Source organism: Streptococcus sp. KCJ4932, from assembly GCF_004352745.1.
GTDB classification, from domain to species: Bacteria; Bacillota; Bacilli; order Lactobacillales; family Streptococcaceae; genus Streptococcus; species Streptococcus ruminicola.
In genome coordinates, this window is sequence record NZ_SJWW01000013.1 from 1 (window position 1) to 57,671 (window position 57,671).

The 57,671-nt window shown below is 37.7% G+C and carries 54 protein-coding genes and 1 pseudogene (1 of these 55 running past the window's edge); 45 read left to right on the forward strand and 10 right to left on the reverse strand.

From position 1 onward, the window contains the following. The 7 genes and pseudogenes from E0E02_RS09450 to E0E02_RS06595 all read left to right on the forward strand — a co-directional run. Positions 1–2,084: pseudogene (locus E0E02_RS09450) on the forward strand (hypothetical protein); the annotation flags it as partial. A gap of 1 nt (position 2,085) precedes the next feature. Beyond that, complete coding sequence (locus E0E02_RS06570) at positions 2,086–2,496, forward strand: hypothetical protein (RefSeq protein ID WP_133018178.1); 411 nt, start codon at positions 2,086–2,088, stop codon at positions 2,494–2,496. Positions 2,497–2,508: 12 nt separating this feature from the next. Further along, on the forward strand, positions 2,509–2,916 hold the full coding sequence (locus E0E02_RS06575; protein WP_133018179.1) for a hypothetical protein: 408 nt from the start codon (positions 2,509–2,511) through the stop codon (positions 2,914–2,916). Between the two features lie 107 nt (positions 2,917–3,023). Further along, positions 3,024–3,473: a DUF3290 domain-containing protein gene (locus E0E02_RS06580; protein ID WP_021143111.1), complete on the forward strand. Its 450-nt coding sequence runs from the start codon at positions 3,024–3,026 to the stop codon at positions 3,471–3,473. A 3-nt stretch (positions 3,474–3,476) separates the two neighbouring features. Further along, positions 3,477–4,112 carry a DUF421 domain-containing protein gene (locus E0E02_RS06585; RefSeq protein WP_133018180.1) on the forward strand — a complete coding sequence of 212 codons (636 nt, stop codon included), beginning with the start codon at positions 3,477–3,479 and terminating at the stop codon, positions 4,110–4,112. A gap of 72 nt (positions 4,113–4,184) precedes the next feature. Beyond that, positions 4,185–4,565, forward strand: a complete 381-nt coding sequence (locus E0E02_RS06590; protein WP_133018181.1) for a hypothetical protein — start codon at positions 4,185–4,187, stop codon at positions 4,563–4,565. Positions 4,566–4,712: 147 nt separating this feature from the next. Further along, the gene (locus E0E02_RS06595; protein ID WP_133018182.1) at positions 4,713–5,141 is read left to right on the forward strand and encodes a YjdF family protein; all 429 of its coding nucleotides are present in this window, start codon (positions 4,713–4,715) and stop codon (positions 5,139–5,141) included. 310 nt (positions 5,142–5,451) lie between these two features. Here E0E02_RS06595 and E0E02_RS06600 read toward each other — a convergent pair whose 3' ends face one another. From E0E02_RS06600 to mutY, 3 genes are all read right to left on the reverse strand, one after another. Continuing rightward, positions 5,452–7,866: a flavocytochrome c gene (locus E0E02_RS06600; RefSeq protein ID WP_133018183.1), complete on the reverse strand. Its 2,415-nt coding sequence runs from the start codon at positions 7,864–7,866 to the stop codon at positions 5,452–5,454. Positions 7,867–7,876: 10 nt separating this feature from the next. Next, positions 7,877–8,476 carry an NADPH-dependent FMN reductase gene (locus E0E02_RS06605; protein ID WP_074965011.1) on the reverse strand — a complete coding sequence of 200 codons (600 nt, stop codon included), beginning with the start codon at positions 8,474–8,476 and terminating at the stop codon, positions 7,877–7,879. A gap of 242 nt (positions 8,477–8,718) precedes the next feature. Continuing rightward, positions 8,719–9,867, reverse strand: a complete 1,149-nt coding sequence (gene mutY, locus E0E02_RS06610) for an A/G-specific adenine glycosylase (RefSeq protein WP_133018184.1) — start codon at positions 9,865–9,867, stop codon at positions 8,719–8,721. Positions 9,868–11,045: 1,178 nt separating this feature from the next. On the opposite strand from mutY, the gene E0E02_RS06615 reads away from it, so the two are divergent. The 12 genes from E0E02_RS06615 to E0E02_RS06670 all read left to right on the forward strand — a co-directional run bounded on the left by E0E02_RS06615 (position 11,046) and on the right by E0E02_RS06670 (position 22,394). Further along, positions 11,046–11,315, forward strand: coding sequence for a DNA repair protein (locus tag E0E02_RS06615; protein ID WP_133018205.1), 270 nt, complete (start codon positions 11,046–11,048; stop codon positions 11,313–11,315). Further along, positions 11,302–11,886: a signal peptidase I gene (gene lepB, locus E0E02_RS06620; protein WP_074560873.1), complete on the forward strand. Its 585-nt coding sequence runs from the start codon at positions 11,302–11,304 to the stop codon at positions 11,884–11,886. Before E0E02_RS06615 ends, lepB begins: the two co-directional genes overlap by 14 nt. A gap of 58 nt (positions 11,887–11,944) precedes the next feature. Continuing rightward, positions 11,945–16,888, forward strand: a complete 4,944-nt coding sequence (locus tag E0E02_RS06625; RefSeq protein WP_133018185.1) for an InlB B-repeat-containing protein — start codon at positions 11,945–11,947, stop codon at positions 16,886–16,888. A 62-nt stretch (positions 16,889–16,950) separates the two neighbouring features. Beyond that, positions 16,951–18,378, forward strand: coding sequence for an isopeptide-forming domain-containing fimbrial protein (locus E0E02_RS06630; RefSeq protein WP_133018186.1), 1,428 nt, complete (start codon positions 16,951–16,953; stop codon positions 18,376–18,378). Positions 18,379–18,510: 132 nt separating this feature from the next. Further along, positions 18,511–19,413 carry a class C sortase gene (locus tag E0E02_RS06635; RefSeq protein WP_165937143.1) on the forward strand — a complete coding sequence of 301 codons (903 nt, stop codon included), beginning with the start codon at positions 18,511–18,513 and terminating at the stop codon, positions 19,411–19,413. 172 nt (positions 19,414–19,585) lie between these two features. Continuing rightward, complete coding sequence (locus tag E0E02_RS06640) at positions 19,586–19,750, forward strand: hypothetical protein (RefSeq protein WP_020917425.1); 165 nt, start codon at positions 19,586–19,588, stop codon at positions 19,748–19,750. A gap of 205 nt (positions 19,751–19,955) precedes the next feature. Beyond that, complete coding sequence (rpsF, locus tag E0E02_RS06645) at positions 19,956–20,246, forward strand: 30S ribosomal protein S6 (protein ID WP_006531977.1); 291 nt, start codon at positions 19,956–19,958, stop codon at positions 20,244–20,246. Between the two features lie 11 nt (positions 20,247–20,257). Further along, the gene (locus tag E0E02_RS06650; protein WP_074560869.1) at positions 20,258–20,764 is read left to right on the forward strand and encodes a single-stranded DNA-binding protein; all 507 of its coding nucleotides are present in this window, start codon (positions 20,258–20,260) and stop codon (positions 20,762–20,764) included. 60 nt (positions 20,765–20,824) lie between these two features. Continuing rightward, entirely contained in the window at positions 20,825–21,064 is a 240-nt protein-coding gene (gene rpsR / locus E0E02_RS06655; RefSeq protein WP_000068664.1) for a 30S ribosomal protein S18, read from the forward strand. A 149-nt stretch (positions 21,065–21,213) separates the two neighbouring features. After that, positions 21,214–21,738 (forward strand): DUF2975 domain-containing protein, encoded by a 525-nt coding sequence (locus E0E02_RS06660; protein ID WP_133018188.1) that lies wholly within the window; start codon positions 21,214–21,216, stop codon positions 21,736–21,738. Between the two features lies 1 nt (position 21,739). Continuing rightward, on the forward strand, positions 21,740–21,964 hold the full coding sequence (locus E0E02_RS06665; protein WP_043895293.1) for a helix-turn-helix transcriptional regulator: 225 nt from the start codon (positions 21,740–21,742) through the stop codon (positions 21,962–21,964). Continuing rightward, complete coding sequence (locus E0E02_RS06670; RefSeq protein WP_133018189.1) at positions 21,948–22,394, forward strand: hypothetical protein; 447 nt, start codon at positions 21,948–21,950, stop codon at positions 22,392–22,394. The genes E0E02_RS06665 and E0E02_RS06670 overlap by 17 nt, the downstream gene beginning before the upstream one ends. A 44-nt stretch (positions 22,395–22,438) precedes the next feature. On the opposite strand, the gene E0E02_RS06675 is transcribed toward E0E02_RS06670, so the two are convergent. Together E0E02_RS06675 and E0E02_RS06680 are read right to left on the reverse strand one after the other, a co-directional pair. Then, positions 22,439–23,095, reverse strand: a complete 657-nt coding sequence (locus E0E02_RS06675; RefSeq protein ID WP_133018190.1) for a DUF1129 family protein — start codon at positions 23,093–23,095, stop codon at positions 22,439–22,441. 488 nt (positions 23,096–23,583) lie between these two features. Further along, positions 23,584–24,528 carry a magnesium transporter CorA family protein gene (locus E0E02_RS06680; protein ID WP_020917419.1) on the reverse strand — a complete coding sequence of 315 codons (945 nt, stop codon included), beginning with the start codon at positions 24,526–24,528 and terminating at the stop codon, positions 23,584–23,586. A 296-nt stretch (positions 24,529–24,824) separates the two neighbouring features. Here E0E02_RS06680 and uvrA point away from each other — a divergent pair, with 296 nt between their 5' ends. The 4 genes from uvrA to E0E02_RS06700 all read left to right on the forward strand — a co-directional run bounded on the left by uvrA (position 24,825) and on the right by E0E02_RS06700 (position 30,702). Then, complete coding sequence (gene uvrA / locus E0E02_RS06685) at positions 24,825–27,650, forward strand: excinuclease ABC subunit UvrA (protein WP_133018191.1); 2,826 nt, start codon at positions 24,825–24,827, stop codon at positions 27,648–27,650. A 104-nt stretch (positions 27,651–27,754) separates the two neighbouring features. Continuing rightward, positions 27,755–29,011 carry an MATE family efflux transporter gene (locus tag E0E02_RS06690; RefSeq protein WP_133018192.1) on the forward strand — a complete coding sequence of 419 codons (1,257 nt, stop codon included), beginning with the start codon at positions 27,755–27,757 and terminating at the stop codon, positions 29,009–29,011. Between the two features lie 134 nt (positions 29,012–29,145). Further along, the gene (locus E0E02_RS06695) at positions 29,146–30,207 is read left to right on the forward strand and encodes a Xaa-Pro peptidase family protein (protein WP_133018193.1); all 1,062 of its coding nucleotides are present in this window, start codon (positions 29,146–29,148) and stop codon (positions 30,205–30,207) included. Positions 30,208–30,237: 30 nt separating this feature from the next. Then, complete coding sequence (locus tag E0E02_RS06700) at positions 30,238–30,702, forward strand: deaminase (RefSeq protein ID WP_006531991.1); 465 nt, start codon at positions 30,238–30,240, stop codon at positions 30,700–30,702. Between the two features lie 38 nt (positions 30,703–30,740). Here E0E02_RS06700 and E0E02_RS06705 read toward each other — a convergent pair whose 3' ends face one another. Then, positions 30,741–31,055 (reverse strand): hypothetical protein, encoded by a 315-nt coding sequence (locus tag E0E02_RS06705; protein ID WP_133018194.1) that lies wholly within the window; start codon positions 31,053–31,055, stop codon positions 30,741–30,743. 183 nt (positions 31,056–31,238) lie between these two features. Between E0E02_RS06705 and efp the strand changes: the two genes are divergently transcribed. The 3 genes from efp to nusB all read left to right on the forward strand — a co-directional run bounded on the left by efp (position 31,239) and on the right by nusB (position 32,689). Further along, positions 31,239–31,799 carry an elongation factor P gene (gene efp / locus E0E02_RS06710; RefSeq protein WP_074560860.1) on the forward strand — a complete coding sequence of 187 codons (561 nt, stop codon included), beginning with the start codon at positions 31,239–31,241 and terminating at the stop codon, positions 31,797–31,799. Between the two features lie 79 nt (positions 31,800–31,878). Beyond that, entirely contained in the window at positions 31,879–32,268 is a 390-nt protein-coding gene (locus E0E02_RS06715; RefSeq protein ID WP_014335250.1) for an Asp23/Gls24 family envelope stress response protein, read from the forward strand. Continuing rightward, positions 32,261–32,689 carry a transcription antitermination factor NusB gene (gene nusB, locus E0E02_RS06720; protein WP_074868468.1) on the forward strand — a complete coding sequence of 143 codons (429 nt, stop codon included), beginning with the start codon at positions 32,261–32,263 and terminating at the stop codon, positions 32,687–32,689. The genes E0E02_RS06715 and nusB overlap by 8 nt, the downstream gene beginning before the upstream one ends. A gap of 80 nt (positions 32,690–32,769) precedes the next feature. Here the strand turns inward: nusB and E0E02_RS06725 are convergent, their stop codons facing one another. Continuing rightward, entirely contained in the window at positions 32,770–33,732 is a 963-nt protein-coding gene (locus tag E0E02_RS06725; RefSeq protein ID WP_133018195.1) for a LacI family DNA-binding transcriptional regulator, read from the reverse strand. Between the two features lies 1 nt (position 33,733). Continuing rightward, a complete protein-coding gene (locus E0E02_RS06730; protein WP_133018196.1) occupies positions 33,734–35,173 on the reverse strand; it encodes a sucrose-6-phosphate hydrolase in 1,440 nt (479 codons plus the stop codon). Positions 35,174–35,373: 200 nt separating this feature from the next. Here E0E02_RS06730 and E0E02_RS06735 point away from each other — a divergent pair, with 200 nt between their 5' ends. The 12 genes from E0E02_RS06735 (at position 35,374) to E0E02_RS06790 (ending at position 49,056) form a co-directional block, all read left to right on the forward strand. Beyond that, positions 35,374–37,281, forward strand: coding sequence for a sucrose-specific PTS transporter subunit IIBC (locus E0E02_RS06735; protein ID WP_133018197.1), 1,908 nt, complete (start codon positions 35,374–35,376; stop codon positions 37,279–37,281). A gap of 154 nt (positions 37,282–37,435) precedes the next feature. Continuing rightward, positions 37,436–38,317 carry a fructokinase ScrK gene (scrK, locus tag E0E02_RS06740; protein ID WP_074560855.1) on the forward strand — a complete coding sequence of 294 codons (882 nt, stop codon included), beginning with the start codon at positions 37,436–37,438 and terminating at the stop codon, positions 38,315–38,317. Between the two features lie 299 nt (positions 38,318–38,616). After that, entirely contained in the window at positions 38,617–41,139 is a 2,523-nt protein-coding gene (secA, locus tag E0E02_RS06745; protein WP_039696336.1) for a preprotein translocase subunit SecA, read from the forward strand. 95 nt (positions 41,140–41,234) lie between these two features. After that, positions 41,235–42,266 carry a 3-deoxy-7-phosphoheptulonate synthase gene (locus E0E02_RS06750; RefSeq protein ID WP_074564363.1) on the forward strand — a complete coding sequence of 344 codons (1,032 nt, stop codon included), beginning with the start codon at positions 41,235–41,237 and terminating at the stop codon, positions 42,264–42,266. Positions 42,267–42,269: 3 nt separating this feature from the next. Then, positions 42,270–43,325 carry a 3-deoxy-7-phosphoheptulonate synthase gene (locus E0E02_RS06755; RefSeq protein ID WP_074482524.1) on the forward strand — a complete coding sequence of 352 codons (1,056 nt, stop codon included), beginning with the start codon at positions 42,270–42,272 and terminating at the stop codon, positions 43,323–43,325. A gap of 121 nt (positions 43,326–43,446) precedes the next feature. Further along, positions 43,447–43,806 (forward strand): holo-ACP synthase, encoded by a 360-nt coding sequence (gene acpS / locus E0E02_RS06760; protein ID WP_006532004.1) that lies wholly within the window; start codon positions 43,447–43,449, stop codon positions 43,804–43,806. A gap of 67 nt (positions 43,807–43,873) precedes the next feature. Beyond that, positions 43,874–44,980, forward strand: a complete 1,107-nt coding sequence (gene alr, locus E0E02_RS06765; protein ID WP_074560853.1) for an alanine racemase — start codon at positions 43,874–43,876, stop codon at positions 44,978–44,980. An 85-nt stretch (positions 44,981–45,065) separates the two neighbouring features. After that, the gene (recG, locus tag E0E02_RS06770) at positions 45,066–47,081 is read left to right on the forward strand and encodes an ATP-dependent DNA helicase RecG (RefSeq protein WP_133018198.1); all 2,016 of its coding nucleotides are present in this window, start codon (positions 45,066–45,068) and stop codon (positions 47,079–47,081) included. 502 nt (positions 47,082–47,583) lie between these two features. Next, positions 47,584–48,051 carry a hypothetical protein gene (locus E0E02_RS06775; RefSeq protein ID WP_074564359.1) on the forward strand — a complete coding sequence of 156 codons (468 nt, stop codon included), beginning with the start codon at positions 47,584–47,586 and terminating at the stop codon, positions 48,049–48,051. Between the two features lie 57 nt (positions 48,052–48,108). Beyond that, positions 48,109–48,609: a DUF2975 domain-containing protein gene (locus tag E0E02_RS06780; protein ID WP_014335242.1), complete on the forward strand. Its 501-nt coding sequence runs from the start codon at positions 48,109–48,111 to the stop codon at positions 48,607–48,609. Between the two features lie 13 nt (positions 48,610–48,622). Further along, on the forward strand, positions 48,623–48,835 hold the full coding sequence (locus E0E02_RS06785) for a hypothetical protein (protein ID WP_133018199.1): 213 nt from the start codon (positions 48,623–48,625) through the stop codon (positions 48,833–48,835). 11 nt (positions 48,836–48,846) lie between these two features. Further along, positions 48,847–49,056: a helix-turn-helix transcriptional regulator gene (locus E0E02_RS06790; protein WP_014335241.1), complete on the forward strand. Its 210-nt coding sequence runs from the start codon at positions 48,847–48,849 to the stop codon at positions 49,054–49,056. Positions 49,057–49,104: 48 nt separating this feature from the next. Here E0E02_RS06790 and E0E02_RS06795 read toward each other — a convergent pair whose 3' ends face one another. Then, the gene (locus E0E02_RS06795) at positions 49,105–50,067 is read right to left on the reverse strand and encodes an asparaginase (RefSeq protein WP_006532010.1); all 963 of its coding nucleotides are present in this window, start codon (positions 50,065–50,067) and stop codon (positions 49,105–49,107) included. Positions 50,068–50,137: 70 nt separating this feature from the next. Here E0E02_RS06795 and E0E02_RS06800 point away from each other — a divergent pair, with 70 nt between their 5' ends. Continuing rightward, on the forward strand, positions 50,138–51,541 hold the full coding sequence (locus tag E0E02_RS06800) for a Cof-type HAD-IIB family hydrolase (RefSeq protein ID WP_133018200.1): 1,404 nt from the start codon (positions 50,138–50,140) through the stop codon (positions 51,539–51,541). An 80-nt stretch (positions 51,542–51,621) separates the two neighbouring features. Here the strand turns inward: E0E02_RS06800 and E0E02_RS06805 are convergent, their stop codons facing one another. Continuing rightward, positions 51,622–52,074, reverse strand: coding sequence for a universal stress protein (locus E0E02_RS06805; RefSeq protein WP_074560846.1), 453 nt, complete (start codon positions 52,072–52,074; stop codon positions 51,622–51,624). A gap of 319 nt (positions 52,075–52,393) precedes the next feature. On the opposite strand from E0E02_RS06805, the gene E0E02_RS06810 reads away from it, so the two are divergent. The 6 genes from E0E02_RS06810 to gatA form a co-directional block, all read left to right on the forward strand. Beyond that, complete coding sequence (locus E0E02_RS06810; RefSeq protein ID WP_133018201.1) at positions 52,394–54,160, forward strand: glycerophosphodiester phosphodiesterase; 1,767 nt, start codon at positions 52,394–52,396, stop codon at positions 54,158–54,160. A gap of 36 nt (positions 54,161–54,196) precedes the next feature. Next, a complete protein-coding gene (locus tag E0E02_RS06815) occupies positions 54,197–55,411 on the forward strand; it encodes a pyridoxal phosphate-dependent aminotransferase (RefSeq protein ID WP_039696347.1) in 1,215 nt (404 codons plus the stop codon). Between the two features lie 206 nt (positions 55,412–55,617). Continuing rightward, entirely contained in the window at positions 55,618–56,403 is a 786-nt protein-coding gene (gene codY, locus E0E02_RS06820) for a GTP-sensing pleiotropic transcriptional regulator CodY (RefSeq protein ID WP_006532961.1), read from the forward strand. Beyond that, the gene (locus E0E02_RS06825; protein ID WP_004233137.1) at positions 56,403–56,951 is read left to right on the forward strand and encodes an isochorismatase family cysteine hydrolase; all 549 of its coding nucleotides are present in this window, start codon (positions 56,403–56,405) and stop codon (positions 56,949–56,951) included. The genes codY and E0E02_RS06825 overlap by 1 nt, the downstream gene beginning before the upstream one ends. A gap of 177 nt (positions 56,952–57,128) precedes the next feature. Next, positions 57,129–57,431: an Asp-tRNA(Asn)/Glu-tRNA(Gln) amidotransferase subunit GatC gene (gene gatC / locus E0E02_RS06830; protein WP_006532958.1), complete on the forward strand. Its 303-nt coding sequence runs from the start codon at positions 57,129–57,131 to the stop codon at positions 57,429–57,431. Further along, on the forward strand, positions 57,431–57,671 hold the 5' portion of the coding sequence (gene gatA, locus E0E02_RS06835; protein ID WP_074564350.1) for an Asp-tRNA(Asn)/Glu-tRNA(Gln) amidotransferase subunit GatA. It continues 1,226 nt past the right edge of the window; the window shows 241 of its 1,467 coding nt (coding positions 1–241); it begins with the start codon at positions 57,431–57,433; its stop codon lies beyond the right edge, outside the window. Before gatC ends, gatA begins: the two co-directional genes overlap by 1 nt.

A 57,671-nucleotide genomic window follows, 5' to 3' on the forward strand; every position in this document is an offset into this window, starting at 1 on the left:
ATAAAAAGATACGGACAGAACAAACCACGGCCAATGGAAGTTTTAATATTAAAGTTAACGTTGAAAATAATTCTGTTGCTATTCGTGCTATCCAAAATTCTACAAATAAAATTAAATATGTAGAACCTCTACTTTCAACTTTCTGGAGTTATCCAAAATTTACCGTTCAAGCAGATGGGACTATTTTTGTAAATTCTCAAGCAAATAAATTACTGAAACAAACATTACAAGAACAAAAGTATACAGCATCACCAGTTTTTAGTAGGGTTACTTATGATTCTAAGACAAAAACATTAAATCTGATAGGAGATATGCCGAGTGCTTCAACGCTAGATATTTATATTGGCTTTCAAAAAATTAGAACTGAAGAGACAGATAGTAATGGTCATTTTGATATAAAAGTAAAAGTAGAAAATGACAGAGTATCGATAGATGCAGTCCAAAAATCAACAACTAAATTTAAATATACTTCTTTTTTGGGATTTTGGGGTGCTCCTACATTCCATGTTCAGAAATCTGGAGAAGTAGCTTGTGGTGAAAATGTGAAACTAGCGAATGGAGTTTTTATAAAAATTAAAAAATTTACTCCTTTCCCTAAGGTTGATGAGGTAGTTTACAATGAAAAAAATGACTCATTAACTATCCCGATAACGATGTCAATTGCTTCTCAGTTTACTGTTTATAGAAATAGTATAAAGGTACAAACAGTAGATTGTGAAGCTAATAAGAAAAGAATTGTCACAGTTCCTCTTGAGAAAGGTGATAATAATATTAAAATTAGTATTTCAGGTAAGGATACTTCAACAACTGTTTATCAAGATACTCAGAAACTAGAATTTAGTATTGATAATGGTCGAAATATCAAAGCAACTTCCTCAACAAATATCTCTTTAAAGGAAAAACTCCCTGTAGTTAGTGTAACACGCTCAGGAACTCCTACATTTAGCGATATTTCTTTTGATACTGAAACAAATACCTTTAATATTTCAGGTAAAATGCTATGGAAAGGAACTATAACTCCGTATCTTAATGGTGAAAAGCTACAAAGTATTTCTACTGATGAAGCAGGAAGATTTAAATTAAGTATTCCTGTGAAAAGGGATGCTAATGGTGTGGCTAATATTGCTATTGATGGTGTCAATGATGAAACAAAATCTTCTAAATATTCATCTTACATGGATGAAATTGATTTTTCAATGTTTATGATTGATGCTTCGGGGAATATCAGTGTTAGTGATTTTATAAAAAATTCAATTACTCCAAAACAAGTGGTTACTCCACTACCAAATGTTGATCCAATACCAGTTGGTAAAGGAGTTACTGTCCAAGGAAAGGCATTGCCTAATTCAGATGTTACTGTTAAAAATAGAGGTATAGAATATGGAGGAAAAGCTGATGATAAAGGAATCTTCTCTATACCTGTTCCAGAAATTCTAGTTAATGATGTTGTTGAGATTTTTGTCAAAGCACCAAGTACAGCAGTTATTAGCTATACAACATCTGAAGCTGTATCTGTGCAAGCTCAATCACCAAGTTCAGAAGCTACTGTTAATAAGGATACGCCAAAGACCAATGAATCAGAGACAACATCTGATATAAATGATACAATTTATACACCCGAACAAATGGGAGTCCGTACAGCACAAGAATTTGCTGCAGCAGTTGTGGTGGAAAATGGAATGTTAACGGAAGAGTCTATTGAGCAGTTAGCTAGATTGGCTGAGATTAATGCTGCAGCAAACGTTGTTACCCTCGGTTCATATGTTGCTAACAGTACAAGTTCTTACGACCAAACGGCATACCGAGCAGGTAATACCTTCTATACGATGGGAAGTGCAGGATGGGATGCCATTATGGATAAATTACAAGAACTTGGAGTTGATAGTTCAGAACAGTTCAATGAAATGTGGAAAATTAATCAGAAATTTTTAGATAATCAGATTGTTAAAGAGAAAACATTTGAGTTTACGGTAAATCCTACGACAATTCCTGAATATAAATATGGACACCAGGAATTTGAATATTTACAAAATAATGGGTATCATCTAGTTGAATTAAATGGAAGGTTTAAAATGGTGAAATAAGATGTTAGAGATACGAGAAAAAATTAGAATGAGCAAAGGTTATCAAGTCTTAATTGCAATGCTTGATAGTTATTTTGGTCAGGATTATATTATCCGTAAAATCACTTATGATGATTTGGATCCAACAAGTTTCGACTTTCAATTATCTGTAGACTTTCCCAAACTAAAGGGAGTAGATATTGGTGTTGGAAATAGCGGTCCACGGCAAATGTTTCGTATAGGTGGTACCGGTGTTATTGGCATAGCGGTTCCTAGACAAAATGGTATAAGTCTATTAACCTCTGGTAAAAGAGGAGATGGCTTAGCAAAAACTTTAGGAAATACTAAGTTACGTTGGGGGAGTCGTGTAGATAATCTGGAAGAAGTTAAGTATTATTTTGATGCTTTCAAAAAATACTATGATAATCTTTAGAGAGTGATAGGGATGAAGATACGAGAAGAAATTAGAACGAGCAAGGGTTATCAAGTCTTAATTGAAATGCTTGATAGTTACTTCGGTCAAGATTATATTATCCGTAAAATCACTTATGATGATTTGGATCCAACAAGTTTTGACTTTCGCTTATCTGTGGACTTTCCTAAACTATGGGGAGTGGATGTAGGTGTCGCTAATAGTGGTCCAAGTCAGATGTTTCGTATAGGAGGAGACGGTTTTATTGGAATTGCTGTACCTAAAGAAGGGGGAAATGCAAAGTTAACCTCAGGTAAAAGAGGAGAAGGATTAGATAAAATTTTAGGAGATTCTAGTTTGCGTTGGGGAGCGGGATTAGATAATGTAGAAAGTGTTGATAAATATTTTGATGCTTTCAAAAAATACTATGATAATCTTTAGTAAAATAGATTTTTTCTCCCGAAATTTTTCGGGAGTTTTTTGTTGCTAGAAATAGTATAATAAAAAGAAAACGATGCGACGAAAAAGTGTTTGTAGGAGAGCTTGCTATGGATTTTTACACTTTAGATTACATTATTCAGCACCAGTCTTCTAATCTTGTGATTAGGTCTGTTATTCTGATTATTTTACTTGTTATTGTTATGTTGACGAGTCTTCTTTACATGCATAATCGGCTTAAGACGCGACTTCGTGATATTAGTATTGGTATTGTAGTGTTGATGCTGATTTTACTTGGTGTTCAGGTTGAGGATTATATGCAAAATAACCACGATTTTTCACAATCGCAGGCACTTGTGCAATTTGTAAAAAGTGTGGCTACAGATAATGACTTAAAAACTGACGATGTCTTGGTTAATTCAACGACTTTAAAAGATGGAATTATTGTCCGCTACAATAAGGAAGACTACATGGTACACCTTAACGATGACAATAATTCTTACACACTTGAGCGTACGCACGTGATTGACCACAATGTCTACGTTAATGGAGGAAAATAGCCGATGAATATGTATGTGTTGATAAGCATTAAATTTTTTCTAGGAATTTTAGCGACCATTTTACAGATTAATGTTCTCGGAAAATATGAATTTTCAGCTAACACTCCGCTTAACCAAATTCAAAACTTCGTTCTTGGTGGTATCATCGGTGGTGTGATTTATAACAGCTCAATTTCCATTTTGACGTTTATTATTATTTTGTTGATTTGGTCTTTGGTGGTTATTATCGTAAAACTCTTGATTAACAATAAATACATTAAATCTGTTGTTGTGGGAAATCCAGTGATTTTGATTAAAGACGGCAAAGTGAATGTGGAAAATTGTGCAAAACTAGGCGTTACAGCAGATCAGCTGATGCTCCATTTGAGAATGGAAGGTTTGAATTCGACTCAAGATGTGAAGAGTGCCATTATGGAGCCAAATGGCAAGCTAACGATTCTAGATAAAAATTCGGAAAATCCGAAGTTTCCACTGATTAGCAATGGTCGCATTAATTATGATGTCTTAGAATTAATCAATCAGGATGAAGAGTGGCTGCTAGAAAAACTTAAGGAACAAAATATTGATAACCCTAGAGAAATCTTTTTAGCTGAATACTTAAATGGAAAATTGTACCTGGTTCCCTATTCAGAAAAATAAAATTGATAAAATCACCAGATTTTCTGGTGGTTTTTCTTTTCTTTTTCGAATAAATAAGTAGGAGGAAAAGAGATGCGACTTGTAACGATTTTTGGCTTGTTATTGCTAGCCTTTTTATTTCATTGTGGGGATGCCAAAGCTGAAACAGCTGATAATATTCAATTTATAAGTCTTGATGAGGTCAAGGGTAAAATGGCAGCTAAAGAGGACTTTTATTTGTTGATTGGTCGACTTGATAATGTTGATACTCAAAATGCTTTAGACAGACTCAGTCAAATTGACCAAGTGATTTATTGCCTTGATACCAAAGATATTGATTATGTTGCTTACAAAAAATTTGCCAAGAAATACAATATCAGAACCATGACACATTTGGCGCATTTTCGTGGAAAGTATCAGTTTGCAGTAGCTAATGTTCTAACAGCTGACCTAGCAGGATTTTTCGCGGTTTAAGTTAAAATCTGTTAACTTCTTTAAAATTTGTTATACTAAAGCTGACATAAAAACACATCGCAGTTGGTAGTCTGTGAGTACAACATGTATCAGTAACCTTCCCCTTCCGAGGTCGTCCATTGTCAATTTTTTTAAGGAGGGGCTGTTATGAAAATGACAGTATATTTTGATGGGGCATTTTGGTCGGCTTTGATTGAATTTACGGATTCGAAGAAACATTACAAGGCTTTTCGTTACGTGTTTGGTAAAGAACCAAAGGATGATGATATTCTAAACTTTATTGATGTTTCTTTGGAAAAATGGCTGCGCAGGTATGATAAGGTCAAAGTAAGCTCTGAGTTTTCAGCGCCAGCTATTTCACAGAAAAAACGAAATCCAAAACGGGTGCAACGTGATATCAATAAGGCAAAGTGTAAGCCTGTGGTGTCAACGAAAGCTCAGCTTGCTATGCAGGAGATGCATGAACAAGCTAAGAAGATGAAACAGTCTGACCGAAAATTAAGACGGGAACTTGAAAAAGAGCGAAAGTTCACACTTAAGCAAGAAAAGCGTCATCAGAAAAAACGGGGGCATTAAGGAAGTTAAGCTTTCTATAAGAAAAAATTCAGGTTGGCTTAAGCTAGTCTGGCTATACTATAGTCAATCCTAAATAAACTTTCTTTTTTATAGTTGTAGCAGCTGTTGACATAAAGTGGCTGTTGCGAATCTCCTAGAAATTCCAGATTTAAAATCTGGAATTTTTTTGTATGTAAGAGGATTTGGGAACTTTTTCTAAGGTGCTAAAAGATTGTGAGTAACGTAAAAAAGCACCCTTTATCTTGGCGGATAGGGTGCTTTTCTTATGCCTAGAAGATTAATTCTAAACATTTTCCTTGGTGTTGACTATTTAGTCAAGATATTCAGCGATGGCTGTATCAGTTGCGATACGTCCAAATGTGAAGATGTCTGTTAATGAGTTACCACCGAGTCGGTTACCTGCGTGGAGTCCACCTGCAACTTCACCAGCAGCAAAGAGACCTTTGATAATTTTGCCATCTTCGTTGATGACATGGGCGTGAGTATCAATTTTTAGACCACCCATCGTGTGGTGTGTTGCTGGTTTACGTGGTGTTGCGTAGAATGGTGCGTTTTCGACTTTGAGGTCAAAGGCACCTTTGTCAAATTCAGGGTCATGACCAGCGTCAACGTATGAATTGTAATTGGTGATTGTTTCTACCAAAGTAGCAGGGTCAATGTTGATTTGCTCAGCCAATTCTTCCAAGGTATCAGCCTTAAAGAGGGTACCTGCTTCAACTTGGGCATCAATTTTATCTTGGCTAGTGTTGTAGGCTGTTTCTTTGATGTTTTCATCGGCGATGAGATAGAAGAGACCACCGTTATCAATAGCTGCTTGAGATAATTGGTCACGGCTACCATATTCATCGACGAAGCGTTTACCTTTGGTGTTGACCATGATAAAGTTTGCTGGAGGTACTTGAAGCCCTGTGAAAAGTGCGCCAGTCACTGGGTCAGATACTGGCATCATTTGGCTAAAGCCCATACCAACAAGGTCTGCACCGACAGATTGACCAAGTAGGATACCGTCACCAGTTGCAGCAGGGGTATTTGAAGTGGCAATATTATCATCAATTTCTGACCAGTAAGTGTTGTATTTTTGTAGCATTTTAGTATTGGCTGCAAATCCACCTGTTGTCAAAATCACAGCTTTACCATTGACGGTAATGGTTTGTCCATTGCGTCCGCTACCTTTGACACCTGTGACGACACCATCAGTTACAACGAGTTCTTTAACCTGGGTATCTGTTAGAATGATTCCTCCGTTTTTCAAAACGAAATCTTTCAAAACAGCGATGTAGGCAACTCCCATCGGAACTTTTGGTTTATGACCACGACGCCAAATAGCACCAACTGGCATAGTTACTTCATCACGTAAGAATTCAACACCGATATTTTCAAGCCAACGAACAGATTCAAGAGCACGTTCTGTTAAGACGCGGATGAGTTCGTAGTTCCCGTGAATTTCGTGACCTTTGAGGTCTTTACGTTTACCACCAAGATAAGTTTGGATACGGTAGAGAAGTTTTGAGTCAAAGAGGTAAGTTGGGTCTTTGAGGTATTCTTCAATTTCGGTCTTAAGAGCACGGAAATCTGGCAAGAATTCAGGGTCAATAGTTGACTCATCAATGTCATGAAGTTCTTGCAAATTGTGAGCTTCACCAGGATTAGCAGGGAATGTATTTTGCCAAGCAGGGTCAGGAGCATTCATTGGTCCACCAGCACGAACTGTGTTTCCGCCGACTGCTGGGAATTTTTCAACGAGGATGACTTTTTTACCAGCTTGAAGGGCTCGAGCAGCTGCTGTCAAACCAGCACCTCCCCCACCGACAATGACAAGGTCAGTGTCATAAGTCTTATCTTCTTTGTCTAGAGCTGATGGTGCTTTTGGACGTGAACGAAGGGCATCGGGATTGGCACCAGCTTGACGAACCGCACGCGCGACTCCATTTAGGACACCTTTTGAAGTGACTGAAGCTCCAGAAATAGCATCGACATTCAAGGTTTGTCCTTCGATGATTTCATCTGGAATACGTGTGAAGACCACGTCAGCAATACCGCCAGTTTCACCAGAAGAATCAATATCAATAGCTTCAATGCGGTCCTCTGACAAAGTCACAGACATTGGTAAATCACCGTTGTGACCGACAGTAGTGACGTGATAAGTACCGGGTTCAAATCGTACGTCTTCAGGTTGGTTAAGCTGATTAGCAATATTGGCAAAGCGAATAAAGCGGAAGAAGCAAGATTCTAAGAAATCAATGGTTCCTTGGTCTTTAAGGTCGCCATTTTCATCAAAGGCATGTTGGACACGCCCAAGTAAAAATTCACTACCAGGCATGACAACAGCATTAACTCCTGGGGCGTCTAGAATTTGACGTAGATGAAGTTGAGCGCGTGAAGAGCCTTGAACATCATAAGAAGCTCCTACAATCATAATTGGCTTGCCTGTCAAAGGATGAATGTTAAATGATAACCATTCGATAAGACTATTTAGGCTTGATGGAATGGTGTGATTGTGTTCTGGTGTAGCGATGATAACCCCATCAGCTTCAGTGATTTTAGTGTTGAAAGTTTGGATAACAGCAGACTCTGTTTGGTCATCAGTTTCATTAAACATTGGTACATCAGTGATTTCCAAGATTTCAATATCTGCTTCTTTAGCAAAATGTTTTGCCATGTATTTGAGTAGAAGTCGGTTGTATGAGTGTTTGGCATTTGTTCCAACGATGGCAACTAATTTCATAATAAACCTCCTAGTCTTTTTCCCAAGCAAAAGCTTTTTTACGGTCGGTATTAGCTTTGCTGACAACTTGATTGGTAATATCTACAAAAGCTAGAAATTCCTTGAAATTATCTTCAAGTTCAGCGACTTTTTCAGGATTATTGAGATTAAAATTGTCATCTAACACTTGTTCGGAATGACCAAGAAGAAATTCTGTGCCAGGCATGATGCGGGCTTTCAATTCAGGGGCATCCAAGATTTGACGAAGATGAGCTTGTGCACGTGAGGTTCCTAGTGCTCCAAGAGAAGCTCCTACAATCATGGTTGGTTTATTGATTAGCGCACGACTTGTGTAGGCAATCCATTCAAGAGCAGAAGATAGCGGTGCTGGAATGGTATGGTCATACTCAGGTGTAGCGATGATAACCCCGTCTGCGCTAGCGATTTTTTCAGAAAATGCTGCGACACTAGCAGGAGCTAGCTTGTCTTCAGGTTCGTTGAAAGCTGGCAAATCTTTGATTTCAAGAAGTTCAATGTCAGCATTATCTGAAAAATGCTTTGCCATAAATTTTAACAACTTACGGTTTGTTGAACGAGTTGAATTTGTCCCAACAATAGCAACTAATTTCATATAGTCTACTCCTTTTACACAAATAATTACCTTTATCATACTCCTTTTTTAAAATAATTGAAAACGTTTTTGTTATAGGAGAGGAAAGTATCATTTTTTAAGAATATAGTATGACAAGAAAAAAAGCCCTGAAACATCAGGGCTCTTACTTGAGGATACGTTTTTAATATCTGTGAACGATTCATCTTGAGATATTATCATTAGGAATGGCTATATTGTAGAAAGCTTTGCTTAAATTGGTCTTAATCAATCTTTTTAAGATACTCTGCCAGCATCTTCTTCTGAGGTGTAGCCATGGGGTAGTCTTGAAGTTGGTCTTGTGAGACCCAGCGGAGTTCTTTACCTGTAGTCACTTTGTTTGAATTCACCAAGCCTTCAAGAAGTTCGATAGTCCATTTTTGATGACTAAAGGTGTGTTTGACTAGGCTAAATTCTCGCTTAGTCCAGTCAGGAGTGACTTGGTAATCCTTTTCAAAAAGTGCTTTTTGTGAGACGGTTTTAAGGAAAGTTGTCTCCTTTTTAAATAAATCTAGTTGCTGTCCGATGAAGTCAGTTTGAATGATTGGAAATGACCAGAAGCCGCCAAGCAAGCGCCCATCAAGATTTTTTTCTAAAAGGAAATCTCCGTCGTTATTTCGAATGACAAAAGCTTGAAGCTGTAGCGGCTTGGGCTTTTTCTTAGGAAGTTTAATCGGATATTTATCGTAAGTCCCGTGTAAATAAGCTGCACTGAAAAAGCGAATCGGAGATTCATCTGGACGAGGATTCTTGGCTGATTCGATATCAGTCCCCAGATCCATCAGTGCTTGGTTGAAATCTCCAGGACGCTCTGGGTCAATCAAAATTTCCATAATCGCTTGGAAAATTTTGCGATTTTTGGGGTCGCCAATATCATAATTGACTTCAAAAAGGCGCGCCATCACGCGCATAACATTACCATCGACAGCAGGCTCAGCAAGTCCAAAAGCAATACTAGAAATAGCACCAGCCGTATAAGGGCCGATACCTTTTAAAGAAAGAATATCCTTGTGATTATCTGGAAAAACACCATCAAATTTTTCCATGATTTCTTGCGCAGCTTTTTGCATATTGCGCACCCGAGAGTAATAGCCAAGGCCTTCCCAAGCTTTTAGCAATTTATCCTCAGGTGCATTAGCTAAATCCTCCACCGTTGGGAACCATTCTAAAAAGCGTTCATAATAAGGAATTACCGTCACCACCTGGGTCTGTTGCAGCATAATTTCAGAAATCCAGATAAAGTAAGGGTTCTTAGTTCTGCGCCAAGGTAGGTCGCGTTTTTCATTATCATACCAATTGAGCAGGGTACGGCGAAAAGAAGCGATTTTTTCATCGTCCCACATCTCAATCCCATAATCAGTTAAATTAATCATATTTCCATTTTAGCAAAGTTCATATCTTAAGGGTAATAAAAGTTCTTGGAAAAAATTTTTAATAAAAAGCACATATCTCTTGACAAAAGGTAAGCGGTTACATTATAATAAAAGTGTAAAGAAGGATGACAAAAGAAACGAAGTAAGGAGGTAACAGTTCTTATGATGAAACCACATGTCGCCCGGTATAAAAATGGTGATAAAGTCTCTAGTCGGAGTTAAGTAGGCACAGTTAACTTTACGTTATGGAGGTGGCGCTTATGTTGAAATTAAACTTAGGACGCTATAAAAATGGTGATTAGTCACTTTGATTAGCCATAAAGATTTATACCTCAAATCTCAAAAAACTGTAACAAAAGAAACATCGGAGGAACGTCTTATGTTGATGATGAATGTAGGTCGTTACAAAAATGGAGACTAACAACTAGTTGAATTTAGGTCAATGAAGGAGTGATGTCACATTTTAGATGAAGATATTAATTGGAAGTGAACGATTAGAAATAGCTAGCGCAAGAAATAATACCGGTTGATCTTGTTGCTAGTAACAGTAGTAATCGAAAGGGCTTCTAATCATATTGCTTCCATGTTTGAAAAAAGCTTTTAATTTTTTAATGAAAGTTGTGATAGATGTGAAAGCAATCAATGTAGGCCGTTACAAAAATGGAGACTCGAAAAAGATATGGCGACGAGTCAATCGCCCTATCAAAGAAACAGAAAAAATTTGATTATTATCGTTGTTATGTGAGTATTTTCAATTAATGGAGGTATCTTATGAACGTAGCAAGATATAAAAATGGTGATACTTTAGCTAGTTGCATAAAATAGCTAAAGGAGTGATACCAATGTAAAAAAGTAGTGACTAAAAAACTCATGGAGGTATATGTACAATGCTGAAAATGAATTTAAATCGCTATAAAAACGGAGATAATAATCTAACAGCCTAACTCCTTATGAGAATGGTATGTTAGATGACATACGAAAAAATTTTTTAGAGAAGCTGAGACGAAAGTGCTCAGCTTCTTTTTTTTATGGCTTTAAAATTAAAGAATTGCCATTATCGAAAAATCAACGAAAAAAATTTAGAAAATCTACAGAAAATCGTTGAAAGAAAAAAAAAAAAAGATTACAATAAAGTTAATAGAAAACGCTTTATAATAAGTAGAAACGAGGCGATTTATGTGGGTAGAAGTAATTTTCGAAGATTAAAACGTATCGAACTATATGAAATCATGCTAGCGCAGAGTAAAGAAATCGACCGATTAAGAGATGAATTGGCAAAAGCCAATGAAAAATTAGAAAATCAAGAGATAAAACTAGCCAACGCTGGTTCTATCGCAGAAGCTTCCCTTAGTTTGACAAAGGTTTTTGAAGAAAGCCAAAAAGCAGCAGACTTGTACCTTAAGAATGTCAAACAAATGAATGGAGAAGCGGAGTATGAAAAAGGATAACGAAATTACTCTTCCCACAACCAGTGAGATTGAAGAGTTATATAAAAAAGCGAAATACCGTAAACTTTTTACCGAGAAGATAAGAAGCACGGTTTTTATGTTAATTGTAGTAGCTGCCTTTGCTATTTTGGTAGCTATGCTTTACCTTCCAACCCTTAGGATTTATGGGAAATCTATGAAGGGAACCCTAGATAGTGGAGATGTGGTCTTGACAGTTAAAAGTAATCACTTTAGGACAGGAGACATCGTCGCTTTTTATTACAACAACAATATTTTGGTAAAACGAGTTATTGCAGAATCGGGTGATTGGGTTAACATCACCAAGGATGGAACGGTTTATGTCAATAGCAAAAAAATAAAAGAACCTTATATTGAACACAAATCTTATGGTGAGACAAACATTAAGTTTCCTTACCAAGTTCCAGAAAACCGTATCTTCGTTTTGGGAGATAACCGTAGCGTTTCGATTGATTCACGAAATACTTCTGTTGGTACAGTTTCTGATGAACAATTAGTTGGTAAACTAATTTTTAGGATTTGGCCTTTATCAGATATTGGTACTCTAAATTAAAAGTAATTGTCGATATATTTTCACTAATGTTTTAGGAGGGAAGGAGAGTGAAAAATCGATGAGAAATTTTTTTAGACGAAAAGATTTAATCAAGAATCATAAAAAACTCGCCACTTTCCTTGCCGTTATAGTAGCTCTGGTGACAGCTTATCTTTTGATTTTACCAGCTATCACTCTTGATAATGAGACTGCTTCGCAAGATCCTGGTATAGAAGTTGAACAAAGTAGTCAGTCGCCGCCATCACTACCGGCACCACAGGATAATCAGTTAGGATCTGCAACAGAAAGTTCCTCAGTTGATACGTCAAATAGCGGTGCTACACAAGCAGCAAGTGATGAGCCTGATTTGATCACACAAGCGACAACCTTGACAGCACAAAATCAAGATTACACGATTAAAGCTGATGTTGATGAAAAGGCACAGTTGCCTAAGGATACGACATTGACCGTCAAGGAAATCAAAAATGACGATGCTGCTTATCAAGCGAATTATGAAAAAGTACAAAATTCTCTAGTAGGAAAGAACATCGAAAGTGTTCTTCTCTACGATATTTCTTTTGAATCAAATGGTCAAAAGGTTGAACCAAAAGCTGACGTTAAGGTGACGATTACACCGAGCGAGGCTATGGCTGCTAAAGATAACTTTGATGTCATTCATTTCCCAGACGATGGTTCGCAAGAAAACATCACTCAAAAGGACGTCAAAGAAATTGACCATAAGATTACATCGGTTTCCTTTGAAAACAGTAAATTCTCAGCTTACGCTTTGGTCACTTCAAGCGACCCTAAAGATGACAAAGCAACTGACGATGCCAAACTTCAAGCTAAAAATACACCACGATCAGTAACTACTCACACTGTTACCTTCAAGTACACTGATAACAGCGGCATTGAACATGATATGACAACCGCTGAAGTTACCGATGGTGGAAAGATTGCAGTTTTCCCAACGCCGGTTTATCGTGAAGGTTATCGCTTTACAAGATGGAAAAACCAAGCTGATGATTCAACTGTTACAGAGGATACAACAATTACTAGTGATATGACAGTTGTTGCAGATTACTCTGAAATTAAGATTTACAATGCGACAATCCAATATTTCTATCACAATAATACGACTAACAGTGATACGGTCTTTGGTAATGATGTTCACCAAGTCGAAGCCAAAGATACACCATATCGTGTTACACCTCCGCCTTCTGTAAGACCAGGTGATGATCCTAGTGTATCTCAAGATGAAGTCTACTATCCAAGCCAATCAATCGTTGAATTTGCTAATGCAGCAGATTTAGCGGCTAAGGATGCGGCAGATGGTAACATTGACCAAAACATCACTATTAGAGTTGAATATGTAGCAGCAGATGCTACCTATAATGTTCACTACATGTTGAAAAACTTGAACAATGATAACTACAGTGAAATTGAAACTGTTCAAGCTCACGGTGTTATCGGTTCAACCATTAGACCGCAAGTTTTGACTTATGATTTTGCTGATTTTGAACGAACAAATTCAGTAACTCTTACCCAAGCTCAAGGTCAAGACCTATACGTTTACTACACACGTAAGACTTTTGAACTTAGCTACAATACCAACGGTGGTTATTATATCGAGCCAACAGAAGGTTTGTACGGTGAGTCTGTTGCGATTACAAGTAACGTGCCACAGAAAAAAGGTTACACCTTTGATGGCTGGTATGATAATCCAGAATTCAGTGGTAATAAGGTCACAGGAAATGTCACACTTAATAGTGACAAGACCTTATACGCTAAATGGAAAGCAGATAGCGTTCCTTACACAATAGCTTATTATAAAGAAGTTTATGATAACGCGACAAATACCACACACTATGTTTACGATAGTGCTATCGTACGTACTGGTACGGTTGATACAACCGTAAATGCTTCAAGTGCTCCAAATCTATCTGTTGTTCCAAAAGGTTATGAACGTGAAAATGCATCTGGTGGACCAAATAGCACGTCATCTGTTGTCATAGCAGCGGATGGTTCATCTGTTTTAAATGTTTATTATAGTTTGAAACGTTACACCTTTATTTTTGACCTGAACCTCACTAGTTGGGGATACTCATTAGGTCGTATCGATATAGGTGGACATACATATCAAGGTACTGAATATCGATTAACAAATATTGTTTTAGGTCAAGATGTGTCAAGTGTATGGCCAAGTTCAACATCAAATCCAAGAGAAGTATATTCGCTTAACTATCTTGGTCAGGTTTCAACAGAACGTTTCTTTGATTCTTGGGAAAATGAATATAAGACCAAACGTCAAGAAGTTACGCCTGAGCTTTTACCAAATTCAGGAACAACAAGAACGTTCAAAGCCACTTGGACCAACCGAGGTAATACTTATACGGCTGAGTACTGGTTGCAACAACCGGATGGTTCTTATGTGAAGTCTAATAAGTATAGTCAGTCATTCATTTTTAACTCTGGTACATTTACTGCCAAGGAAATCTATGGTTATACTTACCGTACGGACCAAAGCTTTACTCAAAATGGTGTTCATTATGAAGGAACATCAACATCGGATAGGATTTATCGTTTCTACTATGACCGTGATAGTTTCCAAATTGACTACTATTATGGTAACGATGAGGTAGGTCACAAACTTAATATTCCATTTGAAGCTGATATTTCATCATCAGAGTATAATTACCAACCTAGCCGACCAGCTGGTGTTGATAGTGACTATACTTGGGGTGGTTGGTATGAGGATGCTGTGTTAACAACGCCTTATACCTTCAACACAATGCCAAACCACAATTTGGTCTTGTACGCTAAATGGAATGCTCCACGTTACAATGTGTCATTTAATTTGAATGGTGGTGAAGGAGCAACTCCACCGACACAATCTGTTGAAAAATATGTTACCGCGCAAGCTCCGGCAGATCCAACTAGAAATCACTATACCTTTGATGGTTGGTTCGACCAAAACGGTAAACGATTTGACTGGACTAAGCCAATTACATCAGATACTGTATTGACAGCTCACTGGAAATTAAATCCATTGACTTACACTGTTCAATATGTTGATGCTGATAATAACGAAAGTAAGTTAGCGCCAGATAAGGTGATAACAAGTCCTGCTCTTCAACTTGGTGATACCATTACTGAAACAGCTCTTGCTATCACTGGTTACCGTCCAGGTAATAACCAAAAATCAGTAACCCTTGGTTATGAAAATAATGTGATTACTTTCTACTATACTAGAAAACAACTTAGTGTAAATTATACCGTTCGTTACTTACTAGAAGGTACAGAGACCGCACTAAAAGATCCAGTCACTAAGACAGTTACTGGTGATACGGTTCGTGTTAAAGAAGTTGCTCCAGATGTTGGTAGTGATTATTACCCACTGGATGATACGTTAAGTTTGACATTGACTTCTAACGCGGCAAACAACGTCATTACTTTCTACTATAGTAAGAAAACAGATGGACACATTACTTTCCACTACCTTGATATGGATGGTAATCCGATTCCTGGTCAAGCACCAGTTGAAGAGACTTTCCATGAAGGTGGTACTTGTAATACTCTCGACCATCATCTAGATATTTCAGGTTACACTTATCATTCAGGACAAGATGTGACTGATCACAGTAATCCAACAAGTGTCAAAGATATTTACACCTTTAGAGGTGGTGAAAATATTGATATCAATCTTTATTATAAGAAAAATATTAATATCGTAGCGCATGATAAAGAAAAATCTTATGATGGTCAAGCTCTTAAGAGTAGTGGTCTATCGGATTTGTCAGATGTCTATCGTCAATCTCTTCAAAGTGGTGATAAGTTAGCTTCATTGACTTACTCAGGTTCACAAACTAACGCTGGAACAAGTAGTACAACACCGACAGCTGTTACCATTACCGATGATGATGGTAATAATCGAAATGATTACTACAATATCATCTATACTCCTGGTACCTTAACGGTTATTCCATTGTATGTTTCAGTTATCATTACTGGTGATACGATTTCTAAAGTCTATGATGGAACCTACTCAACAGTAGGCTACGAAGTGACACGTATCAGTACAAGTCTGTATTCAGAAAATAAAATTCAATTTAATGGTACTGAGTCATCTATTACTCAAAAAGATGCAGGTACTTACTTATTGAATATATCTAATAAGTTCACAAATACAGATCCTAACTTCGATGTTCACTTCCAAGTGTCAAATGGTGCTCTTACTATTTATAAGCGTGATGTTGTTTTGACATCTGCTGAAGCAACGAAGACTTACGATGGTACACCATTGACAGCGCATACCGTCACACCAAGTCCGATGACTGATACCGAAGGATTTATTTTAGGTGAAGGTGTTCAATCTTACAACTTCACTGGTAGTCAAACAAATCCTGGTACAAGTTATAACTATTTTACTTACACATTGATGGCTAATACCAACCCCGTTAACTACAATATTTCCATTACACATGGTCACTTGATTGTTACTCCAACAATTAATTTACAAGTGACTGGAAGTGGTTGGGAACCTGCTCTTTCAGGTGGAAACTTTAAACTTGAAAAACGTGGTGCTGGTGTTTGGGAAGATATCAGTAACGAGTTTAATAGTTTTGATGTGACATCTACGGGTGGATTTAACATTGGCGGATTAACTCCGGGACGTTATCGCCTCACTCAAAATTCTGCTCCAGATGGTTATAGAGTTATTAATAAATACGTCTGCTTCAATGTACTTGAAAGTCGTGATGAATATGATAATTCTATTTACACCGTAGAACTTTGTGATGAGGACGGTCACGTTGTTGCTGCCGATGATAATAAACGAATTATAAATGGTATTGGTAATTACAATTATCGTCTACAAGTTGTTAACCAAGCTGGTAGTGAATTACCAAGTAGTGGTGGTATCGGAACGAAGAAATTCATTATTGCAGGTATTATATTAATGGTTGTCGCTGTACTAGTTACTATCTTTAATAGATGGAAAAAAGCTATTAACGATAGTGGTTAGGAGGTGATGCCAAATGATGTCGTTTTAAAACTTTTAGGATAAAATTAGAAAGAAGGTTCACTATGAAAAAGATCAGAAATGTGATGACATTACTCCTCGCAGCTCTTGCACTTCTTTTCACCGGAAGTCAAGTATCTGCCCAAACTGTTGATAGCGGTCAGGGAGGAGCAGCCACTATCACAATCCAAAATGCTCAAGTAGATAAAACATATAAGCTTTACAAACTTTTTGATGCTACAGTAGGTGATAATGGTGCTATTGCCTACACGTTACCAAGCGGTAAAACAGCAGCAGATGTTGCATCTTACTTTGATGTTGACTCTGCTGGAAACGTCACAGCAAAATCAACGACTACTCAGTCAGTAGTGGGAAGTGATGATTTTAAAGCTTGGGCAAAGACATTTGTTGGAGGTGCTTCAGCTACTCCAACAGCTTCAGCAACTGCAAATGAAAACACATTAAGTTTTACTGGTTTAACTTACGGTTACTACTTCATCGAGTCTTCACTTGGTGCAACAATCACAGTTGATAGTACAAATCCAAATGCTAATGTTGTTGATAAAAACACATCTGCTCCAACAACTCCAAGTGGTGGTGGTAAAACAGCAGATAAAACAACAGCTGCAATTGGTGATACTGTAAATTACACAGTTACATTTAACGCAACTAACTATGTTGTTATTAACAACCAAGGTAAACAAATCACTAAATACACTATCGTTGATACACCAACTAACTTAGCAATTGATGCAAGTTCAGTCGTTGTTAAAGTAAATGGTACAGAAGTAAGCCCAACAGTCAAAAATGTGGGTACTGATGGTAAATTAACTGTTGAACTTCCTTGGGTTGATAGCAGTAACAATTCACTTTATTCAACTCCTTCAGAAGTAACTCTTACATACTCTGCAACTGTAACAACAGGAGCAGTTAAGACTGATTCTATGAAAGGTGAAGCAAGCAATACTGCGACAATCTCTTATAACTATGGTGATAACTCTGGTTCTATCCCTACAAATGAAGTGAAAGTTAATACTTTAGGATTTGGTATCCGTAAAGTAGACGGAGTAAGTGGTGCTCTATTGTCAGGCGCAGAATTTAAGGTTTATAGAAATACAAATAGTACTGAACCAATCAAATTTGTAAAAATCGCTGATGGATATTACCGCCCTGCAACTGCAAGTGAAATTGCTGCTGGTACCTCTATTGTTGAAACCATCCCAGCTGGTGCTCCATATCTTGTAGGATTTAAGGATGGCGATACTTTCCAAGTTGAAGAAACAAAAGCCCCTGCTGGTTACAATAAATTGACTGAACGTAAATCTGTTACAATCAATGGTGAAGGTACTAATTTAAATGTTGCAAACAACAAAGGTTCTGAATTGCCATCAACTGGTTCATTTGGTACTAAAATGCTCTATGTTGTCGGTGCTTCAGCTATTCTAGTTGCTTTCGTTTACATGGTTGCAAAACGTCGTGTTAAAAATCTTTAATGATTAATCGTTAGAACATCTTCGAAAGTAGCACGAGTCTATTTTCGAAGATGATTCTTTTTAGAGAAAATTTGCCAGCAGAAAGGAGAAAAAGCAGTGGCGTGGTTAAAGCAACATTGGAAATCTTTGATAATGCCCTTCGTCTTTCTCATTGGGCTGGGCTTGGTTAGTTACCCTTCATTGAGTGACTATTGGAATTCCTTTCACCAGACAAAAGGAATTATGAATTATGCTAAGAGCGTCTCAAAAATGTCTGATAAAGAATACGCTAAGATTTTAAATCAGGCAAAAGATTACAATAAGAGATTGACTAGCATGAATTGGGATATGAATGATGCGCAAAAGGCAGACTATGAATCTCAGTTAAACTTCAATCATGATGGTGCCATGGGTTACATTAGTATCCCTAAGATCAATATAAAATTAGGTGTTTATCACGGAACAGACGACAAGGTTTTGCAGACATCCATCGGACATCTGGCGGGGACATCTCTTCCAGTTGGCGGAAAAGGCACACACTGTGTCTTATCTGGTCACCGTGGATTGCCTTCAGCTAAGTTGTTTTCTGACTTAGATAAATTGCGTGAAGGAGATACCTTTACCATTCACGTTTTAAATGAAACCTTGACTTATGAAGTCGATCAGATTCGAGTGGTTGAGCCGACTGATTTTAGTGATTTGACCATTGATCCAAATCAAGATTACCTAACCTTGGTGACTTGTACCCCATATGGTGTTAATACTCAACGTCTACTGGTTCGTGGACACCGCATTCCAAATGCTGATGGCGAAGCTAAGACCACTTCCGATGCCCTTCAGCTAAATGCACTTTATATTGCACCGTTTATCGGTATTCCAATCTGTCTTGTTATCGTTATTTATATCTTTGTTGTAACAAGTAGCAGATACCTCAAACGTCATGGTGACCGAGTTGGTCAATACCTCAGTCAAAAAGGACTTAAACGACCACAAATGAACTCTAAAAACTACCAAGATACCATTAATCAATTAAAAAGATTTTTTAAGGATGATTAAAAAAGATTGAAGATGAGCGATAAGCTCATCTTTTTTTGTTACGCTTTCACAAAGTTTTTGTTAAGTCAATTTGAAGTTTATATTAAAAGTTAAATACAAGACTTAATTTTGCAACAATTCATAAAATTTATGCTATAATTGAAGTTATACTAGCGAAAAGCGAGGTAAGGATATGTGGGTTGTTAGGAAGATGTATTGGCGCAGTGGTCAACAGTACGTTCAAGCACAAAAGATTTTTGAAAGTCGCGAAGAAGCAAATGCTTTTAGAAAAGAATTAGATTTTGCAACGGAGATTTATGAGACAAACTTAGCCGTTTCTAATAAAGGCGATTTTTAAACAAAGAAGCAGAGCACACCTGCTTTTTTGTTTTGGGAGATTTTGGGGATATAAATTGATAAAAAATTTAGGATAAAAACACTTTCTTTCCCGCATATCTCTTGCGCAATTTCTGAAGCTATAGTATAATAGTTTATTGTGAGTATACCTCACTTACTCGTGATTTCGGTCACGGGTCATTAGACCAAAAGGAGGAAAAATATCAATGGCTAAATACGAAATTCTTTACATTATTCGTCCAAACATTGAAGAAGAAGCTAAAAACGCTTTGGTAGCACGCTTTGACTCTATCTTGACTGACAACGGTGCAACTGTTGTTGAATCAAAAGACTGGGAAAAACGTCGTCTTGCATACGAAATCAAAGATTTCCGCGAAGGACTTTACCACGTTGTTAACGTTGAAGCAGAAGATGCTGTAGCTCTTAACGAGTTCGACCGTCTTTCAAAAATCAACGGTGACATTCTTCGTCACATGATCGTTAAACTTGACGCGTAAGAAGGTATTTTATGATTAATAATGTAGTACTTGTCGGTCGCATGACCCGCGATGCAGAACTCCGTTACACACCATCTAATCAAGCAGTTGCGACATTTACACTTGCTGTGAACCGTAACTTCAAGAATCAAAATGGTGAACGCGAAGCAGATTTTATTAACTGTGTGATTTGGCGTCAGCAAGCTGAAAACTTGGCTAACTGGGCTAAAAAAGGCACATTGGTTGGTGTTACTGGTCGTATCCAGACTCGTAACTATGAAAACCAACAAGGCCAACGTGTTTACGTAACTGAGGTCGTTGCAGATAATTTCCAAATCTTGGAAAGTCGTGCTACACGTGAAGGCCAATCAGGTGGTTCTTACAACGGTGGATTTAACAATAATTCATCATTTGGTGGAGCTTCTAATGGTGGTTTCTCATCACAACCTTCACAACAAACACCTAACTTCGGTCGTGACGAAAGCCCATTTGGTAATTCAAACCCAATGGATATTTCAGATGACGATCTTCCATTCTAATGGATATGGACACCTCAAGTGTTAGACTTGAAACAACAATAATATAAAGGAGAATAAAACATGGCTCAACAACGTCGTGGCGGATTCAAACGCCGTAAAAAAGTTGATTACATCGCAGCTAACAAAATTGAATATGTTGATTACAAAGATACTGAGCTTCTTAGCCGTTTCGTTTCAGAACGTGGTAAAATTCTTCCACGTCGCGTAACTGGAACTTCAGCTAAAAACCAACGTAAAGTAACAACAGCTATCAAACGCGCTCGCGTTATGGCTCTTATGCCATTCGTAAACGAAGACTAATTCGTTGCGGTGATCAGAAAAAAACGACTTCGAAAGAGGTCGTTTTTTTGTGTGGAAAAAATCTTTTTTGAGTTTACAAGTTAAAATTATTGTTTTATAATAATTTCAAGAATGCGATTATTGTAAAACAATAATTTAGAGGGAGACTTATGAAAAAGATTGTTTTAAAAGTTGGAAGAGAAGTTGTAAAAATAATACGCTATCTATCGATTGTAGGTATGATTTTGATGGGATTTGGTATCTTTGCAGTGTTTTTTGCTGGGCAAAATCATGGTGGCCTATTTACTTTGGATTATGGTTATCAAAGAGTTCAGGTCTCTGCTTGGATTCCGATTGTTGTCTTAATAATGGCTATGATTATTTTTTATCTTCTATTTAGGATAATGCGAGCTTTGGATAAGTTGTTGATAAATTTTCAAGATGAAGAGTATTTTTGCTCCGAAAACATCAATTTGCTTTCTAAAGTTCTTCTTTATCAGATTTTATTCACAGGTATTCAATTACTTGTTAACATCTCATTTAATTTTTCTAAAATAGCAGAAGCAAGTAGCTTATTTGATTTATCTTTAAAAGATTATCTTGTGAATATTGTCTTTATTATTATCAATGATATTGCTATTATTGTACTAAAACGTGGTTATGAATTGCAAAAAGACCACGATGAGATTATTTGATATGGAAGAAATAAAAGTACATTTAGATAAGGTGTTAAAATCAAGAAATATTACCTCTAAGGAGCTGGCTGAGAAAATAGGAATCACTGAGGCAAATTTGTCTATTCTGAAGACTGGAAAGGCAAAAGGGGTCAGATTTAATACCTTGATGAGTATTTGTAGAGAGTTGGATTGTCAGCCGGGAGATATTTTAGAATATAGGAGAGATTATGATGAAAGTAATTAAGATTTTGGGAGTGACTTTATTATTTGGACTGTTATCGGGTTGTGGCATTATCTCAGAAGCTACTTATGATACCGCTGGTGCCATTAAAACTGAAAGTAGTAAAACTTATCAAAGTGAAGAAGAACAACTAAATGTTAAAGATATTTTGGTGGTAAATAAAGACGAGGTTTTACCTTTAGAGAATCACTTTTCTGGGACAGTGTATATCATGTTTACAAAAGAAGATTTGAAAAAAGGTCTGAAGACTGATTTTTCATTGAATGACAAATCATTAACAGATGTTAAAGAAGACAGTCAGGATGATTTCAATATTCGTTACCACAAGAAAACATATTTCTCAGCTAAAAAAATTACGGTTGAAAATCTTGATCAGATTAAAATGACCTCAACTTGGTCAGACGACGTTGTATTAAGTTTATGTTCTAAATAATAAATAACTTCACTAAACCTTATGCTTAGTGAGGTTATTTATTTTTATTGTTGTGGTGTCATTGCGTTTAGGATGTTGTATTTCTTTTGTAGGAAATAACGTCCGACAAGTGACACAGCACCGATGATTAACATGACGATTGGTGGTAATTGTGGGTTAAGAGCGGCTGGTAAGAATGCAGTTGCTGTGTATAGGAGAACCCAACCAAGCATTGCTAAACCAAGTACAAGGAAAGTTTTTTTCCAACCTGGGCGTTCGCTCTTAGGTTTACCAGCGAAGCGATAAATGAAGTGATAAGTTGCATACATAGCAGCACCTCCACCAAAACCAAGGGCAAGAAGTGAGAAAAGCCCAGAGCTAGTTGTTGCTGAATTGAAGAATCCCATAAGTGCATTAAGAAGAGCAACGATTCCGATGAAAAGAAGTGATGTATCTAACCACATTAACCAAGGGTTATCGTTTTTCTTTTCTTGGTTTGCTTTGGCATCGGAAGCTTTTTCAGTGAAAGAAGCAGCCCAAACTGTTGGTGCACCAAGAAGGGCACGAGCAGTCAATCCTTTTTTCTGGTTTTCAATGATTGTTGGTAAAACTTCTTCCAAAATTGCTTGGATTTCTTCGTCAGATTTACCATCTTCAATCAATTGATTAGTAGCAATGTGAATAAATTCTTGGTTCTTTTTAGTAAGATTAGTTAAATCCATAAATATTCTCCTATTATAAGGTCTTATAAGATAAAGCCAGTTATTAGTTAGAGAAAACAAAACCTTTGCTTTTTCTAACTAGTAAATGCCTATAATTCATTTTCAATAAAGTCACAACGAGAGAAAAGCGATTCGATAATAATCGATTCTCAAATTAGTGAGCCGTCTAGGATATCTCAAAACTGTTACGACATGAGAGAATTGATTCGATACTAATCAATTCTCGAATTAGTGAGATGCCTAGTAAGAATCCTGATAGCTATTTAGTCGCGTAAGTAGGTGATGATTGTTACGACGAGAGAAAAGTGATTCGACATTAATCACTTTTCGAACTAGTAAGAGAGTTAGGGAATCCCCAACAAAATCACGACATGAGTAAAGCAATTCGATAATAATTGCTTTACGAATTAGTAAGCTGCCTAGGAAGAATCCTGATAGATTCTTCCGTATTTCTGTTAGCGACTTTAGTCGCAACAGAAATTGGCAGGTTAAAACCATTTTTTCCTGAAGAAGTAGAATACCACAGACAAGCTCATGGCAGCGGCGATGAAGACGATGTACCAAAAGGCATGTGGTAGACCATTTAATGGCAACCAGTTGTTTTGGAAGTTCATCCCGTAGGCAGAGAAGATAACCGTTGGAATATCAAGTGCCATGGTCATCAAAGCCAAGGTTTTCATGATGGTATTCTGGTTGTTGTTGATGATTGAAGCAGTTGTTTCAGTCATGGCATTCAAGACATTTTCGTAAATGCCAGCCATCTCAATCGCCTGTTGCGTTTCAATCAAAGTGTCTTCAAGCAAGTCTTCGTCTTCGATGTATTTTTTCAAAGAGCTGGTACTACTCGAAAGTTTTTTAACGATACGTTCATTGAATTTCAGTGAGGCTTTCAAGTAGACGATAGATTTTTCAAGCTCCATCATGTCGATGAGTTGTTCATTACGTGTGGCATTTTCCAATTCTGCTTCGATTCGGTCACTTTGACGGTCGATAGAACGAAGGGCTGTTAGGAATAGCTCTGCGTTACGATAAAGCAGTTGGAAAACAAAACGTGTCTTCATGAAGGTATAGAAGTTTTTCACACGACGATTGAAGAAGTTATCAAATAAGGTTAATTCTTGCAAACACGTTGTGATAACAGCGTTGTCAGTTACGATGATACCTAGTGGAATTGTCACATAATAGCTTTTGTTATTACGTTCTTCGTAGGTTGGGACGTCGACGATAATCAAAGTGTAATCGTCTTCGACAGAAATACGTGATGTTTCTTCAAGGTCGAGTGGCGCACGAAGGTCTGTGATATCGATATTAAATTGTTCGGCTAAACTCACAGACTCTTCCTGGGAGGGGTTAACCAAATTAATCCAAGCTCCTGGCTCGAATGTATTGATTTCTTTAAACTCTAACGCTGTTGATAGAAACATTTGTTCCATAAAAACAACCCCTCCTTTTGCGATGAGATACAAGAACTATTAAACTATGATAACTAGTTAGGACCACCAGCGATAGTGCCGTCTTTAGTTCTTGTTCAATGATTTTTTTAAGTTGTAAAATAATCTCTTTTTAGACAAAATTCTACATACTAGTCTATTATACTACAATTAGCAGTTTTTGGGGACAGAGAAAAGTAGAAAATTTGTTATAATAAAATAAGAAGAAAATGTACTCGCAAAGAAAGGATGGAAAGCTAAGCGTGGCCTAGTGTCAAACTTAGCTTATCTCATAGATTATGCAAGATAAATTGATTATTCGTGGGGCTCGTGCCCACAATTTAAAAAATGTCAATGTTGAAATTCCTCGGGATAAGTTGGTCGTTGTGACTGGTTTGTCTGGTTCAGGAAAATCAAGTTTGGCATTTGATACGATTTACGCAGAAGGGCAACGTCGTTACGTTGAAAGCTTGTCTGCTTATGCCCGCATGTTTCTTGGTAATATGGAAAAACCAGATGTGGATTCGATTGAAGGGCTTAGCCCAGCGATTTCTATTGACCAAAAAACAACAAGTAAAAACCCGCGCTCTACTGTAGGAACAACGACAGAAATCAATGATTATCTGCGCCTTTTGTACGCTCGTGTGGGGACGCCTTACTGTATTAATGGGCACGGTGCTATTACGGCATCATCTGTTGAACAGATTGTTGATAAGGTATTGGAATTGCCTGAGCGCACAAGAATGCAAATTTTAGCGCCTGTTGTACGTCGCAAAAAAGGTCAACACAAGACGATTTTTGATCGCATTCAAAAAGATGGTTATGTACGTGTGCGCGTGGATGGTGACATTTTTGATATTTCAGAAGTTCCTGAGTTGTCTAAGAGTAAAATGCACAACATCGAGATTGTCGTGGACCGTTTGATTAATAAAGAGGGCATTCGTTCACGTCTTTTTGATTCTGTAGAAGCTGCGCTTCGTTTGGCTGATGGCTATGTTATCATCGACACTATGGATGGAAATGAATTGCTTTTCTCAGAACATTATTCGTGTCCGGTTTGTGGATTTACCGTTCCTGAATTGGAACCACGCTTGTTCTCGTTTAATGCGCCGTTTGGCTCATGTCCAACCTGTGATGGCTTAGGAAATAAACTAGAAGTTGACTTGGATTTGGTGATTCCTGACCGCAGTAAAACGCTTCGTGAAGGAGCGCTAGCACCATGGAATCCAATCTCATCAAACTACTATCCTGCTATGCTTGAGCAAGCTATGGAAGCTTTTGGTGTTGATATGGATACACCTTTTGAAGACTTGAGCGATGAAGAGCAAAATCTTGTGCTTTACGGTTCTGGTGAGCGTGAATTCCACTTCCATTATGTCAATGATTTTGGTGGCGAACGCAATATTGATCTTCCTTTTGAGGGTGTTGTTAACAATATCAATCGTCGTTACCATGAGACAAATAGTGATTTTACCCGCAATGTCATGCGCGGTTACATGAATGAATTGCCATGCCCAACTTGTCATGGTTACCGTTTGAATAATCAAGCGCTCTGCGTTCGTGTGGGTGGTGAAAATGGTTTGAATATTGGGCAAGTGTCTGATTTGTCAGTTGCTGACCACTTGGAACTCTTGAATCATCTAGAACTCTCTGAAAATGAAAAAACGATTGCCACACCAATCGTTAAGGAAATCAAAGATCGTTTGACTTTCTTAAATAACGTGGGATTGAATTATTTGACTTTGTCACGTTCTGCGGGGACTTTGTCTGGTGGTGAAAGCCAACGTATTCGCTTGGCGACACAAATTGGTTCAAACTTGTCTGGTGTCCTTTATATCCTTGATGAACCGTCGATTGGTCTTCATCAACGTGATAATGACCGTTTGATTGATAGTTTGAAGAAAATGCGCGATCTCGGAAATACCTTAATTGTCGTTGAACACGACGAAGACACTATGCGTCAAGCTGATTGGTTGATTGATGTCGGACCAGGAGCTGGTGAATTTGGTGGGCAAATCGTCGCTTCAGGAACACCAGAAGAAGTTGCTAAGAATAAAAAATCAATCACAGGGCAATATTTGTCAGGTGCAAAAGAAATTCCTGTGCCACTAGAACGTCGTAAAGGTAATGGACGTTTCCTACGTGTTCTTGGTGCTTGCGAAAACAACTTGCAAAATATTGACGTGACTTTCCCACTTGGAAAATTCATCGCAGTAACAGGTGTTTCAGGTTCTGGAAAATCAACCTTGGTCAATAGTATTTTGAAAAAAGCTGTTGCTCAAAAATTAAATCGCAATTCTGCTAAACCTGGTAAGCACAAAGCACTTGAAGGTATTGAAAACATTGAACGCTTGATTGATATTGACCAAAGTCCAATCGGTCGTACTCCACGTTCAAATCCTGCAACTTATACAGGTGTCTTTGATGACATTCGTGACCTTTTTGCTAAGACCAATGAAGCTAAGATTCGTGGTTACAAAAAAGGACGTTTCTCATTTAACGTCAAAGGCGGACGTTGTGAGGCTTGTTCTGGTGATGGTATTATCAAGATTGAAATGCACTTCTTGCCAGATGTGTATGTACCTTGTGAAGTTTGTCATGGCACACGTTATAACAGTGAAACGCTTGAAGTTCATTACAAAGACAAAAATATCGCTGAAATCCTTGATATGACAGTCAACGATGCGGTTGAATTCTTTGCACCAATCCCTAAAATCGCACGCAAATTGCAAACTATCAAAGACGTTGGACTTGGTTATGTCACACTTGGACAACCAGCAACAACCCTTTCTGGTGGTGAAGCACAGCGTATGAAATTGGCTAGTGAACTTCACAAACGCTCAACTGGTAAGAGCCTTTATATCCTTGATGAACCAACGACAGGTCTTCACACAGATGACATTGCTCGTCTGCTTAAAGTCCTTCAACGTTTCGTGGATGATGGAAATACTGTGCTTGTCATTGAACACAATCTTGATGTGATTAAGACGGCTGACCACATTATCGACCTTGGACCAGAAGGTGGTGTCGGCGGTGGACAAATCATCGCTACAGGCACACCAGAGGAAGTCGCCAAAGTCAAAGAATCTTACACAGGACAATATTTAAAAGATAAATTGAAATAAAAAATCACCCAGGTAAGTTATCTTGCCTGGGTTTTGTGCTATAATGTAGCCAATTATAGGGAAATAGCGCAGTTTTGCTGCTGTTGAGATTTATTGGAGGATTTATGTCTTATTCAAAAGAAGTTAATCGCTATGTTTTTCCATTGATTGCGACCAATATTGCACAGCTTTTGATTAATCAATTGTCACTGCATTTTGCGGTTAATGACTCAAGCGTGGCACTTTCTGGAATATCTGTGATTCAAAATTTCTTGTTTGCCTTTGGTGGGATTTTAGGGGCTTTTAGCTTGTCTTTTAATATCAAAGGGGCGCGTGCTTTTGCGGAAAATGACAAGAAGCGTTTTAAAGATTTGTTTAAGTCCTCTTTCTTACTTGATGTGGTGATAGGTGCTAGTTTTTTAGTCATCTGTGTAGTTTTTGGAAATTCCTTTTTACGTTTATTTTATGGATTTTCAGGAGAATTGCTTGACTTATCAACGCTTTATCTCGTTATTATGTCACCGTATATTCTTCTGACCTTGTTAACATTTTTGTTGACAAATGTTTTAAAAGTTGAAAAGAAAACCAAGCCGATTTTTTGGATTGGGCTTGTTAGCTCGCTGCTTGATGTGGTGATGAATTACTATTTGGTTCCAATTTTTGGAGTGAAGGGCGCAGCGATTTCTGCTATAACTTCTTTGTTTTTAGTGGTTTTGGCTTATTTTTATTTAGTTCATGATGTGATTTTTGAGGCTTTGAAATCTCAGTCAACTTGTAAAAAAGAGTTAATTCTTTTTGGGATTCCTTTAACCATTCAAGAAATTTTAGAAAGTGTCCTTTTTATCATGGCTTTTGATGCTTTGATGGGACGTCAAGGCCTAAAAATACTTTCTATCTATGCAGTGATTAGTCAGCTCTTTTCAATAGTTCGTTTGCCTGCTTATATGTATGCTGGTGCGGTTTCTGTCTTTTTGCCGCAGGCTAGTCAAAAGCATGAAAATAAGTCATTTATGCGCGTAATTTATCGAAATAGTTATCTAATGAGTTTTGGATTTGCTGTGATAGTGACGCTTTGTGCTAATATCTTTGCTGAATTCTTATCAAGTCAAATCAATACAAATATCATTGCGCTTACGGCATTTACTATGCTAGTCATGGCAGCCACACCACTTTACGAAAGTTCAAAAATGCTTTTGCAAAGTTGTCATGCTGAAAAATGGGTGGTCAGTATGACGACTGTGGTCAATCTGCTAAGCATCGCTGTTTTACTAATCATTCAAATTCTGGGTCTTCAAAGCTACCAATCGCTTTATTTTATTTACGGCTTAAGCCTAGTTATTCTAAGTATTTTGTTCATCAAAAAAGCAAATTCAATAACTTAAAAGAACCTGATGGTTCTTTTTTTACGATAAAATTGATTTACCAGCTAAGTATTTTGTGAAAAAACGTGAAAAAGGCGATTGTTTCAAGGATTTTCTGGTATAATTATCTTAAAAAACGAGAGAGGGAGAGGTTCATGTTAGCCAGACTGGAAAGATTTGATGCTAAGTTAGATGAAAAAGAGCTGGATGCCATGTTGGTGACTGGTCAAAATAATATTTATTATTTGACAGGTTTTTGGGGGACAGCAGCAACTGTTTTTATTTCTAAAACACGTCGTTTGTTTGTGACGGATGCTCGCTACACTTTGATTGCTAAGCAAATGGTTCAAGGGTTTGATATCATCGAAAGCAGAGATGCACTTTCTGAAATAGCTAAGGTGATTGCATCTGATGCGATTTCGACGATTGGTTTTGATAGTCAGGTGTCATTTGCTTATTACCAAACTTTGCAGGCAATTTTTGAGCACTATGATTTGCGAGCACAGAGTGATTTCATGGAAGAATTGCGCATGATTAAAGATGCTTCTGAAATTGCGACTATCCGAAAAGCTTGCTCGATTTCTGACCGTGCCTTCACAGACATGCTTGATTTCATCAAACCTGGGCAAACAACAGAATTGCAAGTAGCAAACTTCCTTGATTTTCGTATGCGTGAATACGGAGCTTCTGGGGTATCTTTTGAAACCATTGCAGCATCAGGTTACCGCTCTGCCATGCCTCACGGCGTAGCCAGTGAGAAAGTTATCCAGTCAGGCGAAACCTTGACCCTTGATTTTGGTTGCTACTACAATCATTACGTCAGCGACATGACGCGTACCATCCATATCGGTGAGACGACTGACGAAGAGCGTGAGATTTATGATGTGGTTTTACGTGCTAATCAAGCTGTGATTGATTCGGTCAAAGCTGGCATGACACGCCGTGATTACGATAAGCTAGCGCGTGATGTGATTGAAAAAGCTGGTTATGGTGAGCACTTCACACACGGAATTGGTCATGGAATTGGACTTGATATTCACGAAATCCCATTCTTTGGAAATTCTGATGAATTGGTTGAAGTCGGCATGACCATCACCGATGAACCAGGCATATACCTTGATAACAAATACGGTGTCCGTATCGAAGATGACCTTGTGGTTACTGAAAATGGGTGTGAGGTTCTGACCTTGGCACCGAAAGAATTGATTGTCTTGTAATAACTAAGCGTTTAGAAAAGGAGGAATACAATGACTGAAAGACTTTCTTGGGAAGATTATTTTATGGCAAATGCGGAGTTGATTTCAAAACGCTCAACTTGTGATCGTGCCTTTGTTGGAGCTGTTTTAGTTAAAGATAATCGTATCATCGCCACTGGTTACAATGGTGGCGTTTCTGAAACTGATAACTGTAGCGAAGCAGGACACAAAATGGAAGACGGTCATTGTATCCGTACCGTTCACGCAGAAATGAATGCCCTTATCCAGTGTGCTAAGGAAGGCATTTCAACCAAAGGTACAGAGATTTATGTGACACATTTTCCGTGTATCAACTGTACCAAAGCGCTTCTTCAGGCAGGGATTAAGAAGATTACTTACAAAACAGCTTACCGCATGCATCCATTTGCTATCGAATTGATGAAACAAAAAGGTGTCGAATGCGTTCAGCACGATGTCCCAGAAGTGAGACTTGGCATGGATGATTTTGATGACTAATAAAAAGAGCACTCAAAAGAAGTGCTCTTTTAGTCTTTTTAGTTCAATTTATCTTTTAGAATTTTTTCGTCAATTTCGGAAGCTGGCGTCCAACCTTTTTTTAACAAATCATTGATGTAAAAGTTGTTGTATAAAATAGCAAAAGCAATGTTTAAGCCAAGGCCGATGCTAGTATCAACATTAAGGCTTAGTGAGAGCATTCCCCCTAAAATCATTGCTCCAAGCATAATGCCAAGCCATTTCCAATCTTTACGAAAAAGTGGCACAAAGCAATAAAAGAATAGCGTTGTCCAGCTGAAACCAACTTTAACTTCTTTAATCTCTCCCTCTGAACTCTCAAGTTTCACTTTCATATTCAGTAAATCTCCCTTTTTAATAAATTTCTAGAGTTTTATTGTATCAAAATTGGATTTTTTTAACAATGAAGTCTAAAATAGTAGGAGAGGGTTATTCTTTTGAAACCCAAAAAGATTTGAGCCATAGCGTATTTTATGGTAAAATGAAGTGATAAATAATTTATAAGAGGTAATGAATAAATGATTGAAGCAAGTAAGCTTAGAGCAGGTATGACTTTCGTAACATCTGATGGAAAACTCATCAAAGTTCTCGAAGCAAGCCACCACAAACCAGGTAAAGGTAACACAGTTATGCGTATGAAACTTCGTGACGTACGTACTGGTTCAACATTCGATACAACTTACCGTCCAGAAGAAAAATTCGAACAAGCAATCATCGAAACACGTGCTGCACAATACCTTTACAAAATGGATGACACAGCATACTTCATGGATACTGAAAGCTACGAACAATATGAAATTCCAGTTGCTAACGTAGAACAAGAATTGCTTTACATTCTTGAAAACTCAGAAGTTAAAATCCAATTCTACGGAACTGAAGTTATCGGTGTGACTGTTCCTACAACTGTTGAATTGACAGTTACTGATACTCAACCATCAATCAAAGGTGCTACAGTTACTGGTTCTGGTAAACCTGCAACTCTTGAAACAGGTCTTGTTGTTAACGTACCAGACTTTATCGAAATCGGTCAAAAATTGGTAATCAATACGCAAGAAGGTACTTACGTATCACGTGCCTAAGCTTGCCAGTAGAGCGGGTAGAGAGGGCACCGCTCTCTTTACTTTTTAATCCTTAAATTTAATTAGAAAGGAAATGCTTATGACAACTGAAAATATCGGTGATATTGTTATTTCACCACGAGTACTAGAAGTTATCACAGGTATTGCTGCAACAAAAGTTGATGGCGTTCACTCACTTCGTAACAAAGCCATGACTGATACTTTCAGCAAAACAGTTTTAGGTAAAGGTGTTTACCTTCAAACAGAAGAAGATGGTACAGTTAACGCTGATATCTATGTATATCTTCAATACGGTGTCAACGTTCCTGCTGTTTCAATGGCTATTCAAAAAGCTGTTAAAGCTGCAGTTTACGAAATGGCAGAAGTGACTATTTCATCTGTCAACATTCACGTTGAAGGAATCGTTCCTGAAAAAACACCAAAACCTGATTTGAAAGCATTGTTTGACGAGGATTTCTTGGATGACTAATAACTTTACAAATTCAAGACGTGACCTTCGTGAGCGTGCCTTCCAGGCACTCTTTAGCCTCGAATTTGGTGGAGAATATTTGCAAGCAGCTGAATTTGCTTACACTTATGATAAGACTATCGAAGAAGACGAAGAAGTTCAAGTTCCAGTATTTCTTCTAAATCTTGTTAAAGGTGTTTGTGATTTGCAATCAGAACTTGATCAACAAATCGAAGCACACTTAAAATCAGGCTGGTCACTAGAGCGTTTAACACTAACTGACAAAGCTTTACTTCGTTTAGGGCTTTACGAAGTGAAATACTTCGAAGAAACACCTGGACGTGTAGCGGTTAATGAAATCATTGAAATTGCTAAAAAGTATTCAGACGAAACATCAGCAAAATTCGTCAATGGATTGTTGAGTCAGTTTGTTACTGAATAATAAATGAAAGAGAGATGCTTGTCATCTCTCTTTTTTGTACCTAAAAAGCACAGACATAAATGTCTGTGCTTTTGTGTTTATTAGATACTGCTACCAGGAAGAAGTGAAATTGGTAGGATATAGTCTTTGCTTGTCTTTTCGCCTTTGATGCGTTTTAGGAGAATATCCACAAGTAGACTAGCGATTTCATCGATTGGTTGACGGATGGTTGTCAATTGTGGGAAGAAGTTCTCAATAAATGACGTACCATCGTACCCGATAATTTTCAAATCTTCAGGGATTTTTAAATCTAATTGTTTAGCAATTTTCATGGTTAAAATGGCTGTTAAATCATCGGAAACAAAGATACCATCAGGTCTAGTTCGTGCGATGATGGATTTGATTTCCATTTCACGGCGAATTGTGGATAAGTTGTTAGGAACTTTGAAAACTTCACCGTGAGGAATTTGAAATGTAAAACCAAGGGCACGTAATTCGGTTGGAGAATCAGTGTTATCGTGTCCGGTAATCATAATGATATTTTCGCAACCATTTTTTTGAAGGGTATGAGCAGCTAGCTTACCTCCTTCAAAGTTATCTGAAGCAATGATAGGAACATTTGGGGCCAGGTTTCTATCAAAAGCAATAATAGGTGCACTGACGCGTTCGTAATCATCGATACCAAGGTTGTGACTTGATGAAATGATACCGTCAACTTGGTTAGCTTCAAGCATCTCGATGTATTCACGTTCCTTGGCAGGGTCATTTTCACTGTTGCAGATAATCGTTTTATAACCATGTTTGAATAGTTCGATTTCAAGATATTCAATCAGTTCAGAATAAAAGATATTGCTAATATTAGGAAAGATAAGTCCGATGAGTTGGGCTGATTTTCCTTGGAGTCCACGAGCGAGGTTATTAGGCTTATAGCCTAATGTTCTCATGGCTTCTTGGACTTTTTGTTTTGTCTTTTCTGACAAATAACCTTTGTTGTTGATAACGCGTGAAACGGTTGTTGGGCTAACCCCAGCAAGTTCAGCAACGTCAGTTAATTTTGCTACCATATTAGTACTTCAAATCAAAGTATGTACCAGTAACGTCTCCAGATTTAATAGCGATGCCGTTTTGGCCAGCTTCTGGGAAGACACGGCTAGTAAATACTTTTTCTCCTTTATTGATAAAGATTTCAACGACTGAATTATCTACAAAAATATTAGCACTTGTTTCTTTTGCATCGATTGTGCATTCGCGGCTTGTGCCAAATTCTGTAGCGTATTGAACACCAGCTTTACTGCGGTCAAGAATAATTTTACCGTCTTTAGTATCGACCGTCAAGCTGAGTCCATTGCCTTTGTCATCAGCAAAGAGAAGGATTTCAGTTTTTTGATTTGCAGGGAAATTTAATTCTAATTCATAAGTATTAGTTGTCTCAGATTTATTAGCAAATGCTTCAGAGTCAGCACGAAGTGAAGTGATTGCTTCAACTGGGTATTGGTAAAGTTTACCATCTTTAATAGAAAGTTCTTTAACAAGACTTAAAGCACCTTGGTAATCGTATTTATCTGTTGGGTAATCAACATCAGGAAGTCCAATCCAGCTGACAACTAATGTGCGCCCGTCAGGGGCATTGAATCCTTGAGTAGCATAGGCTTCAAAACCATAGTCAAGGTTTTGAATGTCTGAAGCGCCAACTAATTTTGCATGTTCTGTGTCAAACGATTGACATACTTTATAAGTATTTGGATAAATGTTGCGGTAATCAAGTTCAGATTTATCAAGGCCTTGTGGGCAGTAAAGAAGAACTGGTTTATCATCAACAAAAACAAGGTTTGGACATTCAATCATGTACTCTGAACCAGTACCGCCGAAGTCGAGGTTGCCAACTTCTTCCCAGTTTTCAACATTGTTATCAACTGCTTTATAAAGTTTAACAAAGCCTGATTTTTCAGGGCTTTGAGCACCTACGATAGCGTAGAATTGACCTTTATAATTGAAAATTTGAGGGTCACGGAAGTGCTCTGTGGCATCTTCAGGTTGGCGGATAAGAACGTCATCCATTTTAGTGATCTTGTGGTCTTTATCCATCCAAGCACCGATTTGAAGTGGGTCACGTACCCAGTTTTCGTCACGAACATTTCCTGTATAGAACAAGAAGAGTTTGTCATTGATTTCATAGGCAGAACCAGAGTAAGCTCCGTGGCTATCGTTTTTAGTGTCAGGGCGAAGTTCTACATTAGTTTCATGGAAATGAACCAAGTCTTCAGATTCAGTGTGAACCCATTGTTTTAGGCCGTGAGCAGCGCCAAAAGGCCAATTTTGATAGAACAATGTATATTTGCCGTTAAAGTATGAGAAACCGTTAGGGTCATTTAATAGTCCAGTTTTAGGCTCGATGTGGTAGCTGGTATGCCAAGGTGATTTTTTCACATTTTCAGTGATTTTAGCCACCTCTTCCTCGCTCCAATCAGCGTAAGCACGGTATCGTACTTCTTGAGGTAAATTCATAATTTTCTCCTTTAGTTTATCTATCTACTATTAATATAGTAAACGTTTTCTGCCTAAAAATCAATTATTTTCCCGCAAAAAGAAAAAAATATGATAAACGCTTGACATAAAGCGTTTTTATGATAAAATGTAAATGTAGTTAAGTGAAACGCTTACAAACAAGCTTACAAAAGTAATTTTATATAAAGGAGTTTTTGCAAATGGATAACGCACAGATTGCAAAAGAGATTGTTGCTGCTTTAGGTGGCCGCGAAAACGTACGCAGTGTTGCTCACTGTGCCACACGTTTACGTGTTATGGTTGTTGATGAAGCAAAAATCGACAAAGACAAAATTGAAAATCTTGACAAAGTTCAAGGAGCTTTCTTCAACTCAGGACAATACCAAATTATCTTTGGTACTGGTCTAGTTAACAAAATGTATGATGAAGTTGTTGCTCTTGGTTTGCCAACAGCTTCAAAAGATGAACAAAAAGCAGAAGCTGCTAAACAAGGGAATTGGTTCCAACGCGCTGTCCGTTCATTCGGTGACGTATTTGTTCCATTGCTTCCAGCTATCGTAGCGACTGGTCTTTTCATGGGTATCCGCGGAGCTATCAACAATGATACAATCCTAGGACTCTTCGGAACAACTTCTGAAGCATTCTCATCTACAAACTTCTACACATACACTGTTGTATTAACAGATACAGCCTTTGCATTCTTCCCAGCTTTGATTTGCTGGTCTGCATTTAACGTATTTGGTGGAAGCCCAATCGTAGGTCTTGTTCTTGGACTTATGATGGTTAACAATTCACTTCCAAATGCTTGGGATGTTGCCTCAAAAGCTGCAGAACCAATTAACTTCTTTGGATTCATTCCAGTTGTTGGTTACCAAAACTCAGTTCTTCCAGCATTCTTCGTAGGTTTGCTTGGTGCGAAACTTGAAAAATGGTTGCACAAAAAAATTCCAGATGTGCTTGACCTCTTGTTGGTTCCATTCTTGACATTCTTGGTAATGTCAATCTTGGCACTCTTTGTCATTGGTCCAGTTTTCCATACTGTTGAAAACTATGTTCTTGCAGGAACTAAATTCTTGCTTAGCTTGCCATTTGGTCTTTCTGGTCTTATTCTTGGTGGTATTCACCAAGTTATCGTGGTTACAGGTGTTCACCACATCTTCAACTTGCTTGAATCACAATTGATTGCTGCTGATGGTAAAGACCCATTCAACGCTATCATCACAGCTGCAATGACTGCCCAAGCTGGTGCAACTCTTGCTGTTGGTGTTAAAACAAAAGATGCTAAACTTAAAGCTCTTGCTTTCCCAGCTGCTCTTTCTGCAGGACTTGGTATCACTGAACCAGCTATCTTCGGTGTAAACTTACGTTTTGGTAAACCATTTGTATTAGGTCTTGCGGCTGGTGCTTGTGGTGGTTGGTTGGCTTCAATCTTCAACCTTGCTGGTACTGGTTTTGGTATTACAATTATCCCTGGTACTCTTCTTTACTTGAATGGTCAAGTTCTTAAATATGTCATCATGGTTCTTGCAACTACAGCTCTTGCCTTTGTATTGACTTACATGTTCGGTTACGAAGATGATACAAAAGACGTTAAAGCTGCTAAAGAAGCAAAAGAAGTAGCTGAAGAAGTTACTGCACTTTCTCAAGCTGGTGTTTCTGAAGAAACAGTTGTAAGCCCACTTTCAGGCCAAGCTGTTGAACTTTCTGCAGTTAATGACCCAGTCTTCTCATCAGGTGCTATGGGTAAAGGTATCGCTATTAAACCAAACGGTGACACAGTTTACTCACCAGTTGATGGTACTGTTCAACTTGCCTTTGAAACAGGTCATGCTTATGGTTTGAAATCTGACAATGGTGCTGAAATCCTTATCCACATCGGTATTGATACTGTCTCAATGGCTGGTAAAGGATTTAACCAAAAAGTTGCTGCTAACCAAAAAGTTAAAAAAGGTGATGTTCTTGGAACATTTGACCGCGCAGCTATTGCAGAAGCAGGTCTTGATGATACAACAATGATTATCGTGACAAACACAGCTGACTACCAAGAAGTAACACCAGTTGCTCAAGATGAACTTGCTGAAGGTGCTGCATTGCTAGATCTTAAATAAGTATATATCTATAATTTAAGAGGTTCGAAAGAACCTCTTTTTATATGGAGTTAAATATTGATACAATAGGGTTTCTGACACTTTTGTACTTGATATATCTTTTGTTTTTTTGTATAATATTTGATAGAAAACTAGCAATTAAAAGGGAGATAACATGACTAAATTATACGGTAGTGTCGAAGCAGGTGGAACAAAATTTGTTTGTGCTGTTGGTGATGAAAATTTTCAAGTTGTAGAAAAAGTTCAATTTCCAACAACAACACCTTATGAAACAATTGATAAAACAGTAGCATTCTTCAAGCGTTTTGAAGAAGATTTGGCAGGAATTGCTATTGGTTCATTTGGGCCAATTGATGTTGATGAAAATTCAAAAACTTATGGTTACATCACAACAACTCCAAAACCACATTGGGCTAATGTTGACTTGGTTGGCTTAATTTCAAAACACTTTAAAGTACCATTCTACTTTACAACTGACGTAAACAGCTCAGCTTATGGTGAAACAATCGTCCGTAAAGGTGTTAAGAGCCTTGTTTATTACACAATCGGTACTGGTATTGGTGCTGGAGCTATTCAAAACGGTCAATTTATCGGTGGTCTTGGTCACACAGAAGCAGGTCACGTGTATGTTGCTCCACACCCACAAGATGTTGCTAAAAACTTCAACGGTGTTTGCCCATTCCACAAAGGTTGCTTGGAAGGTATGGCAGCAGGTCCGTCACTTGAAGCACGTACAGGTATCCGTGGTGAACTGATTGAACTTAACTCTGATGTTTGGGATGTTCAAGCTTACTACATTGCGCAAGCTGCTGTTCAAGCAACACTTCTTTATCGTCCAGAAGTGATTGTCTTTGGTGGTGGTGTTATGGCACAAGAACACATGCTAAAACGTGTTCGTGATAAATTTAAAGCTTTGATGAATGATTATGTTCCAGTTCCAGATGTTACAGAATATATCGTGACACCAGGTGTGGCTGAAAATGGTTCTGCAACTCTTGGTAACTTTGCTTTGGCTAAGAAAGTTTCAGAACGTTAATCGCTTGATTAACAAAATGTTAGCGAGATTGAGGAAAAGTCCATTTGGGATGATTCTTCAATCTTTTTTTACGCTGACAATTCCTTGTGAATTACAGTGCTTTCTTGTTGTTAAGGTGAAAAAAGAGTATAATCGTAGCAGGTGAATACTCAGAAAATACTAAGAATGATATTAATAAAAAACTAAAATATCAAGGCATTTTTATCGCTTGTAGAAGAGAGCTGCAATGGTAGCGCATTCTTGTAATAGAGCGCTTTTTATGATAAAATGTGATGATAAGTTTATCGAAAGGAATTGGGATGGCAAATATTCTACGAACTGTTATCGAAAACGATAAAGGCGAATTAAGAAAATTAGAAAAAATTGCAAAGAAAGTTGAGTCATACGCTGATGCGATGGCTGCTTTGTCTGATGAAGAATTAAAAGCAAAAACACCAGAATTTCAACAACGATATCAAAATGGTGAAACCTTAGATCAATTATTGCCAGAAGCTTTTGCGGTTGTTCGTGAAGCGGCTAAACGTGTTCTTGGTCTTTACCCATACCGTGTCCAAATCATGGGTGGTATTGTAATGCACAATGGTGACGTGCCTGAAATGCGTACTGGTGAAGGTAAAACATTGACTGCGACTATGCCAGTTTACCTTAACGCCCTTGCTGGTGAAGGGGTTCACGTTATCACGGTCAACGAATACCTTGCAACACGTGACGCAACTGAAATGGGTGAAGTTTATAGCTGGTTGGGACTTTCTGTAGGGATCAACTTGTCTGCAAAATCACCATATGAAAAACGTGAAGCCTACAACTGTGATATCACTTATTCTACAAACTCAGAAATCGGTTTTGACTACCTTCGTGATAACATGGTTGTTCGTCAAGAAGATATGGTTCAACGCCCACTAAACTTTGCTTTGGTCGATGAAGTTGACTCAGTTTTGATTGATGAAGCGAGAACACCTTTGATTGTTTCAGGTCAAGTAACTTCTGAAACAAGCCAACTTTACGTTCGTGCTGATAAATTCGTTAAGACTCTTGAAAGTGTTGATTACGTCATCGATGTACCAACAAAGACAATCGGTCTAACTGATAGTGGTATCGACAAAGCTGAGGAATATTTCCGCTTAGAAAATCTTTACGATTTGGAAAATGTTGCCTTAACACACTACATTGACAATGCCCTTCGTGCAAACTACATTATGCTTTTGGACATTGATTATGTGGTTAGTGAAAATGGTGAAATCTTGATTGTCGATCAATTTACAGGACGTACAATGGAAGGTCGTCGCTTCTCTGATGGTTTGCACCAAGCCATTGAAGCTAAAGAAGGCGTGCGCATTCAGGAAGAATCTAAGACAAGTGCCTCAATTACTTACCAAAATATGTTCCGTATGTACAAAAAATTGGCAGGTATGACTGGTACAGCGAAAACTGAAGAAGAGGAATTCCGTGAAGTTTACAACATGCGCATTATTCCAATTCCAACAAACCGACCAGTAGCACGTATTGACCATCCAGATTTGTTATACCCAACACTTGCTTCTAAATTCCGAGCAGTGGTGGAAGATGTTAAACGTCGTCATGCTAAAGGTCAACCTGTCTTGGTTGGTACGGTTGCCGTTGAAACATCAGACCTTATTTCTAAAAAATTGGTTGAAGCTGGTATTCCACACGAAGTCTTGAATGCTAAAAACCACTTTAAAGAAGCTCAAATCATCATGAACGCTGGTCAACGCGGTGCGGTTACAATTGCAACCAACATGGCTGGTCGTGGTACAGATATCAAACTTGGTGAAGGGGTTCGTGAACTTGGTGGCCTTTGTGTCATTGGTACAGAACGTCACGAAAGCCGCCGTATTGATAATCAGCTTCGTGGACGTGCAGGTCGTCAAGGTGACCCAGGTGAGTCACAATTCTATCTATCACTTGAAGATGATTTGATGCGTCGTTTCGGTTCAGACCGTATCAAAGCATTCCTTGATCGCATGAACCTTGATGAAGAAGAAGCTGTTATCAAATCTAAGATGCTCACACGTCAAGTGGAATCAGCTCAAAAACGTGTTGAAGGTAACAACTACGATATGCGTAAACAAGTCCTTCAATACGATGATGTGATGCGTGAACAACGTGAAATCATTTATGCTGAACGTCATGATGTTATCACAGCAGACCGTGATTTGGCACCTGAAATTAAAGCAATGATTAAACGTACAATTAATCGTGCTGTTGATGCTCACAGCCGTGCAGACCGCGAAGAAGGTATCAAGGCTATCTTGAATTTTGCTAAATCAAACTTGGTTGCGGAAGATTCTATCAAACTAGCTGACCTTGAAAATCTAGATTTTGAAGAAATCAAAGAAGAACTTTACAAACGTGCTTTGGCAGTTTACGATGCTCAAATCGCTAAGCTTCACGACGAAGAAGCTGTTAAAGAATTCCAAAAAGTTTTGATTTTGATGGTTGTGGATAACAAGTGGACAGATCATATCGATGCGCTTGATCAATTGCGTCAATCTGTTGGTTTGCGTGGATACGCTCAAAATAATCCTGTTGTTGAATACCAATCAGAAGGTTTCCGTATGTTCCAAGCTATGATTGGTGCTATTGAATTTGACGTGACACGTACAATGATGAAAGCACAAATTCACCAACAAGAACGTGAACGCTCAACTGAACGTGCGACAACTATGGCTGAAAAGAATATCTCTGCTCAACATGTTCAAGCACAATCTGATATCGATTACTCTAACGTTAAACGTAACGATTTGTGCCCATGTGGATCAGGTAAAAAATTCAAAAATTGCCACGGTCGCAAACATTTTTAAAAAAGACAACAGAAAATTCTGACAATTTATTGAAAAACCTCTTGAAAATGGTATAATATATGAAATCTTAACTAATTTCAGGAGAGGGAAAATATATGTCATTTAAAGCAACAAGTAAAAAGATTAATTTCGATGCTCTTAAAGAAGAATCAAAATTAACTGGTGACGTTCTAGCTAAAAAAGAAGCTCGTGATCGCGAACTAGAAGCTATCATTAAAGGTGAAGATGACCGAGTTCTTTTGGTCATCGGCCCTTGCTCATCTGATAATGAAGATGCTGTGCTTGAATACGCTCGTCGTTTGGCAAAACTTCAAGAAGAAGTTAAAGACCGTGTCTTTATGGTAATGCGTGTCTACACAGCAAAACCACGTACGAATGGTGATGGTTATAAAGGTTTGATGCACCAACCTGATACATCAGAAGCACCAAGCTTGATTAACGGTATTAAAGCCGTTCGTCACCTTCATTATCGTGTGATTTCAGAGACTGGCTTAACAACAGCAGATGAAATGCTTTATCCAGAAAATCTTCCATTGGTAGATGATTTGGTTTCTTATATTGCTGTTGGTGCGCGTTCAGTTGAAGACCAACAACACCGCTTTGTTGCTTCAGGCATTAGTGTCCCAACAGGGATGAAAAATCCTACTTCAGGTAACTTGAATGTTATGTTTAATGGTATTTATGCCGCTCAAAATAAACAATCATTCTTGTTTAACGGTGAAGAAGTAGAAACATCTGGTAATCCATTTGCACATGCTATCCTTCGTGGTGCACTTAACGAATACGGTAAAAATGTGCCAAACTATTACTACGATAATGTCATCGATACTATTGAACAATACGAAAAAATGGGACTTGAAAATCCATTTATCGTTATCGATACTAACCATGACAACTCAGGAAAACAATATTTAGAACAAGTTCGTATTGTCCGTCAAACATTGATTAACCGTGATTGGAATGAAAAAATCAACAAATACGTTCGTGGTTTCATGATTGAATCATACTTGGAAGACGGACGTCAAGACAAACCTGAAGTCTTTGGTAAATCAATCACAGACCCATGTCTTGGTTGGGATAATACTGAAAAACTTGTTCACGAAATTTACGATACACTAGGTAAATAATTTATGGGAATACATCAAAAGAGTGCAACAATTGATATTGCACAAGTCAAAGAACTATCAAAATTAGAAGGTGATTTTCTTGCTAAGAAAAAAGCGCGTGATGCGGAATTGGCAAAGATCATCAAAGGTGAAGATGACCGTATTCTCTTGGTCATCGGTCCATGTTCATCTGATAATGAAGATGCTGTACTTGAATACGCTCATCGTTTGGCGAAAATTCAAGAAGAAGTAAAAGATAAGATTTTCATTGTCATGCGTGTTTATACAGCAAAACCGCGTACAAATGGTGATGGTTATAAAGGATTGATGCATCAGCCTGATACGTCAAAACTTCCAGATTTGATTAATGGTGTTGCTGCTGTTCGTCATTTGCATTATCGTGTCATCACAGAAACTGGTTTGACGACTGCAGATGAGATGTTGTATCCTGATAACCTTACCTTGGTAGATGATTTGGTGTCATATCATGCTATTGGAGCTCGTTCGGTTGAAGACCAAGAGCACCGCTTTGTTGCCTCTGGAATTGATGCCCCTGCAGGAATGAAAAATCCAACATCTGGTAATTTGAACGTGATGTTTAACGGTATTTATGCTGCACAAAATAAACAAAACTTCATCTACCATAATGCAGAAGTTGAAACTGATGGTAATCCATTGGCGCATGCGATTCTTCGTGGTGCACTAACTGAGCATGGCGAAAATGTGCCAAACTACTATTACGATGACTTGTTGAAAGCAATTGCTCATTACGAAAAAATGGGACTTGAAAATCCATTTATCGTTATCGATACGAACCATGACAATTCTGGTAAACAATATCTTGAACAAATCCGTATTGTACGTCAAACATTGATTAATCGCGACTGGAGTGATAAAATTAACAAGTATGTACGTGGATTCATGATTGAATCTTACTTGGAAGATGGTCGCCAAGATACACCAGAGGTATTTGGAAAATCGATCACAGACCCATGTCTAGGATGGGATAAAACTGAAAAATTGATTCGTGAAATCCATGCAACCTTAAGTCATGATTCTTATGAGGAATTGCTATTCTAATTAATTGAATAACCTATGGGGCTGGGGATTTTTCTCAGCTCCTTAGTTTTGGAAATCATTAAGCGATTAAGCTGATAAGAGTTTTGATTTGGTTTAAAATCGTTTTTCACAAAGGAGACGTATGATTATTGGTCATGGCATTGACTTGCAAGAAATAGATGCAATCAAGCGAGCGTATGAGAAGAATAATAGATTTGCAAAGCGCGTGCTGACAGAAAAAGAATTTCAAGTTTTTTCAGGTTTTAAGGCTGAGAAAAGGCAAATGGAATTTTTGGCAGGGCGTTGGGCTGCAAAAGAAGCTTTCGCTAAGGCAATGGGAACTGGAATTGGGACACTCGGTTTTCAAGATATTGAAATTTTGAACAATCAGCTTGGTGCTCCTGAGATTACCCAGTCACCGTTTACGGGTAGATGCTTTATCTCACTTTCTCATACGGGGAATCTTGTGCAAGCCAGTGTTATCTTAGAAGATGATGAGTAACAAGTTTTTTGAAAAATGAAAAGTAGGATTAATCGAGAAATTTTTTACTAGCTTTGGAGGAGAAAAAATGATTTCAAGTTTACACCGACCAACAAGAGCCTTAATTGATTTAGGGGCTATTTGTGATAATATTGAGGCGGTTAAAGCTAATATTCCAGAAGGGAAAAAAGCCTTTGCGGTTGTAAAAGCTAATGCTTATGGACATGGTGCTAAAAAGGTTGCGCAAGCAGTGCATCACTTAGTTGACGGTTTTTGTGTGTCAAATGTCGATGAAGCTCTTGAACTTCGTGAAGCAGGTATTGAAGAAACAATCTTAATCTTAGGTGTTATTATGCCTAATGAAGTTGCTCTAGCGCGTGATTATGACATTACCTTAACAGTGGCTAGTCAAGAATGGCTTGATTTGGCAAATGAGCAAGACATCAGTCTTAAAGGGGTTAACGTTCATTTGAAAGTTGATTCTGGTATGGGACGTATTGGTGTGCGTAGTCTTGAAGAAGCTGAAAGCTTAATGGCTAACTTGAAAAAAGCTGGCGCTAATGTGGAAGGTATCTTCACTCACTTTGCTACAGCCGATGAAGCTGATGACACTAAATTTAACGAACAATTGGCATTCTTCACAAATATTGTTAACAACTTGAGTGAAAAACCTGCTCTTGTTCATGCTAGTAACTCAGCAACAAGTATCTGGCACAGCGAAACAATCTTCAATATCGTTCGTCTTGGTATTGTGATGTACGGATTGAATCCAAGTGGAACAGATATTGCTCTTCCATATCCGATTAAACCAGCTCTTGGCTTGGAATCAGCTCTTGTTCACGTGAAGACAATTCCAGCTGGTGCGACTGTTGGTTACGGTGCAACTTATAAAGCTCAAAAAGAAGAATATATTGCGACTGTTCCAATTGGTTATGCTGATGGATGGACTCGTGATTTGCAAGGTTTCTCAGTTCTTGTGAATGGACAATTTTGTGAAATCGTTGGGCGCGTGTCAATGGACCAAATCACTATTCGCTTACCAGAAAAATTCCCAATCGGAACTAAAGTAACTTTGATTGGTCAAGAAGGTGACAAGGTTATTTCAGCTACTGATTTGGCTCAAAAACGTGGTACTATCAATTATGAAGTGCTTTGTCTTCTAAGTGACCGTATTCCACGTTTCTATTCAAAATAAGATAAAAAGGATTCTAGATTGTCGTGATTTTCTTACGGCGATTTAGAATCTATTTTTTGTTATAATAGTAGCAAAGTGAGGTCTTATGAATTTACAATCATCAATTGAGGAATTAAAAGGCTTAGGTCCTAAGTCGGCAGAAAAATTCCATAAATTAGACATTTATACGATTGAGGATTTGCTGCTTTATTATCCTTTTCGTTATGAAGATTTTAAGAGCAAGAGTGTTTTAGATTTAGTTGACGGGGAAAAAGCTGTTATTGTCGGAACAGTGGTAACGCCAGCAAATGTCCAATATTATGGCTATAAGCGTAATCGCCTGTCTTTTAAAATCAAACAAGGCGAAGCCGTTATCGCGGTGTCTTTTTTTAATCAGCCTTATTTGGCGGATAAAGTGGAACTTGGCAGTGATATAGCCATTTTCGGAAAATGGGATGCTCTAAAATCAGCAGTGACTGGTATGAAAATTTTAGCGCAGGTTGAAGATGATATGCAGCCTGTTTACCGTGTGGCGCAGGGTATTTCGCAAAATACTTTGATTAAAGCTATAAAAGCCGCTTTTGCTCTAGGTGCACAAAATTGGTTGCCTGAGAATCTACCCCAAGTTTTCTTGGATAAGTACCGATTATTAGGTCGAGCAAGAGCAACAGAAGCCATGCATTTTCCAAAGGATTTAGCAGAATACAAACAAGCCCTTCGTCGTATAAAGTTTGAAGAACTTTTTTATTTTCAAATGAATCTGCAAGCTTTGAAGGCAGATAATAAATCAGAAGCCAATGGTCTTATGATTGCTTACGATGAGCAAAAAGTGACTGATAAAATAGCGAGTCTCCCTTTTGATTTGACGGGTGGGCAAAAGCGCAGCCTTAGTGATATTTTGTCTGATATGCGCTCTGGTGGGCATATGAACCGTCTTTTGCAAGGGGATGTTGGTTCTGGTAAGACAGTGGTTGCAAGTCTTGCTATGTATGCGGCTTATACGGCAGGTTATCAGTCAGCCTTGATGGTGCCAACAGAAATCTTGGCTGAACAACATTTTGAGAGTTTAACGCAGCTGTTTCCTGATTTATCCATTGCTATTTTGACATCAGGTATGAAGGCAGCTAATAAAAAAGCTGCTCTTGCTGCGATTGCGGATGGTTCTGTGGACATGATTGTGGGAACGCATGCGCTGATTCAAGATGCGGTGAGCTACCATCGTCTTGGACTTGTTATTACAGATGAGCAGCACCGTTTTGGGGTTAATCAACGTCGTATTTTCCGCGAAAAAGGCGAAAATCCTGATGTGCTTATGATGACAGCGACGCCTATTCCACGTACGCTTGCCATTACTGCTTTTGGTGAAATGGATGTTTCCATTATTGATGAATTGCCTGCAGGGCGAAAACCAATTATTACACGCTGGGTCAAGCATGAGCAGTTGGATGTTGTACTTGACTGGGTCAAAAAGGAATTGCAAAAAGGTGCGCAAGCTTACGTCATTTCACCTTTGATTGAGGAATCTGAATCTCTTGATCTGAAAAATGCGATTGCTTTGCATGAAGATTTGTCTGAGTATTTTGCGGATTGTGCCAATGTTGCCTTGATGCATGGTCGTATGAAAAATGAAGAAAAAGAAGCTATCATGCAAGACTTTAAAGCTCAAAAGAGTCAAGTTCTGGTTTCAACGACAGTGATTGAAGTTGGGGTCAATGTGCCAAATGCAACCATTATGATTATCATGGATGCTGATCGTTTTGGACTTAGTCAGCTGCATCAGCTGCGCGGACGTGTTGGGCGTGGTGATAAGCAATCTTATGCGATTTTGGTTGCTAATCCAAAGACTGAGACAGGAAAAAAACGCATGAAAATCATGACAGAAACCACAGATGGTTTTGTACTGGCTGAAGCTGACCTTAAAATGCGTGGCTCTGGTGAAATTTTCGGAACACGACAATCTGGAATTCCAGAATTTCAAGTAGCAGATATTGTGGAAGACTATAATATTTTAGAAGAAGCTAGACGAGTTGCCAGCCAGATCGTTTCAAATCCAAATTGGCGCCAAGAACCACAATGGCAAATCATCACTCAAAATCTCAAAGACAAAGGTAACTTTGATTAAGGTTTATGAAAGATTTCTACAAGGAAAGCTTAAGCTTTCCTTTTTATAATGGCTTTACCAAATGAAAGATGAGGTAAGCTTATGATAATAAACGTAACTTATAAGATGACATTTGCTAAAAAAATTGACGAGAAACCAGCTTACGGAAAGTAGGCTGAAAAAAGAGGACTCTTTTTTGATAAATGCTATGGCAGTAAAATCCTCAAAAGACATAAGACCATAGTGATAATTGGCTCAGTCGAATGTGACTGGGCTTTTTTTAGTGGCATTTGTTAGGAAAAGCCCTTGATTTTGGATAAAATCGTTAAAAATTACGCAAAAAAATAAAAAAATATCGATTTTCGATAAAAAAGTGTTGCAAAACGAAAAACTTGTGGTATACTAAATATATCGAAAAACGATAAAAGATTTTCGAAAAAGAATAATTTAATATCGCAAAACGGATTTAACAATTGAGCTCAACCACAAATCCAATAGGAAAACATTTTTTAGGAGATTTATCATGAACACAAAAACTATCGAAAACATCGTCAAAACAGTCGCTAAAGTTGCTATCAATCTTACAAATGTCGTTTTAGTCTTAACAATCCTTGCGGATTTGGTTTCACATGTTTATGGCTACGATACTAAAGCCGTTGGACAATACGGTGTGATTGAATGGGCGATCGGAAAAGATACCAACACTTGGCTAGTAACAGCACTGACAATCTTGACAAACAGTGCCATGATTTACGGATTGACAAAACTCAAACACTTCATTGCAAACTTCACTGTAAAAGAAGTACTAGCTGACAAAACATACCGCTTCTTAAAACAAGCTAGTCTCTACACATTCTTTGTATCATTTCTTCAAAACTTTTTATCAACATCAATGCATCAAGCTCAACTTGTTTTTGATTTTTCAATTTGCGCTTATTTCTGCCTTGCTTTTCTACTTGTTAAATACCTACGTGGACGTCACGTGGCCTAACCCAAGAATCATCGTCATTTTGCCAATTATCAATTAACTTTAAGAGGAGATTTTATTATGAAAAATGATAATAAAAAATTTAAATACATTTTAAACTTTGTGACTTTCCTATATGGTGTTAATATTTTGGGGATAATTATTCTTTTAGCAGGAGGAATTCTTTCGATTTTCTTAAGTCATAATTCATTTGTTGGATACCATGAATTTAGTAATGGTTGGAGTTTCACGTTGATGAGTGGAACATTTGATTATATTTCTTTGCTTACCGTGTTGTACAGTACTATCATGATGTTTTTACTTTTAGGTACGATTCGCAAGTTTTTAAAGAATTTAATTGCTGATAAAATTTTTATAACAGAAAATGTTTCATTAGCTAAGCGTGCTAGTCTTTTCTTACTTTTAGCATCATTTGATGGTGGTTCTGAAGCAGTTCTAGCTGTTAATGGATCAGGTTTCATTAACTTAACGTTTATTTTTGCATCACTTTTGATTTGGGTTTTTGCTAAGCTCCTTGAGAAAGCTGTTGTTATTGCTGAAGAAAATGAATTTACAATTTAAGGTAGGTGTTGTCATGAATAAGAAATTAAAAAATACTCTCTTGCTGTCTTTTGCAATTTTAGGACTTTTTACAGTAGCGCAGGCTGTAATAAATAATGAGGTTACTACAACTTATGGATATGTTAACCTTGAAGATGACAGTAATTGCAACGAACAAAACTTAGCAGATTTTATTCAAACACATCATACCCCTTTTTCGAAAACAATAATTAAGAACGATGATTAGGAGGTAGTCATATGATTCAAATTAATCTTGATGTTGAATTAGCAAAACGAAAAATGAAATCAGGTGAATTAGCTGAACGTATCGGTATTACAAATGCTAATCTCTCTATCCTAAAAACAGGTAAAGCAAAAGCGGTTCGTTTAACGACACTAGATGCGATTTGTCGTGAGTTAGGCTGCCAACCTGGTGATATTTTAGAATACATTCCTGATGAAGAGTAATAAAAAAGCTGAAGCAAATGCTTCAGCTTTTTAGCGTTAATCAGGTGATTAACCTTCGATGTATTCTTTTAATTCTTGTCCTTTTAGACCTGCATTTAAAGCGATGAGAAGTTTTAAGCGGGCTTTTTGGGCATTGAGCTCTTTGACGAACATAACCCCAGCGTTAGCGAGTTGAACGCCGCCTCCTTCGTAGGCATAAACAGGTTCAGCAATTCCGTTAAAGCAACGTGAGACAAGGACAACAGGGACGCCTTGCTTGATGAGGTCGTAGATTTCTTCAGCAGCGCGTGGTGGCATGTTTCCAGCACCAAGTGCTTCGATGACCACACCTTGAACGTTGCTTGGATTAAGGAAGCTAATGATACCATCGCCACCCATACCAGCATAGGCTCTGATAATTGGAACAGTACCTGAAATATCTTGTAAGTCAAAACGAACACGTGGCTCAGCTGTTCGGAAGAAGAGGATATCGTGTTTCATGATGATGCCTAAGGGTCCATGGATTGGTGTTTTAAAGGTTGAAACGTTAGTAGTATGAGTTTTTGTCACGTATTTTGCGGCGTGAATTTCATCGTTCATGACCACTAAAACGCCTTTACCAACTGCTTTTTCGTGACTCGCAACACGAAGGGCGCTGAGGTAATTGTAAACACCGTCACTCCCTAGTTCATTTGATGAGCGCATGGCACCAGTGAGCACGATTGGGATGTTAGGAACTTCCATGGTATCAAGGAAATAAGCTGTTTCTTCAAGAGTATCTGTTCCGTGAGTGATAACCACACCATCAAAGTTGTCAGCTTCCTCTTTAATTTTTTGATAGAGTTTTAACATGTGTTTTGGTGTGATGTGAGGACTTGGAACATTAAAAAAATCAAGTGCTGTCACTTGGATATTATCGAGATTAACACCGACATGATTCATCGGATTATCATTTTCTGGGCGGACATGGCCAGCTTCGTCAGCCTGCATTGAAATGGTTCCACCTGTGTGCAAGACAAGGATTTTTTTCATGACAATAAAACTTCCTTTTAAAAATGTGATATAATCTATTTTAACATAAAGAGGGAGGGCGAGAAACGGTTTGGCAATAAAAGCAGTATTTTTTGATATTGATGGGACACTTTTGAATGATCGTAAGAATGTGCAACAATCGACCTTGAAAGCTATAAATAGTTTGAAAAAACAAGGAATTTTTGTGGGAGTGGCAACGGGACGTGGTCCAGGTTTTGTGCAACCATATCTAGAAAATCTTGGTTTGGATTTTGCGATTTCTTATAATGGTCAATACATTTTTACACGAGATCAGGTGCTTTATCATAATCAAATGGCTGTTTCGACGGTTTATCGTTTGATTCGTTATGCCAATGATCATCGCCGTGAAATCTCTCTGGGAACAGCTTCAGGTTTGGTAGGCTCTCGTATTATCAACATGGGGACAAGTCGCTTTGGTCAAGTTGTCAGCACCCTTGTTCCGAAACGTTGGGCAAAAGCGGTGGAGCGCAGTTTTAAACACTTTATCCGACGTTTCAAACCACAAAATTTAAATGGGTTATTGGCGATTATGCGTCAACCGATTTATCAAGTGGTGTTTGTGGCAACTGAAGGTGAAACAGCTAATATTCAAAATGCTTTTCCTTATATTAAAGTCACACGTAGTAGCCCTTATTCAGCTGACTTGATTTCAAAAGGGCAATCCAAAGTCAAAGGAATTGAGCGAGTCGGTGAGATGTTTGGCTTTAGCCTAGATGAGGTCATGGCCTTTGGTGATTCTGATAATGATATTGAAATGTTATCTGGTGTCGGCACTGGCGTTGCCATGGGAAATGCTATTGAGTCTGTCAAGTCCGTAGCAACTTATACAACAGATACTAACAACAATGATGGTATTTCAAAAGCCTTAGCTCACTACGGTTTGATTCATGTTGAAGTTGGTGAACGCTTTGATAGTCAAGATGACAACTTCAATAAAGTCAAAGATTTCCACCATCAAATGGACGGAGAAACTTGCGAGACACCACGACTTTATGGTGTCGAAGAAGCTGATCATCGCTCAGACTTCAAGGTTGAAGAGATTGTCGAGTTCTTATATGCGACAAGTAAAGGTAATCCACAAGCTTTCCAACAATCTGTAGCCAATTTGCATGAAGCTGTGGATAAAGCTGTTCATAAAATTAAAAGTAAAGAACATCCTGAGACACCACTTGTTGGTCAGGTGGATGCTTTGACGGATTTGTTGTATTTGACTTATGGTTCCTTTGTTTTAATGGGAGTTGACCCAAAACCTTTCTTTGATATTGTTCATGAATCAAATATGGGAAAAATCTTCCCTGATGGTCAAGCACACTTTGATCCAGTTACACATAAGATTTTAAAACCAGATGATTGGGAAGAAAAATTTGCACCAGAACCAGCAATTAAACGTGAGTTGGACCGACAAATTCAAAAATCATTAAATCGTAAAAAAAGAAACCAAGCTAGTCATTAGACTAACTTGGCTTTTTTCGTAATTATAGAATAGTTGATTAAAAATTATTATTATTAAAGAGAATTGATATTACTCAAGACTTAGAATGTCTTTTCGCTATCACGAACAACTAGCAAATCGACTTTTGCATGGCGCATAATGTATTCTGATGAAGAACCGATAAGAAGTCGTTCAAAGGTATTAAGACCAGTTGCTCCGACCATAATCAAATCAGCTTTTTCTTTATCAGGAATATCACGAGCTAGGAGTGTTTTTGGATTACCAAATTCAATAACTTGTTTGATTTTAGTTAATCCTTTATCGCGAGCTTGTTTTTCGTAGTCATCCAATACTTCTTTAGCTTCTTGTTCGAGTTTTTCATAGACGTAAGTATCGAAAGTAGCTACGCTTTGCAAAGCGCGTGTATCAATGACATGTGTAAGTAGTAACTCTGCGTTATTGCGAAGTGCAATGTTTACCCCTTTTTCAAAAGCCAATTCTGATTCGTAAGAACCATCAATAGCAATTAGGATTTTTTCATAATGATGTGACATAAGCTGCCTCCTTAATTATGCTAGCAAGAGCGTAAAAGTGAGCGAAAACGTAGACTGGTAAGAAATCTTGGTTTTTATCGAGAACTAAGGTTAGTTATCCGTCAGCTGTTAGTAAGTTAACAGCCTTGCGCATTCCAAACTTCCTGCCCATATCAATAATTTTAATAAGCTAGTCGGGATAAGATAATCAAACGTTAACCGCTTACAATTATCATAAGAAATATCCCTAAAATTATTATACTCTATTTGGTTGAAAAATGAAAGCGTTTAAGGAATTTTTCTGAATATTTTTGCTATAATGGTAAAAGTGAGGAAAAGTATGATTAAAGATATAAAATCGGTTTTAAAAGATTTGAATCAACACAAGTATATTTATGTCTTAAGAACAAGTATTCTCCAGTTTTTAATGACGACAATTGGCGCTTATGGATTGTCCCTTATTTTAAGAGTTATCTTGATTAGTTCAAATATTCCAGGAATGACAACGGATAATATCGTAAGCTTTTTAACGAATCCTCTAACTCTAGCTGTCCTTTTTGTGTATTTTTTGTTGCTCGCATTCTTGGTTTATCTAGAATTCTCTTTATTAGTAGAAATCATTGAGTGTAAGGAAGCTAAATTAGGAGTGGGACTTTCTTATTTTAAGGAAAGAAGCTATCATTTTTTAAAATCTATTTCAGGTTGGCATTTTTTAGCTTTTCTCTTCTATTTGATATTAACAATTCCTTTTGTAGAATTTTTGGTGTCATCAGCTTTGTTAGAAAATCTTTATGTTCCTAATTTTATTTCTGGAGAGCTGGTGAAATCCACAAATGGAAAAATAATTTATTTTGGATTATATGCTATCTTTGCTTACCTCAATCTTCGTTTTATCTACGCCCTTCCTTTGGCGGTGACTAAGAAAGACAATCGCTTTGCGGTTGCATTGAAAGAATCTTGGTGGTTGACTAGGGGAACGAAAATCTTTCGAGTGTTGGGCTTTGCTTCTGTTATTTTAATTATCGTGGCTATTATCAGCCTTTTAAGTGCTGCGGGAATTGGCTTAGCAGCTTTGGTTGATGGCAGTGAGAAGACTTTTTGGGTTGAGACGCTATTTTTATCATTTGTTTGGGGTGTTCTTTTTGCAGGACGTTTGGTCTTCAAGTTAGCTTTTCTTTCCTATTTATTAAAAGGTTTTGACGACGAAGCTTCTCAAAAGCTGCCGATAAAAGAAAATAAAAAGCGACATTGCATGTTAGCTTTGACTGGACTTTTACTAGTTATTGGTGGTATTAATTTTACATACAACGCTTTGAAAGCTTCTGGAGGACCTTCAAAAAACTTATCCGTTATCGGACACAGAGGCATGGTTTCTCAAGGTGTTGAAAACTCTTTAGAGTCTTTAGAAGCAGCTGCCAAGGCAGGGGCGACTTATTCAGAATTAGATATTATCTTATCAAAAGATGGTCATTTTATTGTCAGTCATGATGATAATCTTAAACGTCTGACAGGGAAAAATATTACGATTTCTCAATCACAAGCTGAAGATATCCTTGGTTTGAAGATAAAACAAAATGGTCATGAGTCACACTTGGTTTCTTTTGAAGACTATGTGGCTAAGGCGAAACAACTAGGTATTAAGTTGTTGGTGGAGTTAAAACCAACTGGAAATGAACCTGACAATTATGAGCAACTCTTTGTGGATAAAATGAAGGAGTTGCATGTTGCCTCTTCTTATCTGGTTATGTCATCTGACTTGAAAACTATTGAGAAGGTCAAAAGGCTTGATTCTGCTATTCAGTCTGGTCACACCATTTCCTTCCAACTGGGTGATTTTATAAGTCAAAAAGTGGATTTTTATGCAATTGAAGACTTCTCTTACAATGAACTTCTAGCGCGTAAAGCTCACCAAAATGGTAAGAAAATCTACGTCTGGACAATCAATTCTAGAGACGATATTGAAAGGTACTTAGAAACGAGTACAGACGGCGTTATTACAGACTATACAGCTAGCGTTCGGAAAATTGAAAAAGAGCTGGCAGCTGATGACAGTTATCTTGATTATTTTTTACGATTAACGAATCTTTCTTGGATTGAAAAATTATAAAGGAAAGTTTATAATGTTTGAAACGAGGTAAAATCTATGAAAATATTTGATAAATCTTCAAAGCTAGAACATGTTGCATACGATATTCGTGGGCCAATTCTTGATGAAGCCAATCGTATGATTGCTAACGGTGAGAAAATTCTTCGCCTTAATACCGGAAACCCAGCTGCCTTTGGCTTTCAAGCGCCAGATGAGGTTATCCGTGACTTGATTGCTCACGCTCGTAATAGTGAAGGGTATTCTGATAGTAAAGGGATTTTTTCTGCTCGTAAAGCTATCATGCAATACTGTCAGTTAAAAGGATTTCCACATGTGGATATCGATGATATTTATCTAGGAAATGGTGTCTCTGAGCTTATCTCAATGTCACTTCAAGCCCTTCTTGATGATGGTGATGAAGTCTTGGTGCCAATGCCTGATTACCCATTATGGACAGCTTGTGTCAGCCTTGCTGGGGGAAATGCCGTGCATTACCTTTGTGATGAACAAGCTAATTGGTATCCTGATATTGATGACATCAAATCCAAAATCACATCAAATACCAAAGCCATTGTTATCATTAATCCAAATAACCCAACAGGTGCTTTGTATCCCGATGACCTTTTGAAAGAAATCGTGGAAATTGCTCGTCAAAATGACTTGATTATTTTTGCAGATGAAATCTATGACCGTTTGGTTATGGATGGCAAAAAACATACTGCCATTGCTAGCTTAGCACCAGACGTTTTCTGCGTGTCAATGAATGGTTTATCAAAATCTCACCGAATTTGTGGTTTTCGTGTTGGTTGGATGGTCCTATCAGGTCCAAAACAAAACGTTAAAGGATACATTGAAGGACTTAACATGTTAGCCAATATGCGTCTTTGCGCAAACGTCTTAGGACAAAATGTTGTTCAGACTTCTCTAGGTGGTTATCAATCAGTCGATGAACTTTTGATTCCTGGTGGTCGTATCTATGAACAACGTAACTTTATTTATAAAGCAGTAAATGAAGTCCCTGGTTTGTCTGCAGTGAAACCAGAAGCAGGACTTTACATTTTCCCTAAAATCGACCGTGACATGTATCAAATTGATGACGATGAACAGTTCTGTTTAGAACTGCTAAAACAAGAAAAAGTCATGTTGGTTCCAGGTAAAGGTTTCAACTGGAATGAACCTGACCACTTCCGAATTGTCTATTTGCCACGTGTTGAAGAATTAGCTGAGGTTCAAGAGAAGCTAACACGCGTTCTTAGTCAGTACAAACGTTAAGGATTAATTCATTAGAATGATATCGCTTTTTTAGCTTGATAAGGCTTTAAAAGCGAACGTTCTAATGAATTTTTTTAATTAAATTCAGGTTAAAAAGTATCCGCTTACAAAAATGTCAGAAGATACAGAAATTTTCTGATAATTGTTTGCAAAATAAGGGTTCCTTTGATATAATTGTAACGCAAATAACGCAAAGGAAGTAGAAAATGCCGAATTTATTAGAAAAAACACGTAAGATTACATCAATTTTGCAACGCTCTGTTGACAGCCTAGATACTGAATTGCCATATAACACAATGGCCGCTCAACTTGCTGACATTATTGATTGTAACTCTTGCATCATCAATGGGGGAGGAACCCTTCTTGGTTATGCAATGAAATACAAAACTAATACTGACCGTGTTGAGGAATTCTTTCAAGCAAAACAATTCCCAGAAAGTTATGTAAAAGCAGCTAGTCGTGTTTACGATACTGAAGCTAACTTGTCTGTAGATAATGATTTGACAATTTTCCCAGTTGAATCAAAAGATATCTATCCTGATGGATTGACAACAATCGCCCCAATTTATGGTGGTGGTATGCGCCTTGGTTCTCTTATCATCTGGCGTAACGATGAAGAATTCTCAGAAGACGATTTGATCCTTGTTGAAATCGCCTCTACAGTAGTTGGTATTCAATTGCTTAATCTTCAAACTGAAAATCTTGAAGAAACAATCCGTAAACAAACAGCCGTTAACATGGCTATCAACACACTTTCATATTCTGAAATGAAAGCTGTATCTGCTATTTTGGGTGAATTGGACGGAACTGAAGGTCGCTTGACTGCGTCAGTTATCGCTGACCGTATCGGTATTACACGTTCAGTTATCGTTAATGCCCTTCGTAAATTGGAATCAGCAGGTATCATCGAAAGCCGTTCATTGGGTATGAAAGGTACATACCTTAAAGTCATCAATGAAGGTATCTTCGACAAATTAAAGGAATATAATTAATGACAAAAGCTCTTATTTCAATTGATTATACCTACGATTTTGTAGCTGACGATGGTAAATTGACTGCTGGAAAACCAGCGCAAGCTATTGAAGATGATATTGTCCGAGTAACTAAAGAAGCGTATGAAGCTGGAGACTATATCTTCTTTGCCATTGATGCTCATGATGAAGGTGATGATTTTCATCCAGAAGCAAAATTGTTCCCGCCACATAATATCAAGGGGACAAGTGGACGTGATTTGTATGGTAAACTAGCCGACTTGTATGAAACAATCCAGTCAGATCAACGTGTCTTTTGGATGGATAAACGTCATTATTCAGCTTTTTCAGGGACTGATTTAGATATTCGACTCCGTGAACGTCGTATCACAACAGTAGTTTTGACAGGTGTTCTAACGGATATTTGTGTATTACACACAGCTATTGATGCCTATAATCTTGGGTATGATATTGAGATTCCTGCTGCGGCAGTAGCGAGCTTAACACAAGAAAATCATCAGTTTGCTTTAAATCATTTCAAAAATGTTTTAGGTGCAAAGATTATTTAAGTTGAAAGAAGTGGATGACCACTTCTTTTTTTGCTTTAGAAGAAAAGTGTGAAAAATTCTCTGGAAAGAGCTTTCTCCCTTTCTTTTACATGTTAAAGAAAAGTAAAATATGATATAATTTTAGGGACTATGTTGTAAATTTGGTTTACGATTTAATTTAATCAAGGAGAGATAGAGATGAAAATTTCTGAAGAAGAAGTTCGTCATGTAGCAAATCTGTCAAAATTGTCATTTTCTGAAGAAGAAACAACAGAATTTGCGACAACTTTGTCTAAGATTGTCGATATGGTAGAACTCTTGAACGAAGTTGATACAGAGGGTGTCCCTGTAACAACGACAATGGCAGATCGTAAGACTGTTATGCGTGAAGACGTTGCAGTAGCTGGTGATGATCGTGATGAGCTCTTTAAAAACGTGCCTCAATCTGAAAATTACTATATTAAAGTTCCTGCTATTCTAGAAGACGGAGGAGATGCTTAATGTCATTTAATACAAAATCAATTGATGAGTTGCATGACCTTCTTGTCAATAAAGAAATTTCAGCGGTTGAATTAACAAAAGCAACCCTTGAAGATATTAAAGAACGCGAAGCAGCCGTAGATTCTTTCATCACTGTTTCTGAAGAAGCTGCGCTTGCACAAGCAAAAGCTATCGATGAAAAAGGAATTGATGCTGATAATGTGATGTCAGGTATTCCTTTGGCTGTTAAAGATAACATTT

Excerpts from the sequence above, each read along its gene's own strand:
- E0E02_RS06570 (WP_133018178.1), top strand. The coding sequence starts at position 2,086 with ATGTTAGAGATACGAGAAAAAATTAGAATGAGCAAAGGTTATCAAGTC.
- E0E02_RS06575 (WP_133018179.1), top strand. The coding sequence starts at position 2,509 with ATGAAGATACGAGAAGAAATTAGAACGAGCAAGGGTTATCAAGTCTTA.
- E0E02_RS06580 (WP_021143111.1), top strand. The coding sequence starts at position 3,024 with ATGGATTTTTACACTTTAGATTACATTATTCAGCACCAGTCTTCTAAT.
- E0E02_RS06585 (WP_133018180.1), top strand. The coding sequence starts at position 3,477 with ATGAATATGTATGTGTTGATAAGCATTAAATTTTTTCTAGGAATTTTA.
- E0E02_RS06590 (WP_133018181.1), top strand. The coding sequence starts at position 4,185 with ATGCGACTTGTAACGATTTTTGGCTTGTTATTGCTAGCCTTTTTATTT.
- E0E02_RS06595 (WP_133018182.1), top strand. The coding sequence starts at position 4,713 with ATGAAAATGACAGTATATTTTGATGGGGCATTTTGGTCGGCTTTGATT.
- E0E02_RS06600 (WP_133018183.1), bottom strand. The coding sequence starts at position 7,866 with ATGAAATTAGTTGCCATCGTTGGAACAAATGCCAAACACTCATACAAC.
- E0E02_RS06605 (WP_074965011.1), bottom strand. The coding sequence starts at position 8,476 with ATGAAATTAGTTGCTATTGTTGGGACAAATTCAACTCGTTCAACAAAC.
- mutY (WP_133018184.1), bottom strand. The coding sequence starts at position 9,867 with ATGATTAATTTAACTGATTATGGGATTGAGATGTGGGACGATGAAAAA.
- lepB (WP_074560873.1), top strand. The coding sequence starts at position 11,302 with ATGAAAAAGGATAACGAAATTACTCTTCCCACAACCAGTGAGATTGAA.
- E0E02_RS06625 (WP_133018185.1), top strand. The coding sequence starts at position 11,945 with ATGAGAAATTTTTTTAGACGAAAAGATTTAATCAAGAATCATAAAAAA.
- E0E02_RS06630 (WP_133018186.1), top strand. The coding sequence starts at position 16,951 with ATGAAAAAGATCAGAAATGTGATGACATTACTCCTCGCAGCTCTTGCA.
- E0E02_RS06635 (WP_165937143.1), top strand. The coding sequence starts at position 18,511 with ATGCCCTTCGTCTTTCTCATTGGGCTGGGCTTGGTTAGTTACCCTTCA.
- E0E02_RS06640 (WP_020917425.1), top strand. The coding sequence starts at position 19,586 with ATGTGGGTTGTTAGGAAGATGTATTGGCGCAGTGGTCAACAGTACGTT.
- rpsF (WP_006531977.1), top strand. The coding sequence starts at position 19,956 with ATGGCTAAATACGAAATTCTTTACATTATTCGTCCAAACATTGAAGAA.
- E0E02_RS06650 (WP_074560869.1), top strand. The coding sequence starts at position 20,258 with ATGATTAATAATGTAGTACTTGTCGGTCGCATGACCCGCGATGCAGAA.
- rpsR (WP_000068664.1), top strand. The coding sequence starts at position 20,825 with ATGGCTCAACAACGTCGTGGCGGATTCAAACGCCGTAAAAAAGTTGAT.
- E0E02_RS06660 (WP_133018188.1), top strand. The coding sequence starts at position 21,214 with ATGAAAAAGATTGTTTTAAAAGTTGGAAGAGAAGTTGTAAAAATAATA.
- E0E02_RS06665 (WP_043895293.1), top strand. The coding sequence starts at position 21,740 with ATGGAAGAAATAAAAGTACATTTAGATAAGGTGTTAAAATCAAGAAAT.
- E0E02_RS06670 (WP_133018189.1), top strand. The coding sequence starts at position 21,948 with ATGATGAAAGTAATTAAGATTTTGGGAGTGACTTTATTATTTGGACTG.
- E0E02_RS06675 (WP_133018190.1), bottom strand. The coding sequence starts at position 23,095 with ATGGATTTAACTAATCTTACTAAAAAGAACCAAGAATTTATTCACATT.
- E0E02_RS06680 (WP_020917419.1), bottom strand. The coding sequence starts at position 24,528 with ATGGAACAAATGTTTCTATCAACAGCGTTAGAGTTTAAAGAAATCAAT.
- uvrA (WP_133018191.1), top strand. The coding sequence starts at position 24,825 with ATGCAAGATAAATTGATTATTCGTGGGGCTCGTGCCCACAATTTAAAA.
- E0E02_RS06690 (WP_133018192.1), top strand. The coding sequence starts at position 27,755 with ATGTCTTATTCAAAAGAAGTTAATCGCTATGTTTTTCCATTGATTGCG.
- E0E02_RS06695 (WP_133018193.1), top strand. The coding sequence starts at position 29,146 with ATGTTAGCCAGACTGGAAAGATTTGATGCTAAGTTAGATGAAAAAGAG.
- E0E02_RS06700 (WP_006531991.1), top strand. The coding sequence starts at position 30,238 with ATGACTGAAAGACTTTCTTGGGAAGATTATTTTATGGCAAATGCGGAG.
- E0E02_RS06705 (WP_133018194.1), bottom strand. The coding sequence starts at position 31,055 with ATGAAAGTGAAACTTGAGAGTTCAGAGGGAGAGATTAAAGAAGTTAAA.
- efp (WP_074560860.1), top strand. The coding sequence starts at position 31,239 with ATGATTGAAGCAAGTAAGCTTAGAGCAGGTATGACTTTCGTAACATCT.
- E0E02_RS06715 (WP_014335250.1), top strand. The coding sequence starts at position 31,879 with ATGACAACTGAAAATATCGGTGATATTGTTATTTCACCACGAGTACTA.
- nusB (WP_074868468.1), top strand. The coding sequence starts at position 32,261 with ATGACTAATAACTTTACAAATTCAAGACGTGACCTTCGTGAGCGTGCC.
- E0E02_RS06725 (WP_133018195.1), bottom strand. The coding sequence starts at position 33,732 with ATGGTAGCAAAATTAACTGACGTTGCTGAACTTGCTGGGGTTAGCCCA.
- E0E02_RS06730 (WP_133018196.1), bottom strand. The coding sequence starts at position 35,173 with ATGAATTTACCTCAAGAAGTACGATACCGTGCTTACGCTGATTGGAGC.
- E0E02_RS06735 (WP_133018197.1), top strand. The coding sequence starts at position 35,374 with ATGGATAACGCACAGATTGCAAAAGAGATTGTTGCTGCTTTAGGTGGC.
- scrK (WP_074560855.1), top strand. The coding sequence starts at position 37,436 with ATGACTAAATTATACGGTAGTGTCGAAGCAGGTGGAACAAAATTTGTT.
- secA (WP_039696336.1), top strand. The coding sequence starts at position 38,617 with ATGGCAAATATTCTACGAACTGTTATCGAAAACGATAAAGGCGAATTA.
- E0E02_RS06750 (WP_074564363.1), top strand. The coding sequence starts at position 41,235 with ATGTCATTTAAAGCAACAAGTAAAAAGATTAATTTCGATGCTCTTAAA.
- E0E02_RS06755 (WP_074482524.1), top strand. The coding sequence starts at position 42,270 with ATGGGAATACATCAAAAGAGTGCAACAATTGATATTGCACAAGTCAAA.
- acpS (WP_006532004.1), top strand. The coding sequence starts at position 43,447 with ATGATTATTGGTCATGGCATTGACTTGCAAGAAATAGATGCAATCAAG.
- alr (WP_074560853.1), top strand. The coding sequence starts at position 43,874 with ATGATTTCAAGTTTACACCGACCAACAAGAGCCTTAATTGATTTAGGG.
- recG (WP_133018198.1), top strand. The coding sequence starts at position 45,066 with ATGAATTTACAATCATCAATTGAGGAATTAAAAGGCTTAGGTCCTAAG.
- E0E02_RS06775 (WP_074564359.1), top strand. The coding sequence starts at position 47,584 with ATGAACACAAAAACTATCGAAAACATCGTCAAAACAGTCGCTAAAGTT.
- E0E02_RS06780 (WP_014335242.1), top strand. The coding sequence starts at position 48,109 with ATGAAAAATGATAATAAAAAATTTAAATACATTTTAAACTTTGTGACT.
- E0E02_RS06785 (WP_133018199.1), top strand. The coding sequence starts at position 48,623 with ATGAATAAGAAATTAAAAAATACTCTCTTGCTGTCTTTTGCAATTTTA.
- E0E02_RS06790 (WP_014335241.1), top strand. The coding sequence starts at position 48,847 with ATGATTCAAATTAATCTTGATGTTGAATTAGCAAAACGAAAAATGAAA.
- E0E02_RS06795 (WP_006532010.1), bottom strand. The coding sequence starts at position 50,067 with ATGAAAAAAATCCTTGTCTTGCACACAGGTGGAACCATTTCAATGCAG.
- E0E02_RS06805 (WP_074560846.1), bottom strand. The coding sequence starts at position 52,074 with ATGTCACATCATTATGAAAAAATCCTAATTGCTATTGATGGTTCTTAC.
- E0E02_RS06810 (WP_133018201.1), top strand. The coding sequence starts at position 52,394 with ATGATTAAAGATATAAAATCGGTTTTAAAAGATTTGAATCAACACAAG.
- E0E02_RS06815 (WP_039696347.1), top strand. The coding sequence starts at position 54,197 with ATGAAAATATTTGATAAATCTTCAAAGCTAGAACATGTTGCATACGAT.
- codY (WP_006532961.1), top strand. The coding sequence starts at position 55,618 with ATGCCGAATTTATTAGAAAAAACACGTAAGATTACATCAATTTTGCAA.
- E0E02_RS06825 (WP_004233137.1), top strand. The coding sequence starts at position 56,403 with ATGACAAAAGCTCTTATTTCAATTGATTATACCTACGATTTTGTAGCT.
- gatC (WP_006532958.1), top strand. The coding sequence starts at position 57,129 with ATGAAAATTTCTGAAGAAGAAGTTCGTCATGTAGCAAATCTGTCAAAA.